At 73.4% G+C, this 56,398-nt stretch carries 50 protein-coding genes, 1 tRNA gene and 1 pseudogene (2 of these 52 running past the window's edge); 28 read left to right on the top strand and 24 right to left on the bottom strand.

What is annotated here, in order from left to right; genetic code table 11:
• Positions 1 to 114 carry the final stretch of a DUF3151 domain-containing protein gene (locus tag ACPC54_RS03790; RefSeq protein ID WP_045692671.1) on the top strand. 306 nt of this gene lie to the left of the window's left edge, so only the last 114 of its 420 coding nucleotides appear in the window; the start codon falls outside the window, past its left edge; it ends in the stop codon at positions 112 to 114.
• Positions 115 to 174: 60 nt separating this feature from the next.
• Here ACPC54_RS03790 and fbaA read toward each other — a convergent pair whose 3' ends face one another.
• A complete protein-coding gene (fbaA, locus tag ACPC54_RS03785; RefSeq protein WP_498960843.1) occupies positions 175 to 1,197 on the bottom strand; it encodes a class II fructose-bisphosphate aldolase in 1,023 nt (340 codons plus the stop codon).
• Between the two features lie 308 nt (positions 1,198 to 1,505).
• Between fbaA and ACPC54_RS03780 the strand changes: the two genes are divergently transcribed.
• On the top strand, positions 1,506 to 2,225 hold the full coding sequence (locus ACPC54_RS03780) for a DedA family protein (protein WP_498960841.1): 720 nt from the start codon (positions 1,506 to 1,508) through the stop codon (positions 2,223 to 2,225).
• A gap of 116 nt (positions 2,226 to 2,341) precedes the next feature.
• Here ACPC54_RS03780 and pyrE read toward each other — a convergent pair whose 3' ends face one another.
• The 5 genes from pyrE to ACPC54_RS03755 all read right to left on the bottom strand — a co-directional run bounded on the left by pyrE (position 2,342) and on the right by ACPC54_RS03755 (position 8,057).
• Positions 2,342 to 2,878 (bottom strand): orotate phosphoribosyltransferase, encoded by a 537-nt coding sequence (gene pyrE, locus ACPC54_RS03775; protein WP_498960839.1) that lies wholly within the window; start codon positions 2,876 to 2,878, stop codon positions 2,342 to 2,344.
• A 43-nt stretch (positions 2,879 to 2,921) separates the two neighbouring features.
• A complete protein-coding gene (locus ACPC54_RS03770) occupies positions 2,922 to 3,962 on the bottom strand; it encodes an SRPBCC family protein (RefSeq protein WP_498960836.1) in 1,041 nt (346 codons plus the stop codon).
• 123 nt (positions 3,963 to 4,085) lie between these two features.
• Positions 4,086 to 5,729, bottom strand: a complete 1,644-nt coding sequence (locus tag ACPC54_RS03765) for a polyamine aminopropyltransferase (RefSeq protein ID WP_498960834.1) — start codon at positions 5,727 to 5,729, stop codon at positions 4,086 to 4,088.
• A gap of 154 nt (positions 5,730 to 5,883) precedes the next feature.
• Positions 5,884 to 6,405 (bottom strand): DUF2617 family protein, encoded by a 522-nt coding sequence (locus ACPC54_RS03760; protein WP_498960832.1) that lies wholly within the window; start codon positions 6,403 to 6,405, stop codon positions 5,884 to 5,886.
• Between the two features lie 491 nt (positions 6,406 to 6,896).
• Positions 6,897 to 8,057 carry a pyridoxal phosphate-dependent aminotransferase gene (locus ACPC54_RS03755; protein WP_498960830.1) on the bottom strand — a complete coding sequence of 387 codons (1,161 nt, stop codon included), beginning with the start codon at positions 8,055 to 8,057 and terminating at the stop codon, positions 6,897 to 6,899.
• 410 nt (positions 8,058 to 8,467) lie between these two features.
• On the opposite strand from ACPC54_RS03755, the gene ACPC54_RS03750 reads away from it, so the two are divergent.
• From ACPC54_RS03750 to ACPC54_RS03740, 3 genes are read left to right on the top strand one after another with little or no spacing between them, the layout of a single operon-like run.
• Positions 8,468 to 9,169 carry a hypothetical protein gene (locus ACPC54_RS03750; protein ID WP_498960828.1) on the top strand — a complete coding sequence of 234 codons (702 nt, stop codon included), beginning with the start codon at positions 8,468 to 8,470 and terminating at the stop codon, positions 9,167 to 9,169.
• A 4-nt stretch (positions 9,170 to 9,173) separates the two neighbouring features.
• On the top strand, positions 9,174 to 10,202 hold the full coding sequence (locus ACPC54_RS03745) for a 3-oxoacyl-ACP synthase III family protein (protein WP_498960826.1): 1,029 nt from the start codon (positions 9,174 to 9,176) through the stop codon (positions 10,200 to 10,202).
• An 11-nt stretch (positions 10,203 to 10,213) separates the two neighbouring features.
• On the top strand, positions 10,214 to 12,058 hold the full coding sequence (locus tag ACPC54_RS03740; protein WP_498960824.1) for a thiamine pyrophosphate-binding protein: 1,845 nt from the start codon (positions 10,214 to 10,216) through the stop codon (positions 12,056 to 12,058).
• Between the two features lie 85 nt (positions 12,059 to 12,143).
• Here ACPC54_RS03740 and ACPC54_RS03735 read toward each other — a convergent pair whose 3' ends face one another.
• Complete coding sequence (locus tag ACPC54_RS03735; protein WP_498960822.1) at positions 12,144 to 13,166, bottom strand: AraC family transcriptional regulator; 1,023 nt, start codon at positions 13,164 to 13,166, stop codon at positions 12,144 to 12,146.
• 202 nt (positions 13,167 to 13,368) lie between these two features.
• A complete protein-coding gene (locus ACPC54_RS03730; protein ID WP_498960820.1) occupies positions 13,369 to 13,932 on the bottom strand; it encodes a type III secretion system chaperone family protein in 564 nt (187 codons plus the stop codon).
• A gap of 432 nt (positions 13,933 to 14,364) precedes the next feature.
• On the opposite strand from ACPC54_RS03730, the gene ACPC54_RS03725 reads away from it, so the two are divergent.
• Positions 14,365 to 14,634 (top strand): helix-turn-helix domain-containing protein, encoded by a 270-nt coding sequence (locus ACPC54_RS03725; RefSeq protein ID WP_498960818.1) that lies wholly within the window; start codon positions 14,365 to 14,367, stop codon positions 14,632 to 14,634.
• An 81-nt stretch (positions 14,635 to 14,715) separates the two neighbouring features.
• Here ACPC54_RS03725 and clpB read toward each other — a convergent pair whose 3' ends face one another.
• Together clpB and ACPC54_RS03715 are read right to left on the bottom strand one after the other, a co-directional pair.
• Positions 14,716 to 17,322, bottom strand: coding sequence for an ATP-dependent chaperone ClpB (gene clpB / locus ACPC54_RS03720; RefSeq protein ID WP_498960816.1), 2,607 nt, complete (start codon positions 17,320 to 17,322; stop codon positions 14,716 to 14,718).
• A 72-nt stretch (positions 17,323 to 17,394) separates the two neighbouring features.
• The gene (locus tag ACPC54_RS03715) at positions 17,395 to 18,327 is read right to left on the bottom strand and encodes a LysR family transcriptional regulator (RefSeq protein WP_498960814.1); all 933 of its coding nucleotides are present in this window, start codon (positions 18,325 to 18,327) and stop codon (positions 17,395 to 17,397) included.
• Between the two features lie 70 nt (positions 18,328 to 18,397).
• On the opposite strand from ACPC54_RS03715, the gene ACPC54_RS03710 reads away from it, so the two are divergent.
• From ACPC54_RS03710 to ACPC54_RS03695, 4 genes are all read left to right on the top strand, one after another.
• Complete coding sequence (locus ACPC54_RS03710) at positions 18,398 to 19,525, top strand: TDT family transporter (protein ID WP_498960812.1); 1,128 nt, start codon at positions 18,398 to 18,400, stop codon at positions 19,523 to 19,525.
• 687 nt (positions 19,526 to 20,212) lie between these two features.
• Positions 20,213 to 21,250: a LuxR C-terminal-related transcriptional regulator gene (locus ACPC54_RS03705; RefSeq protein ID WP_498960810.1), complete on the top strand. Its 1,038-nt coding sequence runs from the start codon at positions 20,213 to 20,215 to the stop codon at positions 21,248 to 21,250.
• A 20-nt stretch (positions 21,251 to 21,270) separates the two neighbouring features.
• Positions 21,271 to 22,272 carry a LuxR C-terminal-related transcriptional regulator gene (locus tag ACPC54_RS03700; protein ID WP_498960808.1) on the top strand — a complete coding sequence of 334 codons (1,002 nt, stop codon included), beginning with the start codon at positions 21,271 to 21,273 and terminating at the stop codon, positions 22,270 to 22,272.
• Positions 22,273 to 22,396: 124 nt separating this feature from the next.
• On the top strand, positions 22,397 to 23,368 hold the full coding sequence (locus ACPC54_RS03695) for a LuxR C-terminal-related transcriptional regulator (protein ID WP_498960806.1): 972 nt from the start codon (positions 22,397 to 22,399) through the stop codon (positions 23,366 to 23,368).
• 7 nt (positions 23,369 to 23,375) lie between these two features.
• Here the strand turns inward: ACPC54_RS03695 and ACPC54_RS03690 are convergent, their stop codons facing one another.
• A complete protein-coding gene (locus tag ACPC54_RS03690) occupies positions 23,376 to 23,984 on the bottom strand; it encodes a TIR domain-containing protein (protein WP_052706358.1) in 609 nt (202 codons plus the stop codon).
• Between the two features lie 334 nt (positions 23,985 to 24,318).
• On the opposite strand from ACPC54_RS03690, the gene ACPC54_RS03685 reads away from it, so the two are divergent.
• Positions 24,319 to 24,474 carry a hypothetical protein gene (locus tag ACPC54_RS03685; RefSeq protein WP_498960804.1) on the top strand — a complete coding sequence of 52 codons (156 nt, stop codon included), beginning with the start codon at positions 24,319 to 24,321 and terminating at the stop codon, positions 24,472 to 24,474.
• An 87-nt stretch (positions 24,475 to 24,561) separates the two neighbouring features.
• Here the strand turns inward: ACPC54_RS03685 and ACPC54_RS03680 are convergent, their stop codons facing one another.
• From ACPC54_RS03680 to dnaK, 5 genes are all read right to left on the bottom strand, one after another.
• Positions 24,562 to 25,545 (bottom strand): hypothetical protein, encoded by a 984-nt coding sequence (locus tag ACPC54_RS03680; RefSeq protein ID WP_498960802.1) that lies wholly within the window; start codon positions 25,543 to 25,545, stop codon positions 24,562 to 24,564.
• A gap of 190 nt (positions 25,546 to 25,735) precedes the next feature.
• The gene (locus ACPC54_RS03675) at positions 25,736 to 26,245 is read right to left on the bottom strand and encodes a heat shock protein transcriptional repressor HspR (RefSeq protein ID WP_498960800.1); all 510 of its coding nucleotides are present in this window, start codon (positions 26,243 to 26,245) and stop codon (positions 25,736 to 25,738) included.
• A gap of 16 nt (positions 26,246 to 26,261) precedes the next feature.
• Complete coding sequence (dnaJ, locus tag ACPC54_RS03670; RefSeq protein WP_498960798.1) at positions 26,262 to 27,416, bottom strand: molecular chaperone DnaJ; 1,155 nt, start codon at positions 27,414 to 27,416, stop codon at positions 26,262 to 26,264.
• A 146-nt stretch (positions 27,417 to 27,562) separates the two neighbouring features.
• Positions 27,563 to 28,183 (bottom strand): nucleotide exchange factor GrpE, encoded by a 621-nt coding sequence (gene grpE, locus ACPC54_RS03665; RefSeq protein ID WP_498960796.1) that lies wholly within the window; start codon positions 28,181 to 28,183, stop codon positions 27,563 to 27,565.
• A complete protein-coding gene (dnaK, locus tag ACPC54_RS03660) occupies positions 28,180 to 30,024 on the bottom strand; it encodes a molecular chaperone DnaK (RefSeq protein ID WP_498960794.1) in 1,845 nt (614 codons plus the stop codon). The genes grpE and dnaK overlap by 4 nt, the downstream gene beginning before the upstream one ends.
• Positions 30,025 to 30,337: 313 nt before the next feature.
• Between dnaK and ACPC54_RS03655 the strand changes: the two genes are divergently transcribed.
• The 4 genes and pseudogenes from ACPC54_RS03655 (at position 30,338) to ACPC54_RS03640 (ending at position 36,169) form a co-directional block, all read left to right on the top strand.
• A complete protein-coding gene (locus ACPC54_RS03655) occupies positions 30,338 to 32,569 on the top strand; it encodes a (Fe-S)-binding protein (RefSeq protein ID WP_498960793.1) in 2,232 nt (743 codons plus the stop codon).
• 334 nt (positions 32,570 to 32,903) lie between these two features.
• Positions 32,904 to 33,968, top strand: a pseudogene (manB, locus tag ACPC54_RS03650) (mannose-1-phosphate guanylyltransferase); the annotation flags it as partial.
• Positions 33,969 to 34,154: 186 nt separating this feature from the next.
• Complete coding sequence (locus ACPC54_RS03645) at positions 34,155 to 35,174, top strand: Yip1 family protein (protein WP_498960790.1); 1,020 nt, start codon at positions 34,155 to 34,157, stop codon at positions 35,172 to 35,174.
• A 104-nt stretch (positions 35,175 to 35,278) separates the two neighbouring features.
• A complete protein-coding gene (locus tag ACPC54_RS03640) occupies positions 35,279 to 36,169 on the top strand; it encodes an alanyl-tRNA editing protein (protein WP_498960788.1) in 891 nt (296 codons plus the stop codon).
• Positions 36,170 to 36,235: 66 nt separating this feature from the next.
• Here the strand turns inward: ACPC54_RS03640 and dcd are convergent, their stop codons facing one another.
• A complete protein-coding gene (gene dcd, locus ACPC54_RS03635) occupies positions 36,236 to 36,811 on the bottom strand; it encodes a dCTP deaminase (protein WP_498960786.1) in 576 nt (191 codons plus the stop codon).
• A gap of 71 nt (positions 36,812 to 36,882) precedes the next feature.
• A complete protein-coding gene (locus ACPC54_RS03630; RefSeq protein ID WP_078859593.1) occupies positions 36,883 to 37,104 on the bottom strand; it encodes a hypothetical protein in 222 nt (73 codons plus the stop codon).
• Positions 37,105 to 37,380: 276 nt separating this feature from the next.
• Here ACPC54_RS03630 and ACPC54_RS03625 point away from each other — a divergent pair.
• Positions 37,381 to 37,451, top strand: a tRNA-Gly gene (locus tag ACPC54_RS03625).
• 125 nt (positions 37,452 to 37,576) lie between these two features.
• Here ACPC54_RS03625 and ACPC54_RS03620 read toward each other — a convergent pair.
• Positions 37,577 to 38,674, bottom strand: a complete 1,098-nt coding sequence (locus ACPC54_RS03620) for an acyltransferase family protein (RefSeq protein WP_498960783.1) — start codon at positions 38,672 to 38,674, stop codon at positions 37,577 to 37,579.
• Positions 38,675 to 39,230: 556 nt separating this feature from the next.
• On the opposite strand from ACPC54_RS03620, the gene ACPC54_RS03615 reads away from it, so the two are divergent.
• The gene (locus ACPC54_RS03615; RefSeq protein WP_498960781.1) at positions 39,231 to 39,587 is read left to right on the top strand and encodes an ArsR/SmtB family transcription factor; all 357 of its coding nucleotides are present in this window, start codon (positions 39,231 to 39,233) and stop codon (positions 39,585 to 39,587) included.
• Positions 39,588 to 39,718: 131 nt separating this feature from the next.
• Positions 39,719 to 41,068 carry an MFS transporter gene (locus ACPC54_RS03610; protein WP_498960779.1) on the top strand — a complete coding sequence of 450 codons (1,350 nt, stop codon included), beginning with the start codon at positions 39,719 to 39,721 and terminating at the stop codon, positions 41,066 to 41,068.
• A gap of 51 nt (positions 41,069 to 41,119) precedes the next feature.
• Here ACPC54_RS03610 and ACPC54_RS03605 read toward each other — a convergent pair whose 3' ends face one another.
• Positions 41,120 to 42,241, bottom strand: a complete 1,122-nt coding sequence (locus ACPC54_RS03605; RefSeq protein WP_498960777.1) for a glycosyltransferase — start codon at positions 42,239 to 42,241, stop codon at positions 41,120 to 41,122.
• A 386-nt stretch (positions 42,242 to 42,627) separates the two neighbouring features.
• Between ACPC54_RS03605 and ACPC54_RS03600 the strand changes: the two genes are divergently transcribed.
• Positions 42,628 to 43,149, top strand: a complete 522-nt coding sequence (locus tag ACPC54_RS03600) for a hypothetical protein (protein WP_498960775.1) — start codon at positions 42,628 to 42,630, stop codon at positions 43,147 to 43,149.
• Positions 43,150 to 43,670: 521 nt separating this feature from the next.
• On the opposite strand, the gene ACPC54_RS03595 is transcribed toward ACPC54_RS03600, so the two are convergent.
• Positions 43,671 to 44,306 carry a response regulator gene (locus ACPC54_RS03595; RefSeq protein WP_498960773.1) on the bottom strand — a complete coding sequence of 212 codons (636 nt, stop codon included), beginning with the start codon at positions 44,304 to 44,306 and terminating at the stop codon, positions 43,671 to 43,673.
• On the bottom strand, positions 44,303 to 45,538 hold the full coding sequence (locus tag ACPC54_RS03590) for a sensor histidine kinase (RefSeq protein ID WP_498960771.1): 1,236 nt from the start codon (positions 45,536 to 45,538) through the stop codon (positions 44,303 to 44,305). Before ACPC54_RS03590 ends, ACPC54_RS03595 begins: the two co-directional genes overlap by 4 nt.
• Positions 45,539 to 45,812: 274 nt before the next feature.
• Between ACPC54_RS03590 and ACPC54_RS03585 the strand changes: the two genes are divergently transcribed.
• From ACPC54_RS03585 to ACPC54_RS03555, 7 genes are all read left to right on the top strand, one after another.
• Positions 45,813 to 46,373, top strand: a complete 561-nt coding sequence (locus tag ACPC54_RS03585; RefSeq protein WP_498961541.1) for a GlcG/HbpS family heme-binding protein — start codon at positions 45,813 to 45,815, stop codon at positions 46,371 to 46,373.
• 190 nt (positions 46,374 to 46,563) lie between these two features.
• Entirely contained in the window at positions 46,564 to 46,989 is a 426-nt protein-coding gene (locus ACPC54_RS03580) for a YunG family protein (protein WP_498960769.1), read from the top strand.
• A 146-nt stretch (positions 46,990 to 47,135) separates the two neighbouring features.
• Positions 47,136 to 48,020 (top strand): NAD(P)-dependent oxidoreductase, encoded by an 885-nt coding sequence (locus ACPC54_RS03575; RefSeq protein ID WP_498960767.1) that lies wholly within the window; start codon positions 47,136 to 47,138, stop codon positions 48,018 to 48,020.
• Between the two features lie 102 nt (positions 48,021 to 48,122).
• Positions 48,123 to 48,698 carry a flavodoxin family protein gene (locus ACPC54_RS03570; RefSeq protein ID WP_498960765.1) on the top strand — a complete coding sequence of 192 codons (576 nt, stop codon included), beginning with the start codon at positions 48,123 to 48,125 and terminating at the stop codon, positions 48,696 to 48,698.
• Between the two features lie 297 nt (positions 48,699 to 48,995).
• On the top strand, positions 48,996 to 50,117 hold the full coding sequence (locus ACPC54_RS03565; RefSeq protein WP_498960763.1) for an LPXTG cell wall anchor domain-containing protein: 1,122 nt from the start codon (positions 48,996 to 48,998) through the stop codon (positions 50,115 to 50,117).
• Positions 50,118 to 50,278: 161 nt separating this feature from the next.
• Complete coding sequence (locus ACPC54_RS03560; RefSeq protein ID WP_498960761.1) at positions 50,279 to 51,511, top strand: hypothetical protein; 1,233 nt, start codon at positions 50,279 to 50,281, stop codon at positions 51,509 to 51,511.
• A 79-nt stretch (positions 51,512 to 51,590) separates the two neighbouring features.
• Positions 51,591 to 52,364, top strand: a complete 774-nt coding sequence (locus ACPC54_RS03555; RefSeq protein ID WP_498960759.1) for a MerR family transcriptional regulator — start codon at positions 51,591 to 51,593, stop codon at positions 52,362 to 52,364.
• 16 nt (positions 52,365 to 52,380) lie between these two features.
• Here the strand turns inward: ACPC54_RS03555 and ACPC54_RS03550 are convergent, their stop codons facing one another.
• Positions 52,381 to 53,358, bottom strand: coding sequence for a helix-turn-helix domain-containing protein (locus ACPC54_RS03550; protein WP_498961539.1), 978 nt, complete (start codon positions 53,356 to 53,358; stop codon positions 52,381 to 52,383).
• 311 nt (positions 53,359 to 53,669) lie between these two features.
• Between ACPC54_RS03550 and ACPC54_RS03545 the strand changes: the two genes are divergently transcribed.
• On the top strand, positions 53,670 to 54,368 hold the full coding sequence (locus ACPC54_RS03545; RefSeq protein WP_498960757.1) for an RNA polymerase sigma factor: 699 nt from the start codon (positions 53,670 to 53,672) through the stop codon (positions 54,366 to 54,368).
• A complete protein-coding gene (locus tag ACPC54_RS03540; RefSeq protein WP_498960755.1) occupies positions 54,365 to 55,735 on the top strand; it encodes a hypothetical protein in 1,371 nt (456 codons plus the stop codon). The genes ACPC54_RS03545 and ACPC54_RS03540 overlap by 4 nt, the downstream gene beginning before the upstream one ends.
• Positions 55,736 to 55,791: 56 nt before the next feature.
• Here ACPC54_RS03540 and ACPC54_RS03535 read toward each other — a convergent pair whose 3' ends face one another.
• Positions 55,792 to 56,398 carry the end of an aminopeptidase P family protein gene (locus tag ACPC54_RS03535; RefSeq protein ID WP_498960753.1) on the bottom strand. 893 nt of this gene lie beyond the right edge of the window, so the window shows 607 of its 1,500 coding nt (coding positions 894-1,500); the start codon falls outside the window, past its right edge; the stop codon is at positions 55,792 to 55,794.

The raw sequence follows: 56,398 nt of genomic DNA, 5'->3' as shown, positions 1-56,398 counted from the left end.
CTGGCCGCGCTCGCCCGGGCGGCCGGCGCGATCAAGGAGACCGAGGAGGAGGCCCGCTGCTGGCAGTTCCTGAAGGACAGCAGCGCGGAGGCGTACGCGGAGCTCAAGCAGTAGGACCCGGACACACGGGTGCCCCCGGCGGTCCTCCGCCGGGGGCACCGTCGCGTCCGGCGCCTACTTCAGGCGCTTGCCGGCCGAGCGCAGCTGCTCGGCGGCCTCGACCACGCGGGCGGCCATGCCGGCCTCGGCCAGCTTGCCCCAGGTGCGCGGGTCGTAGGTGTTCTTCTTGCCGACCTCGCCGTCGACCTTCAGCACGCCGTCGTAGTTGGCGAACATGTGGCCGGCCACCGGGCGGGTGAAGGCGTACTGGGTGTCGGTGTCCAGGTTCATCTTCACGACGCCGTTCTCCAGCGCGGTGGCGATCTCCTCGGCGGTGGAGCCCGAGCCGCCGTGGAAGACGAAGTCGAACGGGTCGTTCTTGCCGTACTGCTTCCCGATCGCGTCCTGCAGCTCGCGCAGCAGCTCCGGCTTCAGCACGACGTTGCCCGGCTTGTACACGCCGTGCACGTTGCCGAACGAGGCGGCCAGCAGGTAGCGGCCCTTCTCGCCCAGGCCCAGCGCCTCGGCGGTGCGCACGGCGTCGTTGACGGTGGTGTACAGCTCGTCGTTGATCTCGTGGGTGACGCCGTCCTCCTCGCCACCGGTCGGGGTGATCTCGACCTCAAGGATGATCTTGGCGGCGGCGGCCTGGGCCAGCAGCTCCTGGGCGATGGCGAGGTTGTCCGACAGGGTCTCGGCCGAGCCGTCCCACATGTGCGACTGGAACAGCGGGTTCTGGCCCTTGGCCACGCGCTCGGCGGAGACCGCCAGCAGCGGGCGGACGTAGCCGTCCAGCTTGTCCTTCGGGCAGTGGTCGGTGTGCAGGGCGACGGTGACGTCGTACTTCGCGGCGACGATGTGCGCGAACTCGGCCAGGGCCACGGCGCCGGTCACCATGTCCTTGTTGTGCTGGCCGCCCAGGAACTCCGCGCCACCGGTCGAGATCTGGATGATGCCGTCGCTCTCGGCCTCGGCGAAACCGCGCAGGGCGGCGTGCAGGGTCTGCGAGGAGGTGACGTTGATGGCCGGGTAGGCGAACTTGCCCGCCTTGGCCCGGTCGAGCATCTCGTTGTAGACCTCGGGAGTTGCGATGGGCATGCGATCCGCTCCTGTCGGGTTGCGGCGTACGGACGGGTGCTGTCCGACGCTGGTACGCCTTCGTGACGACTCCGTGCCGGCCCGCCGACGCGCGGCGCTGCGGTGTGGCTCTCCGGCACCAAGGTTCGAGGCGGCCACCGCGGAACGGCCATGAGGGTGGGGACCGCCGCGGACCGGACGCCGGTGCCATCTTCCCAGACTCGTGCCCGCAGGTCAGCAGGAGCCCGCCTGTCGGGACACCGGCGGCGGCGGTGGACCGGGCCCCTGGCCGAAAGTCGTCCGCAAGGTACGCCCGCTATCCTGCGCCCGTGGACTACAACCAGCTGGCCGTCAATCTGCTCGACGCCAAATCCCTGATCTCGTCCCTCGGCGCCATCGGGCTCATCGCGATCATCTTCGCGGAGACCGGCCTGCTGGTCGGCTTCTTCTTCCCGGGCGACTCGCTGCTGATCCTCGCGGGCGTCGCCGCCTCGAACGCCGCCTCCTCGGTGCTCGGCGACGGCGCCAAGCTGCCGATCGCCGTCCTGCTGGTCGGCTGCCCGATCGCGGCGATCGCCGGCGCCCAGCTGGGGCACCTGATCGGGGTCAAGGTCGGGCCGCGGATGTTCGACAAGCCCGACTCGAAGATCTTCCGCCGCGAGTACGTGGTGAAGGCGGAGGAGTACTTCAACAAGTTCGGCTCCGGCAAGGCCGTGGTGCTGGCCCGCTTCATGCCGATCATCCGGACGTTCCTGAACCCGGTCGCCGGCACCCTGGAGATGCCCGCCCGGACGTTCTTCCTGTGGAACGTCGTCGGCGGCGTGCTCTGGACCGAGTCCATGCTGCTGATCGGCTACTTCTTCGGCGACGCGCTCGCCCCGGTGATCGACAAGTACCTGATCCCGGCGGTGCTGCTGATCGTCCTGCTGTCGATCTCGCCGATCCTGGTCGAGGTCTTCCGGGAGCGCAAGAAGAAGAAGGCCGGCGTGGTGGACGCCGTCGACGGCGAGTCCGTGCAGAGCGGCAGCGGGCGGCACCGCCGCGGCTGACCGGGCGGCGGGCGCGCGTACGCGAAGGGGCCGGGTGTCGTTCCACGTGGAACAACGCCCGGCCCCGGTCGTTTCGTCGTGCTCGGGGCCCCGTGGACCCCGTGACCGCTCCGGGGTCAGAGACCCAGGTCGGCCGCGGTGTAGGCGGTCACGTACGGCAGGCCCTGCGCCTCGACGGCCGCCTGGCCGCCGCGCTCCACGATCACCGCGACGCCGACCACCACGGCGCCCGCCTCGCGCAGCGCCTCGACGGCCGTCAGCACCGAACCACCGGTGGTGGAGGTGTCCTCGACCGCCAGCACCCGGCGGCCCTTCACGTCCGGGCCCTCGATCCGGCGCTGCAGGCCGTGCGCCTTGCCCGCCTTGCGGACCACGAAGGCGTCCAGCTCGCGACCGCGCGCGGCGGCGGCGTGCAGCATGGCGGCGGCCACCGGGTCGGCGCCCAGGGTCAGGCCGCCGACGGCGTCGTACTCCAGGTGCGAGGTCGCGTCCAGCATCACCCGGCCGACCAGCGGGGCGGCCTGGCCGTCCAGCGTGATCCGGCGCAGGTCGACGTAGTAGTCGGCCTCCTTGCCGGAGGAAAGGGTGACCTTGCCGTGCACGACGGCCTTGTCCTTGATCTGTGCCAGCAGGGCGTCGCGGTCGTTGCTCATGAGCGTTCAGTCTAGGCCCTGCCGCTGATCCCGGCGCCTGCGGTCAGCGCCGGCGGAGCGCCCTGGCCAGCACCACGGCGCCGCCCAGCAGGGCCACCGAGCCGCCGATCACCCACGGCAGCGGGCTGCGGCCGCCGGTCCCCGGCACCACGATCCCGCCGACCTCGCCGCCCCACCGGGACGCCGCCCGGGCCCGCGCGCTCCGGGCCGGCAGCGCCGGGGCGTACCGGCCGCGCGGCGGCGCGTGGTCCACCTCCTCGGCCGACCGGCCCACGATGCTGCGGCGCACCGGGCCGCTGAGTACCGGCTCCTCCTCGTACGCGAACAGCGCCTCGGTGGACAGCTCCTCGGAGACGCCGGAGGGCTCGTCGACGTCGTCCGCCTCGGTGTCGTCCTCCTCGTGCGACCCGTCGGCGTCGTCCGCGTCGTCGGTGGAACCGGTGACCAGGCCGAAGCGCTCGGCGTCGGCGTCGGAGAAGGCGATCAGGTCGGAGAGGTCGTCGTCGAGGTCGTCGCCGGGCTGGTCCTGGCGCTCCTCGATGAAGACCACGCCCGCACCGGCCGTCGTCCCGGCGGCCTCGCCGGTCTCGGCCCCGGCGTCGTCCGCCTCGGCGTCCTCCTCGGCGTCCGCCCCGGCGCCGTCCGGGGCGACCAGGGCGGCGGCGAACCGGTCCAGCAGGCGGCGGCCCGCCGCGTCCAGGGTCTCGTCGTCGAACTCGGTCAGCCGGCCGGTGGCGCTGAGATCGCCGGTGAAGCGGATCACGGCCGTGCCGTCCTCGGCGCCGTCCGCGACGCTCACCCGGACGGTCGCCGTCGCCTCGCCGCTGCCCCGGGCCTCCTCGCCCTCGGCGAGCACGGTCAGCACGCCCTGCCGGCCCTCGATCAGCGACAGCACGCCCTTGTACGTGATCGTGGAGCCGCCGATCCGCAGCTTCAGCCGGCCGCCGATCTCCTCGGCCGGCCCGCTGCCCACGGCGGCCGGCTCGGTGCTCAGCCCCGGCACGCTCCGGGCCAGCCGCGCCGGCTCCTGCAGGGCCTGCCGCACCAACCCGGCGGCCATCGGGACGACAACCTCATGCTCCATGCCACGGAGCCTACCGACCCGAGCCCGCCCGGTCCCCACCCACCACCGCCCGGATTTCCGGCCCGGGCGCCGCGGGCGGGCTTCCACCGGGCCGGGGGCCGTGCTCCGCCCGGGACCGGAGGGTCAGCGGGGCCCGAGGAGGGTGAGCGGGGGCGGGGGGTGGAGCGGGCGGAGGGCGGCGAGCCGGGCGGTGGAGCCGCGGAGGGTGTCCGGGGTGAGGGCGCGCGGGGGCGGGGCGTCGGGGGCGAGGGCGAGGGCGGGCTGGTCGGCGGCGGCGAGCAGGTAGGTCTGCGCGGTGTCCGGCGGCCCGAGGCGGCAGGCGGCGGCGGCGTCGCCCGGCACCGCGTACGGGGCGGTGCGCAGTCCGGCGGTCCGGAGGCCGGACTCGATCGGCCAGAGCCCGTCCTCGTCGCCGCCGGCCCGGACGGCGATCCGCCCGCCGGGGGCGAGCAGCCGGGCGGCGAGGCCGTAGAACTCCTCGGAGTGGAACGTGACCGGCCCGCCGTCCGCCGGTGCGGGGAGGTCGACGAGGACCACGTCGTAGCGGTCGCCGGGCCCGTCCCCGGCGGCGTTGCGGAGCCAGGCCAGCGGGCCGGCGGCGGTGACGGTGACCCGGGGGTCGTCCAGGGAGTGGCCGCCGAGGGCGGCGAGCCCGGGGTCGGTGCGGGCCAGCCGGGGGAGGGCCGGGTCGGTGTCGACCAGCCGGACGCTACGCACGCCCCGGTGCCGCAGCACCTCCCGCAGGGCGAGGCCGTCCCCGCCGCCGAGCAGCAGCACCCGGGCGTCGGGGCCGCCGGCCATCGCGGGGTGGACCAGCGCCTCGCTGCCCCGGTACTCGTCGGGCCCGCAGGCCGCGAGCCGCCCGTCCAGGTAGAGCCGCAGCGGGCCCTCGGCGGGGCCGGCGAGCACGATCTCCTGGTAGCGGCTGCGGGTCGCGTAGCGGACGTCGCCGCCGTAGAGGGCGTGCCGGGCGGCGCGTTCGATGACGTCCGAGCCGGCCGCGGCGGCCGCGAGCAGGCCGAGCACGAGCGCGCAGCCGGCCCAGAGCAGCCGTCGTATCCGGGGGGCGGGCTCCTCCCGGAAGAGCCAGAGGACGACGGCGGCCCCGGCGACGGCGTTGACGGCGCCGGTCAGGAGCGCGCCGTCGCCGGGGCCGAGGGCGGGCAGGATGAGGAACGGGAAGGCGAGGCCGCCGATCAGCGCGCCCACGTAGTCGGCGGCGAAGAGGTCGGCGACGGCGCGCCCGGCGTCCTCGCGCCGGATCCGCTGGATGAGGGTCATCAGCAGCGGGATCTCGGCGCCGATGAGGATGCCGATGAGGCAGGTGAGGACGACCATCGCGGCCTGGTAGCGGCCGATCCAGGCCCAGCAGGAGTACAGGGCGAGGACGGAGAGGCCGCCGGTGAGCGCGAGGGCGCACTCGACCAGGGCGAAGGCGGTGGCGGGCCGCCGGGTGAGGCGTTTGGCCAGCAGCGAGCCGAGGCCCATAGCGAACACCATGACGGACAGCACGACGGAGGTCTGGGTGACGGTGTCCCCGAGCAGGTAGTCGCCGAGCGCCACGAGTTCGAGCTCGTAGACCAGTCCGCAGGCCGCGCAGACGAACGCGGCCAGCAGGACGGTCAGGCGGGCGAGCCGGGGGTTCGATCTCAGCCGGGATCGACGGCGGGCGGGCAGGGGGACGAGCCCGCGCCCGGGCCGGGGAGGGGTGCCGTCGTCGAGGTCCACTCGGGAGCGGGTGGGTGGACCGGCCGGATGGTTGATCACGAACAAACGCTAGGGGACGTGCGGGACGGATAGCTGCACCCATTCGACGGACAGCGCGGGACGTCAGGTTGACGAATCGTTCCTGCGTGCGAGTGGCTGGCTGGTGTGGGGTGAAGGGGAACCGGGCCGGGGATCTCGAACCGGAGCTCGTCCGTCATGCCGCCGACACCACGAGCGAGGAGCGGGTGCAGACCAGCTGCCCCTCCTGCGGGTAGGCGTGCCAGGTGCGCCACAGCACCCGGCCCGCGTCACCCTGGGTGACCAGCGCGGTGAAGGCGCTCGGATCGCCCGGGAACACCCCGGCGAGACCGCGCGGGTGCCCCTCGACCAGGGCCAGCAACTCCTGGGCGCGGGCGGCGAAGTCGTGCGGCGGCAGCGCCTCGATCCGGGCCGCGAACTCGTACTCCCAGCCGCCGATCTGCTTGGCCACCCGGGCCGGCAGCGGGGTGCGGCGGCCGGGCAGGCAGGCGACCGTCTCCAGGCACCGGCCGGGGCCGGCCTCGATGACCACCTGGTGCGAAGCGCCGAGCAGCCGCAACTGGAGCGTTCCGGGCCGGCCGCCGCCGTCGAGTCTCAGGTCGCGCACCGCGAGAGCGGGCAGCGGTTCGCCGCCGAGGCACCAGGCCAGGTCACCGGCGCGGGTGTCCGTATAGGAGGTCTGCAGTGTGGTGAGCATGCTCGGCTCCGCGTTTCAGCTCCGTGCGCGCCCGCCGAGCAGCAGCGAGTAGGCCTAGGCGATGGCGAGGCTCTTCGTGGCTGTTGCGGCCCTGGGCGCGGCCGACCGTGGAAGGAAGGATTCCGGCTGGAGATTCAGCAGCAGAGAAGCACGAATACGCCGGGTCCGTCGGTGATTTACCCAACTTTGTCAAGCATTCACCGTTTCGAGCACATCCGCTTCCCCGCTCTGATCGACCCGATGTGCGACTTTGCACAGCGCGCGCCCCTGTGACCGGCTCGTGCGCCGTGCGCGCGGGGTGTGCGCCGTCCGTGCGCTTCAAACGCCGCCGCCCTCCACGCGCCGGGCGTGAAGGGCGGGCGGATCTGCCGGAGTGATCGGCGCAGGTGCCTCCTCGGCATCGAATCGGCGGACTCACCAAGGGAGTTGAATGAGAATCAGAACGCGTGTCGGGCCGCGCTCGCTCCCGTTCGAGGGGGCGCGAGGCTCCGTCAGACGCGCTGCAGCCGCGCTACGGCCTCCTGAAGCACCTCGTCCTTTTTGCAGAACGTGAAGCGAACGAGTGTGCGACCGGCGTCCTGGTCGTCGTAGAAGACGGCGTTCGGGATGGCGACCACGCCGCAGCGTTCGGGCAGCGAGCGGCAGAACTCGATGCCGTCCTTCTCGCCGAGCGGGGTGATGTCGGTGGTGATGAAGTAGGTGCCCTCGGGGGTGAAGGTGCGGAAGCCGGCCGCGGTGAGGCCGGCCCCGAGCAGGTCGCGCTTGCGGAGCAGGTCGGCGCGCAGGGCGTGGAAGTACGCGTCGGGCAGCCGCAGGGCCTCGGCCACGGCGTACTGGAACGGGCCGGCGCTGACGTAGGTGAGGTACTGCTTGGCGGTGCGGACGGCCGCGACCAGCGGCGGCGCGGCCGTCACCCAACCGACCTTCCAGCCGGTGAAGGAGAAGGTCTTGCCGGCCGAGGAGATGGTGACGGTGCGTTCGCGCATGCCGGGCAGGGCGGCGAGCGGGTGGTGGACGGCGCCGAAGACGAGGTGCTCGTAGACCTCGTCGGTGACCACCAGGAGGTCGTGCTCGACGGCGAGCCGGGCGATGGCGGCCAGCTCCTCGGCGGTCAGCACGGTGCCGGTCGGGTTGTGCGGGGTGTTGATCAGCAGCAGCCGGGTGCGCGGGGTGATCAGGGCGCGCAGTCCGTCCAGGTCGGGGCGGAAGTCCGGGGCCCGCAGGGTGAGCGGGACACGGACGGCGCCGGCCATCGCGATGCAGGCGGCGTACGAGTCGTAGAACGGTTCGAGGGCGATCACCTCGTCGCCGGGTTCGAGCAGGGCGAGCAGGGCCGCGGCGATGGCCTCGGTGGCGCCCGCGGTGACCAGCACCTCGGTGTCCGGGTCGTAGGCCAGGCCGTGGAAGCGCTGCTGGTGCTCGGCGATCGCGGTGCGCAGCTCGGGGATGCCGGGGCCGGGCGGGTACTGGTTGCCGCGGCCCTCGCGCAGCGCCCGGACGGCCGCCTCGCGGACCTCCTCGGGCCCGTCGGTGTCCGGGAAGCCCTGGCCGAGGTTGATCGAGCCGGTGGCGGTGGCCAGGGCCGACATCTCGGCGAAGATCGTCGTTCCCATGCCCGCCAGTCGGCGGTTCAGCAGCGGCCTCGTACCCATCTCGGCTCCTCACGACTCGTCGTCGGCTTCGTGCCCGGGCGGCCTCGTTCTCGGCGCGGCCCCGGGGCGGCTTCATCCTCGGGGCGACGAGCGTACGGCGACAAGTGGCCCCGCCCCGGTGCTGCCGCGCGGGCCGAGCCGGCCACCCGGGGGTTCGCCGCCCCGCCGCCCCGCCGCCCCGCCGCCCCGCCGCTGCGCCGATGCGCCGCCGCGCCGGCACCGGGTGGACGGGACACGGCGGTTCCGCCGATCCGGACGATTGCTAAGCGATCCCGTCCGGATCCTCATCGACCCGTCCCGGGCGTTCGAGAAGGATCTGACGGGCCGTTGCTTAGAACCGGACGGGGAGCTCCGCCGGCGGCGGAGGCCTTCCCGGCCCACGACGAGGGATTTCTCAAGGAGGTCCACGCATGACCGGGAGCATCAACCCGCGCCGGGCGGACGACTCGGGCGACCTGAAGAACTACCTGCTGGACAGCACGGATCTGGAGAAGATACCGGGCCTGGTCCGCAGCGAGTCGGTCAGCCAGGAGGACTGCTACAACCTCATGGTGGAGGGCACCAAGGAGACCTACTCGCACGAGGAGGTCTTCGGGCAGTTCTGCTCGCTCGGCGAGTACATCGACGTGCCGTACGACGTCGTGTTCGAGTACGCCGCCAACGTCCACTCGATGGAGGAGTGGACGTTCAGCGTCCGCGACCTGAAGCACGTCGGAGGCGGGCTCTACCGGGGCACCGAGGCCATCCAGCCGAACACCGAGATCTTCATCCGCGCCGACGTCCTGAAGGGCCCCGAGCACGGCATCGTGTTCTACCCGTGCGCCTGGGACCAGGGCAAGGAGCTCTGGATGCGCTACTACTTCACCTTCATCGACGCCTCCAAGACGCTCCGCAAGCCCGGCACCGTCGTGCTGTGGACCAACTGCAAGCACCCGTACTACGACCGGAACGTCACCGACGTCCCGGACTACATCGCCGAGGGCCGGGCGCGCACCGACCGCTACTGGGTCGGCGACATCTGGCCCAACTTCGACGCCATCCACCGCATCGAGACGGCCAACCTGAAGCGCATCCTGGAGCACCGCTTCGGCAGCGCCTCGGCGAACGGCTGACGCGATGGCCCTGGAACCGAACGGCCGCACCGGCCCGCAGGCGCAGCTGATCGACGTGGTGAGCTTCCTCCCCGAGCGCGTGGTCTCCAACGCGGCCGCGGAGGGCTCCGGCGACGACCTCGGCGACCACGCGTTCTTCCGCGGCGTCGCCGAGCGCAGGTTCGCCTCGCCGGACCACACCTCCGCCGAACTGGGCGCGGCGGCCTGCGCCAAACTGCTCGACCGCACCGGCCTGGCCGCCGACGAGGTCGACCTCATCATCTACAACTGCATCTTCAACGACACCTTCTGGCCGGGCATCGGCTCGGCGGTGCAGGAGGCGATCGGGGCGTCCCGCGCCACCATCATGCAGCTGGACACCAGTTGCTGCTCCTGGCTGTCCGGGCTGCGCACGGCGAAGGCGTTCATCGAGTCCGGCATCCACCGCAACGTCATCGTGCTGACGGTGACCAACTTCGTCTCCCGCCTGCCGGAGTTCCAACGCTCCAACCGTTCGCGGGTGTTGGGCGACGGCGCGACCGCGACCCTGGTGGCGCCCGGCCGGCCGAGCATCCTGTCCGCGTACGAGCGCTCGCACGGCGAGAACTACGGCCTGCTGCGCTTCGAGCCGGAGCTGGTCGACGGCGCCTTCCGCAACTACTGGGAGCGCGGCTGCGGGCCGATCACGGTCAACTTCACCAAGGAGCGCCTGGAGGCCATCCGGGAGAACTCCATGAACCTGGTGCCCGAGGCGGTGGCCGCCAGCCTCGCCGAGGCCGGGCTGACCTCCGACGACGTCTCGCTGCTGATCACGCACCAGCCGAACGAGGACTTCCTCGCCGAGTGGCGCAAGCGGTGCGGCATCGAGGAGGCGCGGACGCACGACACGCTGGCGAAGTACGGCAACCTCTTCGCCGGCTCGATCCCGGTGACCGTCGCCGACGCGCTGGACCACGGCCTGGTCCGGGACGGCGACGTCCTGGCGTTCGGCACCTTCGCCAACGGCGGCGACCTGGTGAGCGCGATGACCGTCCGCTGGCACGCGGGCCGATGACGGGAGGACGAGTGGACCGGGGGACAACGATGGGGACGGCGGCACCGGCCGCGACCGGAACGGCCACCCTGACGGTCGCCGACGCGCTGGTCACCGCGCTGCGCGACTGGGGCGTGGGGTACGTCTTCGGCGTCAGCGGCGCGAACATCGAGCACCTGCACGACGCGATCCACCGGCTGGGCCGCGGGCGGCTGTCCTCGGTGCTGGCCCGCCGCGAGGACGGCGCCGGCTTCATGGCGGACGGGCACGCCCGGGTGCACCGCACGCTCGGCGTGTGCTGCTCGACCTCGGGCGGCGCGCTGGTCAACCTGGCGGTCGGCCTGGCCGAGTCCTACGCGGAGTCCGTCCCGGTGCTCGCCCTGGTCGGGCAGCCGCCGCGGCCGCTGGCGGGAGCGGGCTCCTTCCAGGACGGCTCCGGGATCGGCCGGACGGTCGACGCCGAGCGGCTGCTCTCGACCGTCACCAAGCGGACCGTGACGCTGACCGACCCGGCGCGGCTCTGGGAGGAACTGGCGGAGGCGGCCCGCACCGCGCTGTCCGGGCGGCCCGGCCCGGTGGCGCTGCTGGTGCCCCGGGACGTCTTCGAGCTGACCGTGCCCGAGCGCCCGGCCGACTGGCCGGCCGCGATGGAGGACCTGGTGCCCGCGCCCGAGGTGGACCCGGGCGAGCTGCGCGCCCTGTTCGACGCGCTGCGGGGGGCGCGTCGGCCCGTGGTGCTGCTGGGGCACGGGGTGCGCCGCAGCGCCGACCGCGAGGCGGTGCTGGAGTTCGTCCGCGCGGCGCGGATCCCGGTCGCCACCACGATGTCGGCGCGGGCCGAATTCCCCAACTCCGACCCGCTGTACCTCGGCGTGGCCGGCGTGGTGGGCCACCCCTCGGTGCACGAGGTGCTGCGCGGCTCCGACCTGGTGGTCGCGATCGGGGCGGGCCTCAACATGATGACCCGGGGCCCGCTCGGCGAGCTCCGGGGCGACCGGGTCGCGGTGGTCAACATCGATCCGGGCGAGGCCGTCCGCGCGGTGGCGCCCGGCCTGGTGGTCCGGGCGGACGCGGGCGCGACCGCCCGCGGGCTGCTCGACCTGCTGCGCCGGGAGCCGTTCCGCAGCCCGGAGTTGACCGGGTACCGGCGCACCCGGTTCCGGCCCCGGCTGGCGCCCGGTCTCGACCCGGAGCCGGCCGGCGGTGAGCTGCGGCAGAGCGAGGCGATCACCGCGCTCGCCGAGTGGCTGCCGACCGGCGGGCACGTGGTGCTGGACGCGGGCAACTGCGCGTCCGCGGCGATCCACCTGAGCGACGTGCCGGCCGGGGCCAGCTCCACCATCGCGCTCGGCGCGGGCGGCATGGGCTACAGCCTCGGCGCGGCGGTCGGGGCCCAGGTGGGTTCGGCCGAGGGCGCCCGCACCGTGGTGATCTGCGGGGACGGCGCGTTCCTGATGAACGGCCTGGAGGTGCACACCGCCGTCGACCTGCGGCTGCCGATCCTGTACGTGATCTTCAACAACGCCATGCACGGCATGTGCGTGACCAGGCAGCAGACGTTCTTCGACGCCCGGATCGAGTCCGTGCGCTACGCGCCGGTGGACATCGGCACGGTGGCCCGCGGCCTGGGCGGCCCGGACCGGCTCTGGGTGGCGGACGTGGACAGCCGCGAGCAGCTGGACCTGGCCCTCGCCGACTACGCGGCCAGGGCCGCCGCGGCCCCGGCCGGAACGGGGCTGCCGGGGGTGCTGGAACTGCGCCTCTCCCAGGAGGAGGTGCCGCCGTTCACCCCGTTCCTTCCGCTCGACGAGCCGACCGAGGTGGTGCGGGCGGCGGTGCCGGCGGCGCGTGCGGAGCCGGTGCTCGGCCGGCGCTGAGCCGCACGACGCCGGTGCCCGGCCGACCGGTCAGTCCGGCCGGACCGGGTCAGTTCGGCCGGACCGCTCGGCCCGGCCGGACCGGTCAGTCGAACAGGACCGGGGCGACCGCCCTCGGGCCGCCGCGGGAGCCAGTCCCGCGGCGGCCGGGGTGGGCGTCCCGGTACTCGCCCGGTGTCGTCCCGGTCCACTTGCGGAACGCCAGGTGGAACCCGACCGAACTGCGGTAGCCGACCGCCGCCGGGATGAGGGACAGCGCCAGGTCGGTCTCGCTGAGCAGCCTGGCCGCCTCCCGCATCCGGCGGGCGGTCAGGTGGCGGCCCGGGCTCTCGCCGACCAGCTGGCGGAAGACGGTGGTGAAGCCGGTCCGGGACATCAGGGCCTCGCGGGCCAGCAGGTCGACCGTCCACTGCTCGCTGTACCGGGCGTAGACGGCGGTGAGGGCGCGGCTGATGCCGGGGTGGCGCAGGGCGCGCAGCGAGGGGTAGTCGTCGTTGAGGCGCTCGGCGGCCTCGCCGCGCAGGGCCAGCCGCAGGGCCAGCACCAGGGCGGTCTCGAAGCCGCGCAGCAGCTCGCCCTCCACCGGGTCACCGGGGTGCTCGGCGCTCAGCGCGGCCAGGGTGTGGTGGAGCAGCGGGTGCCGCCGGACGACCTCGCGGTGCAGCACCAGCATCGGCGGCAGCGCCCGGTACAGGGCGGACTCGCCGACCGAGTTGTAGGACAGGCCGGCGCACAGCATCGCGGTCTCGGGGCCGGGGCCGGGCAGCCGCACCGACACCGGAGCCACCCCGGGGGTGCGGTCGGGCAGGACCGCCGTCAGCGGTAAGGCCTCGCGCCAGGGGCGGTCGCCGAGCGTGTGCGGCGCGCCCCAGGGGAAGATCACCAGGTCGCCCGGGCGTAACCGGGCCTGGCGCAGGTGGCGGGCCGTGTCGGGCAGCCGGACCTCGTCGGCCAGCGTCGCCCAGCAGCTCCCCGCGACGACGTAGTGCAGCACCGCGCAGTTCTCGGCCGGGCCCCGGACGGCCCAGGGCGCCCGCGCCCGCAGGTGGCTCTGGAGAACGCCCCTCACCCGGAGTGCGGCGAGGAGTTCGCCGAGCACGTCATCCATGTGTCATCCCCCCTGGTCAGACTACGCTCCCGGGTTATCGCCGCAGCGGCCTTCCGGGGGAGAAGGGTCGACCGGGTACGAACGGGGCGCAGGTGACGGGCGAGGCGGCCGGCCGGCACGGGACCGGGCTCGCCGGGAACGCGAACGGTCCGGCCGCCCGGGTGTCGGGCGGCCGGACCGCGCGGTGCGTGCGGTGGCGGGATCAGGCCTCGTCGGTGCCCTCGGGGGCGCCGCCCTCGCCCTCCTCGCCCTCGATCTCGTCCTGCAGGCCCAGGCGCTCGACCATCCACTGCTCGAAGCCGACCGCGGCCTGGGTCCAGTTGGCGGTGGTGGTGACGAAGTAGTCCAGGTTGACGCCGGTGCCGACGATCATCTGGACCTCGCCGATCAGGCGGACCACGCCGTCCTCGTGGGTGTGGGTGTAGACCTTCGGCCACAGCGTCTCGCGGTTCCACTCGTCGATCAGGTCGAGGATCTCGCCCTTCTTCTCCAGCGGGTACGCGCGGTCGTAGAAGGCGCGGACGGCGAAGAGCTCCTTGTTGTCGCCGCGGAACATGTAGTAGACCCGGAAGCCCTCCCAGGGGGCGGTGAGGTCGCCCTCCTCGTCCACGACGTGCTTGAGCTGCATCTGGTCGAGCAGCTGGGCGACCAGGTTCTGGTCCGGGACGACGATCGGCGGCGGGCCGGCCGGTCGCCCGCCCTGGCCACCGGGCTGGCCGCCCTGGGGCAGGCCGAAGGAGGGGATGGACGACGGGTCGATGCTCATGGGGGTCCTCTTCCTCAGTGCACGTGGTGGCCGGCAATGAGAGGCCGCCCTTTCCACCTCCCATCCTGCCTCATTCGGGGCCCGCCTCACAGGGGCGCCGGGGGGTGCGTCGATCTTCGCGGGGGCGTGGGAACGGGCGCGTTCCGGGCGGATCCGGTCACACCGGGTGGCGGTCGGTCGGGCCCCGGACGGCGGCGTCCGGCCGTGCTCGGCGCGGGTTCGGGAGGCGCCCGCGGGGCGTCCGGGAGGACCTCGGCGGTACGTGAGCCACGTCACGTCGTCGGCTGTACGGGTTCGGGCTGCCGGTCCGGCCGGATGCGGTTAGCGTGCGACGGAACTCGACGCAAGTAACGCCCGTTTCGCTAGCGCGAGTTGATGGACAGTGAGACACAAGGGGGAGATGAGATGGACAGTGCTCTGAGTAATGGGCCGATGCACGAAGGGGCATCACTGGGGGTGATGCTGCGCAGCATCCGGCTGGCCCGGGGGATGACGCAGGAACAGCTGGGCGAGGCCTCGGGGCTGAGCGTGCGCTCGATCCGCGACCTGGAGCGGGGGGTGTCCTGCCCGCGGGTCTCCACCCTGCGGCTGCTCGCCCAGACCTGGAACCTGCCGGAGTCCCAGGGCGCCGAGCTGCACCGGCTGGCGCGCAGCTGGCGCGACCGGGTGCGGCGGCGCGAGCCGGACGGCGTGGCCGGCTGACCAACGGGTACGGGCCGTACCGCCACGCCTCGTGCGCGGCGGCACGGCCCGTACCCGTACCCGTGGCCGTACCGGATCGGGCTACTTCTCCAGCGGCCCGCGGCCGCGGACGGTGAGGCGGTCGCCCTCCTCGTCCCGCTCGACCAGCACGGTGTCGCCGTCGTGCACCCGCCCGGAGAGGATCTCCCGGGCCAGCTGGTCGCCGATCGCGGACTGCACCAGCCGGCGCAGCGGCCGGGCGCCGTACGCCGGGTCGTACCCGGTGAGGGCCAGCCAGTCGCGGGCGGCGTCGGAGACCTCCAGGGTGAGCCGCCGCTCGCGCAGCCGCTCGCCGAGGCGGGCCACCTGCAGGTCGACGATCCGGCTCAACTCGGCGGTGCTCAGCGGGTCGAAGACCACGATGTCGTCCAGCCGGTTGAGGAACTCCGGCTTGAACGCGGCCCGGACGGAGTCCAGCACCAGCGCCTTCTTCCGCTCCTCCGGGATGGCCGGGTCGACCAGGTACTGGCTGCCCAGGTTGGAGGTGAGGATCAGGATCGCGTTGCGGAAGTCCACCGTGCGGCCCTGGCCGTCGGTGAGGCGGCCGTCGTCGAGCACCTGGAGCAGCACGTCGAAGACCTCCGGGTGGGCCTTCTCGACCTCGTCCAGCAGCACCACGCTGTACGGGCGGCGGCGGACGGCCTCGGTGAGCTGGCCGCCCTCCTCGTAGCCGACGTACCCGGGCGGGGCGCCGACCAGGCGGGAGACGGAGTGCTTCTCGCCGTACTCGCTCATGTCGATCCGGACCATCGCCCGCTCGTCGTCGAACAGGAAGTCGGCCAGGGCCTTGGCGAGTTCGGTCTTGCCGACGCCGGTCGGGCCGAGGAAGAGGAAGGAGCCGGTCGGGCGGTCCGGGTCGGCGATGCCGGAGCGGGTGCGGCGCACCGCGTCCGAGACGGACTGCACGGCCTCGGCCTGGCCGATCAGGCGGTGGCCCAGCTCCTCCTCCATGCGCAGGAGCTTGGCGCTCTCGCCCTCCATCAGCCGGCCGGCCGGGATGCCCGTCCAGGAGGCGACCACGTCGGCCACGTCGTCCGGGCCGACCTCCTCCTTGACCATCGAGGCGGAGGAGTCCTGGTCGGCGGCGCGTTCCTGGGCGTCGGTGAGCTCCTTCTCGGCGGCCGGGATCTCGGCGTACATCAGCTTGGACGCCCGCTCGAAGTCCCCGTCGCGCTGGGCCCGTTCGAGCGCGCCGCGCAGGTCGTCGAGCCGGCCCTTCAGTTCGCCGACCCGGTTGAGGCTCTTCTTCTCCTGCTCCCAGCGCGCCGTGAGCGCGCTCAACTGCTCGTTCTTGTCGGCCAGATCGCGGCGCAGCCGGGCCAGCCGGTCGACCGAGGCCGGGTCCGACTCCTTCTCCAGGGCCAGCTCCTCCATCCGCAACCGGTCGACGGAGCGCTGGAGTTCGTCGATCTCGACGGGGGAGGAGTCGATCTCCATCCGCAGCCGGGAGGCCGCCTCGTCGACCAGGTCGATCGCCTTGTCGGGCAGGAAGCGGGAGGTGATGTAGCGGTTGGACAGCGTGGCGGCGGCGACCAGGGCGGCGTCCGCGATCTGCACCTTGTGGTGCGCCTCGTAGCGGCCCTTGAGACCGCGCAGGATGGCGATCGAGTCCTCGACGCTCGGCTCGCCGACCAGCACCTGCTGGAAGCGGCGCTCCAGGGCCGGGTCCTTCTCGATCCGCTCGCGGTACTCGTCCAGGGTGGTGGCGCCGACCATCCGCAGCTCGCCGCGGGCCAGCATCGGCTTGAGCATGTTGCCCGCGTCCATCGCGGAGTCGCCGCCGGCGCCCGCGCCGACCATGGTGTGCAGCTCGTCGATGAAGGTGACGACCTGGCCGTCCGAGTCCTTGATGTCGTTCAGTACGGCCTTCAGCCGCTCCTCGAACTCGCCGCGGTACTTGGCGCCCGCGACCATCGCGCCGAGGTCCAGCGCGACCAGCCGCTTGCCGCGCAGCGACTCCGGCACGTCGCCGGCCACGATGCGCTGGGCCAGGCCCTCGACCACGGCGGTCTTGCCGACGCCGGGCTCGCCGATCAGCACCGGGTTGTTCTTGGTGCGGCGGGACAGCACCTGGACCACCCGGCGGATCTCGTGGTCACGGCCGATGACCGGGTCGAGCTTGCCGTCCCGAGCGGCCTGGGTGAGGTCGGTGCCGTACTTCTCCAGCGCCTTGTAGGTGCCCTCCGGGTCCGGTGAGGTGACCCGGCCGCTGCCGCGCACGTCCTTGAAGGCGGCCAGCAGGGCTTTGGGCGTGGCGCCCTGCTGCACCAGCAGCTCGGCGACCGGCCCGCCCTCGGCGGCCAGGCCGACGGTCAGGTGCTCGGTGGAGACGTACTGGTCGTCCAGGTCGTCCGCGCGCCGGCCGGCCTCGGTGAGCACCGCGAGGGTGTCCCGGGCGAGCTGCGGGGCGGCGACGGTGGAGCCCATCGCGCTCGGCAGGGCGGCCAGCTGGCGGCGCGCCTCGGCGTCGACCCGGGCGGCGTCCGCGCCGACCGCCTCCAGCAGTGGCCTGGTGACGCCCTCGGGCTGCTCCAGCAGGGCGATCAGGATGTGCACCGGCCTGACGTCCGGGTTGCCGTTCGCGCCGGCCTGCCGGATCGCGGCGGACAGGGCGTCCTGCGTCTTGGTGGTGAACTTGCTGGCGTCCACTGCTGGGGGTTCCTCCCTCGTCGTCCTTCACTGCTGCTACGTACAGCATGCACTATGTTGAGTCTATTCCACTCAACTTCTGCTCGGCGGATTCCGGTCGGCCGCCCGCCGGGTCAGCCCCAGCAGCTCCCGGGCCGGGCCGCCCGGCCGCTGCCCGGCCGGCCACACCGCCCGCAGCGGGCGCCGCAGGTCCAGCTCCCCGGCCAGCGGCACCGCGACCAGCCGGCGGGTCACCAGCTCCTCCCGCACCGCCAGCTCGCTCAGGCACACCGGCCCCGCCCCGGTCATCGCCGCCGCCTTCAGCGCGGTCGACGAGGCCAGCTCCAGCTGCGGGCGCACCGCGCCGCCGTACGGCTCCAGCGCCGCCTCCAGCACCTCGCGGGTGCCCGAGCCCGGCTCGCGCAGCACCAGCGGGGTGGCGGCCAGCTCCGCCCCGGTGAGCGGGGAGCGGCGGCGCGCCCACGGGTGGCCGGGCGCCACCACGACGACCAGCCGGTCCGCCGCCACCACCGCGCCGGCCAGGCCCGGCGGGGTGGACGGGCCCTCGACGAAGCCGAGGTCGGCGTCCCCGGCCAGCACGTGCCCGGCGACCTCCGCCGAGTTCGCCGTCCGCAGCGTCACCGCCGTCCCCGGGCTGACCTCCGCCAGTGCCAGCAGCCAGCCGGGCATCAGGTACTCGGCGACGGTCAGGCTGGCCACCACCCGCAGCTTGGCGTCCCGCCGCTCGCGCAGCGCGTCGATCCCGGCGTCCAGCGCCTGCGCGGCCTCCACCACCTGCCGGGCCCACTCGACCACCAGCCGGCCGGCCTCGGTCGGCTTCGAGCCGCGCGGCGAGCGCTCCAGCAGCGGGACGCCGATCTGCCGCTCCATGCCCTTGATCCGGGCACTGGCGGTCGGCTGGCTGACGCCCAGCTCGGCCGCCGCCCGTCCGACGCTGCCCAGCCGGGCCACCGCGAGCAGGAGTTCCAGGGCGCCCAGTTCGGGGACGTGCGGAGAGAGAGCCATAGGTCCAGGCTATGCCCCCATAGAGTCCGCGGCGCTACCGCGGGCGGGCCCGGGCGGCGACCGTGGAGGCATGTCCACCTTGGCCGATGTCCGCCCGCTCGCCCGTACCGCACCCCGCCCCCGGCTCTCCCGGTTCCCCCGGCCGGACCTCTCCCAGCTCGGCCCGAACTGGTACGCGGCGGTGATGGGCACCGCGATCCTGGCCAACGGCGCCGCCGTGCTGCCCGTCCGGCTGCCCGGACTGATCGGCTTCGGCGAGGCGGTGTGGGCGCTCGCCCTGGCCGCCCTGCTGGTGCTCGCCGCGGGCCGGCTGCGCCACCTCACCCGGCACCGCGCCGCCGCCCGCCGCCACCTGCTGGACGAACCCGCCACCGCCGTCTTCTACGGCTGCCCGCCGATGGCGCTGCTCTCGGTCGGCCTCGGCACCCTGCTGCTCGGCTCCCGGGTGATCGGCACCGGCCCGGCCGTCGCCCTCGACGCGGTGCTGTGGAGCCTCGGCACGCTGTACGCGCTGGCCGTCGCCGGCGGCATCCCGTACCTGATGATCACCCGGCACCAGGTGTCCGCCCTGACGGCCAATCCGACCTGGCTGCTGCCGGTGGTCGCCCCGCTGGTCGCCTCCGCCTGCGGCCCGGCGCTCGTCCCGCACCTGCCCGCCGGCCCGCCGCAGCAGGCCATGCTGTACGGCTGCTGGGCGCTGTTCGGGATCGGGCTGCTGGCCACCCTGGTGCTGCTGCCGGTGGTGTTCACCGGGCTGTTCCACAGCAAGCTGCCCGCCCTCGTCCTCACCCCCTCGCTGTTCCTGGTGCTCGGGCCGCTCGGCCAGTCCGTCACCGCCGTCCACCAGCTCGCCGACGCCGCCCGCCCGGTGCTGCCCGAACTGGCCCCCGCCATGCGCTCGCTGGCCGAGCTGTACGGCGTCGCGGTGATCGGCGTCGCGATGCTCTGGCTGGCCGTCGCGCTCACCGCCAACCTGCGCGCCCGCCGGGCCGGGATGCCCTTCGCGATGACCTGGTGGGCATTCACCTTCCCGGTCGGCACCTGCGTCACCGGCGCCTCCGCGCTCGCCCGGCACACCGGCTTCGGCGGCTTCACCGCGCTCGCCGCCGGGCTCTACCTGCTGCTGGCCGTCGCCTGGCTGCTCGCCGCGGGGGGTACCGCCGCCGGGCTGGCCCGCGGCCGGCTGCTCGCCCGCTGAACCCCCGGCCCCCCGGGGCGCCCGGGCCGCCGCTGCAGGAACCCGCAGCTGCGGGAAACCCCGCCGGCGGCCGGCCCGCGGCACCCCGCCGGGCCGCCGGCACCCCCATGCCGACCTCGGCCTTCACCGGAATCCGACCCGCCGCCCGACTCGTCGCACCCACCCCGCCGTGCAGGTAGCTGCAATTGCGCGAACCTGCACTCGGGCGGCACTTGTTCACCGGGCGTCACGCCTGTGAAGGTGGAGGCACGCCAAGTCCTCCGGGCAACCGCAGCCCGATGGTGGCGCTCGCTCTTCGATACTGACCGTCGGCGCATCGTCCCGCGCCGGTGGAACGGGGGGGAAGAGCACCGGCCGGCAGCCATGTGTGGTGATGGCTGCCGGGACCGGACCCGTCGAGGCGTTGCTGCTCCGCCTCGACGGGAGCGCCCACGACACGGCGTGGTGAAGGCGGCCCCCGGGGGCCCCGGTGTGCGACGGCACCCGGGCCCGGGGGCCCGCCGATCGCCCGGTACCGTGATCGCACCCGGCGGGACCGGCCCGGACGCGGCTTCGGCCGCCTCCGCTCGCACCTCCCCGCCGGCGGACGGTTCCGCCCGGCGGGCACCTCGCGCCGGCGGGCATCGCCGGCCGCGCGGCCCGGGGCGGCAACAGGGGGAGAGGCTTGTCCGGCAGGGAGTGTGCGACGTGACGGCGGAACCGGCGGTCGCGCCGAAGCACCGGCCGCAGGCCCCGGGGGGTACCGGGCCGGTACGGCCCGCGGGGACCGTCGGCGACGAACCCGACGAGGCCGCCCAGCGGCTCTACCTCGCGGTCGTCTCGGACGGCGGCCGCCTCGCCTTCGCCGAAGCCGGGGGCATCGACCAGGCCGCGCTCCGGCAACTCCTCGACCTCGGCCTGCTGACCCCCAACCCGCTGGCCCACTGCTACACCGCCGTCAGCCCGCGCGCGGTCAGCGACCGGCTCGGCGCCGAACTGCGCAGCGAGGCCACCCGGTTGCTGGTCCGCGCGGAGAGCCTGCCGGACGCCCTCGACGGCCTCACCCGCGCCTACGACACGCTGTCCCAGCCGCCTGGCCGCAGCGTCGGCGAGGCCGTCTACGTCGAGGGCCACGTCCACATCCGCCAGCGGATCACCCAGCTCGTCACCGACTGCCGCACCGAGGTGCTCACCGCCCAGCCCGGCCGCCGGCCCGCCGAGAGCATGCGGACCGTCCTCGCCCAGGACGTCCGGCTGCTCCAGCGCGGCCGCACGCTGCGCACCGTCTACCAGCCCGCCGCCCTCGCCGACCCGGCCGCCCTCGCCTACGCCGAGGAGGTCGTCCGGCACGGCTCGCAGATCCGGGTGCTCGACGAGCCCTTCCCCCGGCTGATCGTGGTCGACCGCGCCGTCGCCGTCGTCCCGGCCGGCGACGACGACAACACCGCCGCCTTCATCACCGACCCGGCCGCGCTGGCCTTCCTGGTCGGCGCCTTCGAACGGGACTGGGCCCGCGCCGACTCCACCGAAGCCGCCGCCGCGCTCGGCCTCGGCCCGGCCCGTACCGTCCCCGAACGCGTCGGCCGGCTGCTCGCCCGCGGCCTGACCCAGCGGGCCATCGGCGCCCGGCTCGGCCTCAGCGAACGCACCGTCGCCGCCCACATCTCCCGGCTGCGCGACCGCCACGGCGCGCAGACCCTCTTCCAGCTCGGCTGGTTGATGCGCGGCACCCGCGATGACCGGTGAACCGAGGAGGGACGCCCCCGATGACCGATGAGCCCGGCCCCGCCGAGCGCGACCTCTACCTCACCGCGGTGCGCCTCGGCGGACGCCTGCGCCCCGCGGACCTCGCCCCCGAGGACCGCCCGACCCTCGCCGCCCTCGTCGCCCGCGGCCTGGTCACCCCCACCGCCGCCGGCTGGACGGCCGCCAACCCGCGCTCCCTCGGCGACCGGGTCGGCGTCGAGCTCCGCGGCCGCGCCATCCGCCTGCTCCGGCAGGCCGAACACCTCCCCGACCGGCTCGCCCCGCTCGCCCGCGCCTACGACACCGTCCGCAGCCCGGTCGGCAGGCTCGGGACCGGCGGGTGGGGCGGGGGCGGCCCCGACCGCCCCGGTGACGCCGAGCGGCCGGGCGTCCGCCGGCGCGACACCGTGTCCTGCGCCGGCGGCGTCGCCGTCCGCCGGCGCATCGCCGAACTCCTCGCCGACTGCCGGGAGGAGTTCCTCTCCGCCCAGACCGGCCCGCGCCCGCTCGACGGGCTCCAGGACGCCCTCCCCGAGGACCTCGCCCTGCTGCGCCGCGGCTGCGCCGTCCGCGCCCTCTACCAGCCGGTCGCCCTCGCCGACCGCCCGGTGCTGCGGCAGATCGAACTCCGCGTCCGGGGCGGCGCCCAGGCCCGGGTGCTTCCCGAACCGTACGAGCGGCTCCTGGTCTTCGACCGGACGACCGCCGTCATCCCGGCCGGCGAGGAACACACCGGCGCCGTCTTCCTCGACGACCCCGCCACCGTCCGCTACCTGGTCAGCCGGTTCGAACGCGACTGGGCCCGGGCCACCCCTCTCGACCGCCACCTCGGGCCCCCGCACCCCACCACCGCCCGGGTCGGCCGGCTGCTCGCCCACGGCCTCACCCAGCGGGCCATCGGCGCCCGGCTCGGTCTCAGCGAACGCACCGTCGCCGCCCACATCGCCCGGCTCCGCGACCGCCACGGCGCGCAGACCCTCTTCCACCTCGGCTGGCGGATGCGGGGCGTCAGCGATGCCTGATCCGGGCTGACCGACGGGACGGGCCCAAGAACCGCACCGCGGCGGACCACACCGCCCGGTCGCGCGAACAGTACGAAGCCGAGACGCTCCACCGACTCGGCCGGCAGATGCGAGGTGAGCAGACATGACCGACCCCGGCTTCAACCTGCCCGACGCCACCGCCCGGGACCTTTACCGGGAGATCCTGAGCGCCGGCGGCCGGATCCGGATCACGGACATCCGGCCCGAGGACACCGAGACCGTCCAGACGCTGCTGGACCTCGGGCTGCTCAAGCCCTACGTCATGGACGGCTCGCTCAGCGCCGTCAACCCGCGCTCGGTCACCGCCCGGATCGGCGCCGACCTACGGGCGGCGGGCACCCGCCTGCTGCGCCAGGCCGACGAACTCCCCGACCTGCTCGGCGACCTGGCCGCCGCCTACGACGCCGCGCCCCGGCAGCACGACCGCACCGGCACCATCCGGATCGTCGAGGGCGACGAGAACGTCCGGCACCGGGTCTCCCAGCTGTCCGAGGAGCTGCTCCACGAGGCGCTGTCCCTGCAGCCGGGCGGCGCCCGTCCGGCCGGCGCGGCCGGCGACATCCTCAACCACGCCCGCCGCTTCCTCGGCCTCGGCGGCGCGATCCGCACCGTCTACGAGACCGGCGCCCGGCTGGACGCCCCGACCGTGCAGCTCGCGGCCCAGCTGACGGAGCTCGGCTGCCACATCCGGGTCGCCCCGTTCGCGCTGCCCAAGATGATGATCTTCGACCGCACGGTGGCGGTCATTCCCGCGGGCGTCGGCGCCGCGGCCTTCGTCGAGGACCTGGCGACGGTCGCCTTCCTCGCCGAGGTCTTCGAGAACTACTGGCGGCTCGCGGAAGGCGTCAACTGGTCCGCCCTGGCGGCCGGTTCCGCCGAACCGGCGCCTCACGAGCAGGTCGGCCGCCTGCTCGCCCAGGGCTTCACCCAGCGGGCCATCGCCTCCCGGCTGGGCCTGAGCGAACGGACGGTGGCCGGCCACATCGCCCGGCTGCGGGAGCTGTACGACGCCGAGACGCTGTTCCAACTGGGCTGGCAGATGCGGGGAGCCCGGACCACGGGGGAACCCGGGTGAGCGCTGCTCAGCCGGTGGCGGCGCTGGTCGGCCAGTAGCCGGGGTGCTGACGGGGGACGGAGAACTGCTCGCCGGGAGCGGTCCAGAAGCCCTCGCGCAGGGAGAGCGCCATGCCCGCCCAGTCCAGCGCGGTCTCCACGGTGTGGTGGAGGGCCTCCTGGGACCAGGTGTCGTCGAAGACCAGCGGCAGGACGGGGGCGACCTGCTCGATGGTGGCGATCAGCGGGTTGTGGGTGATGGCCTCGTCGACGAGCAGGACGATCGGCTTCCGCAGGGCGGACGCCCACCCCAGCTCCAGGCTCACCCCGGCCGAGAGCGGCGCGCCGACGTAGGCGAACACCAGGTCGGCGGACTGCAGGGCGCGGAAGTCGGACGGAACGCGGGGCTCCGGGGCCTGCCCGGAGACGGTCCAGGCGTCGCTGTGGTGCGCGCTGTACACGGCGGCACCGCTGCGCAGGAGGGTGGTGCGGAGCGTCGTCAGCCGCGTCCGGCTGGCGAGCGTCACCACGCTGTCCGCCGGCCCGGTCAGCCGCATCAGCGGCGCGGCCAGGAACACACGTGCACGCCGGCCTTCAGTGGCCTGGCTGTCGCGGTGACGCAGGTAGGGCTCGGTCATGTCGACTCCGGGAGATTGCCGACCAGGGGGGGAAGCGTCGGCGCGGTGTGGGATATGGGCTGCTCAGATCGGTGATCCCGGTGGTGAACTGTCGCGTATTTGACGGTACATTGGCAGAGTGTGGCTCTCTGTTGGACCATCGGGAGCGAACTGATCGTCCATCGCGGGGGCGTGCCGCGTCCAGGGTTGGCCTGTGTCATCTGGATGACTGGCAGAGAGATGACGCACGCCTGTGCAGGCGGCACAGGTGACAGCAACTCTTCCGTGCGGCACTATGTGAGCCGAAGTTCTGTGGCGCCGTTGGTGGCGAAATCCCGAGGGAAGGAGTGGGAGCATGCCGAGCATGCGCCGATTTGCCCGCAAGATTGTGCTTTCGCTCGCCATCGCAGCGGCACTTGGCACGGCTTACCTGGCCGACGCTCAGGGCTCCGATCGCGCGGCCGCTCCGGCTGCTGCGGTGACCGTCGCCGACGACTTCAGCTGGAGCTGAGTGCGGGCGGGGTGTCCGGCTGTCGTTGAGCCGATGAGGGCATCCCCGGGCGTCAATGCCCACTGCCGACCGTAGGGCCGGGGTGTGTCACCCCGCGGCGCCCTGGGACTGGCGGCCGAGGACATAGCCGAGCTGGAACAGCGAGTCCACTTTGTATTCCTCGCGCATCTCGGCGATGTGCCTCGCAAGTGTGCGCTCGCTGATGCCCAGGCGTCGTGCGATGACGCGGTGGTTGGTTCCTTCGAGCATTTGATCGATGATCGTCTGCCGCAGGCGGGGCACCACTTCCTGCGGAATCGCCCGATCACCGTCGAATTCGAGCGCGCGACTCCAGTAGCGCTCGAAAACCTCCTCCACCAGGTAGCCGATCACGGCGGCATCGTGGATGAAGGCGGCGAGGGTCAGATCGTCGCCGATCGGTATGACGGCCAGGCGTCGATCGAAGACGATGAGCCGCGTGTAGGGCTCGTCGAGGGTCCGGTACTGGCCTCCCGCACGGGTGAGGGTCGCGACGTAATCCCTGGTCGGCTGATGATGCCGCGTGCTGGCGTGGTAAATTGTCCGGGTTTTAGTGCCCTTGCGGAGAGTGTCCAGGTCGCTTTCGAGCGTTCCGGCGAGAATGTCCGGCGGTCTGGGACCGCCAGGCTGAAGTGCCAGCCCTTCCTCCATCCCGGAAGCCACGGATTGCTGCAATCTCTGGTGAATCAGCGCCTTTCCGCGGACGTATTCGATCGACCCGCCGGCCTGCTTCGGGGCGTGGAACTCCTGGGCGAGCTCCTGGAGCTCCGAAGGAAGGGAAACCGCGCGCGACAGGAATTCGAGTGCCTGACGCTGCCAGGAGTGGCTGAGGCTTTCCGAGAGTTGGGCGGGATCCGTCGCGAGGAACGTACCGGGGTCTTCCGTGTCGGGAATCAGCAGGCCGATTCTGACCAGCTCGTCCAGGGCCGCGTCGGGAAGTTCGGGACCGGAACCCGGCAACAGCTGGCCGTCCCCGCGAACGACGTCCAGATACAGCTTCCGAGCCTCCGCCGAGAGGACGGAAAGGCTGATGAGCTGGTCTCGTTCACTCACCTTCGGCTCCTTGCCGTTACCGTGACGCTTGCGTCCCATCAGCGCCGACGCTGAATCACGTTTCAGCATGCCAGACCGGCCGAGCCCGATGGAAAGGCCCAGTCCGACTGCACTCTCTCACCACACACCAGCCGCCGGCACCCCCCGAACAGGAGGGAACCGGCGGCTGGTGGTGCGGCCGGGGCCCCGGTCAGCGGCGGGGGCGCCAGACGACGAGGGCGCTCGACTGCGGGGTCGGGGGCTGGTACGGGACGAGGTCGCGGCGGTAGGAGGCGTGCACGGCGGCCTCGCGCTGCTGGAGGGCCACGGCGGCGCCCTCCAGGGAGTCGACGAGTTCGGTGACCCGGGACTGCAGGGCGGCGACCTGGTTCTCCAGCTCGATGATCCGCTTGATGCCGGCCAGGTTGATGCCCTCGTCCTGGGAGAGCCGCTGGACCTCGCGCAGCTGCTGGATGTCGCGGGCGGAGTAGCGCCGGCCGCGGCCGGCGGTGCGGTCGGGGCAGACCAGCCCGAGGCGGTCGTACTGGCGCAGGGTCTGCGGGTGCAGGCCGGACAGTTCGGCGGCGACGGAGATGACGTACACCGGGGTTTCCTCGGTGAGCACGTACTGCGGAGGAGCGGTGGCCCGCCGGGTGCGGCGCGGGGCGTCGCCGGGCAGGCCCTCGCCGAGGCCGGGCCCGATCGGGCTGTCAGGGGTCATCGGGGACATCTGGTGGTCACGCTCCCTTCGCCGCCCGGAAGATGGCGGCTCGCGGGTCGTCGGAGGCGGTGGCCTCGCGGTACTGCTCCAGGGCGTCCAGCGCGTCGCCGGTGACGTGCTGCGGCACCACGACCTCGACGGTGACGAGGAGGTCGCCGCGGGTGCCGTCCTTGCGGGTGGCGCCCTTGCCGCGGGCGCGCATGGTGAGGCCGTTGGCGCTGCCCGGGGGCAGCTTGAGCTTCACGGCCGGTCCGCCCAGCGTCGGCACCTCGATGGTGGCACCGAGGGCGGCTTCCGGGAAGGTGACCGGGACGGTGACGGTCAGGTTGTCGCCCTTGCGCCCGAAGACGGGGTGCGGGTCGACGTGCACGGTGACGTAGAGGTCGCCGGGCTGGCCGCCGCGTTCGCCCTGGGCGCCCTTGCCCTTGAGCCGGATCCGCTGGTCGGCCTGGACGCCGGCCGGGATGCGGACCTGCATGGTGCGGGCGGAGCTGGCCCGGCCGCTGCCGTGGCAGTCGGGGCACGGGTCGTCGACGATCATGCCCCGGCCGCGGCAGTCCTTGCAGGGCTCGGAGAGCGCGAAGGCGCCCTGGCCGCGGCTGACGGTGCCGGAGCCGACGCAGGTGGGGCAGACCCGCGGGGTGGTGCCGGACTTGGCGCCGGTGCCGTTGCACAGCCGGCAGGGGGCCTGGCTGGTCATCCGCAGCGGGACGGTCGCGCCGTCGACGGCCTCCTCGAAGGAGAGCGTCACCTCGGTCTCGACGTCGGCGCCGCGGCGGGGCTGGGCCTGCCGGCCGCCGGTGCGGTTGAACAGGCCGCCGAAGACGTCGCCGATGCCGCCGCCACCGCCGCCGCCCTGGCTGCCGCTGAAGAGGTCGCCGAAGTCGAAGCTGTAGCTGCCGGTGCCCGGGCCGCCGGAGCGGAAGCCGCCGTTGGCGAACAGGCTGCGGGCCTCGTCGTACTCCTTGCGGCGCTTCTCGTCGGAGAGGACGTCGTACGCCTCGGAGATGTCCTTGAAGCGCTCCTCGGCCTTGGCGTCACCCTTGTTGGCGTCGGGGTGGAACTCGCGCGCCAGCTTCCGGTAGGTCTTCTTGATCTCGGTGGCGGTGGCGTCCTTGGGCACGCCGAGGACCTTGTAGTAGTCCTTCTCGACAAAGTCCTTGCCGCTCATGGCTTCCGCCACCTCCCGATGTCCATCGTCGCGTCGTTGTCGACAGCGCACGCACGAGGCGCTGTCGACAGAGCGCTGCGGAGCCGGCCGCCGTTCTGGCCGGCGTACGACTCCGCAGCGCACTGGGTGTCAGCTGTCACAGGTGGTCAGCTGTCCGAGCCACCGTCGGCCTTGTCCGCGTCGGCGGACTTCGCGTCGGCGTCCGGGCCGGACGCCGTCTGGGTGCCCGGCTGGGGCTCCGCCACGGCCACCATCGCCGGGCGGATGATCCGCTCGCCGATGCGGTAGCCGGGCTGGAGGATCTGCACGCAGGTGTCCTCGGTGACGTCCGAGGAGTAACTGTGCATCAGCGCCTCGTGCATGGTCGGGTCGAAGGGCTCGCCCTCCTTGCCGAACTGCTGCAGGCCCAGCTTGGCGACGACCGTCTCCAGCGACTCGGCGACGGACTTGAAGCCGCCCGTCACCTCGCCGTGCTCGCGGGCGCGGCCGATGTCGTCCAGCACCGGGATCAGGGACTCCAGGATGTTGGAGACCGCGATCTCGCGGACGGTCAGCCGGTCGCGCTCGACCCGCTTGCGGTAGTTCTGGTACTCGGCCTGCAGGCGCTGGAGGTCGGCGGTGCGCTCGGTGGCCTCGCGCTTGGCGGCGGCCAGCTCGTCCGCACCGGCCTCGGAGCCACCCGCGGCGGCTTCCTCGGCGGCCTTGATCACGGCCTCCTCGGCGGCGGAGTCGTCGCCGGGCTTGCCACCCTGCGGCTTCCCCGTCATGCCGACGCACCACCCTTGGGCTTCTCGTCGTCCACGATCTCGGCGTCGACGACGTCGTCTTCCTTGGCGTGGGCGGAGTCGCCGGCCGCGGCGGCACCGGCGGGGGCGTCGGCGTTGGCGTAGAGCGCCTGGCCGAGCTTCTGCGCGGTGGTGGAGACCTTCTCGGAGGCCTCGCGGATCTTCGCGATGTCCTCGCCCTTGAGGGCTTCCTTGAGCTCGCCGATGGCGGTCTCGACCTCGGTCTTGACGTCGGCCGGGAGCTTGTCGGCGTTGTCCGCGATGAACTTCTCGGTCGAGTAGACGAGCTGCTCGGCGGAGTTGCGGGTCTCGACGGCCTCGCGGCGCTTGTGGTCGTCCTCGGCGTACTGCTCGGCCTCGCGGCGCATGCGGTCGACCTCGTCCTTCGGCAGCGAGGAGCCGCCGGTGACGGTCATCTTCTGCTCCTTGCCGGTGCCGAGGTCCTTCGCGCCGACGTGCATGATGCCGTTGGCGTCGATGTCGAAGGTGACCTCGATCTGCGGCAGGCCGCGCGGCGCCGGCGGCAGGCCGGTGAGCTCGAACATGCCGAGCTTCTTGTTGTACGCCGCGATCTCGCGCTCGCCCTGGTAGACCTGGATCTGCACGGACGGCTGGTTGTCCTCGGCCGTGGTGAAGATCTCGGAGCGCTTGGTCGGGATCGTGGTGTTGCGCTCGATGAGCTTGGTCATGATGCCGCCCTTGGTCTCGATGCCGAGGGACAGCGGGGTGACGTCCAGCAGGAGGACGTCCTTGACCTCGCCCTTGAGGACACCGGCCTGGAGCGCGGCGCCGATGGCGACGACCTCGTCCGGGTTGACGCCCTTGTTGGCGTCCTGGCCGCCGGTCAGCTCCTTGACGAGCTCGGCGACGGCCGGCATGCGGGTCGAGCCACCGACCAGGACGACGTGGTCGATCTCGGAGAGCGAGATGCCGGCGTCCTTGATCACGTTGTGGAACGGGACCTTGCAGCGCTCCAGCAGGTCCGCGGTGAGCTGCTGGAACTGGGCCCGGGTGAGCTTCTCGTCCAGGTGCAGCGGGCCCTCGGCGGAGGCGGTGATGTACGGCAGGTTGATCGAGGTCTCGGAGGACGAGGACAGCTCGATCTTGGCCTTCTCGGCGGCCTCGCGCAGACGCTGCAGGGCCATCTTGTCCTTGGACAGGTCGACGCCGTGGCCGGACTGGAAGACCTTGACCAGGTGGTCGACGACGCGCTGGTCCCAGTCGTCGCCGCCGAGGTGGTTGTCACCGTTGGTGGCCTTCACCTCGACGACCCCGTCGCCGATCTCCAGCAGGGAGACGTCGAAGGTGCCGCCGCCGAGGTCGAAGACCAGGATGGTCTGGTCGTCCTTGTCGAGGCCGTACGCGAGCGCGGCCGCGGTCGGCTCGTTGACGATGCGCAGGACGTTGAGGCCCGCGATCTCACCGGCCTCCTTGGTGGCCTGGCGCTCGGAGTCGTTGAAGTACGCCGGGACGGTGATGACGGCGTCGGTGACGGTCTCGCCCAGGTACGCCTCGGCGTCCCGCTTCAGCTTCTGCAGCACGAAGGCCGAGATCTGCTGGGGGTTGAAGTCCTTGCCGTCGATGTTGATCTTCCAGCCGGTGCCCATGTGGCGCTTGACCGACCGGATGGTGCGGTCGACGTTGGTGACCGCCTGGCGCTTGGCCACCTCGCCGACGAGCACCTCGCCGTTCTTGGCGAAGGCGACGACGGACGGCGTGGTCCGCGCACCCTCGGCGTTCGTGATGACGGTGGGCTCGCCACCCTCCAGAACGCTGACGACCGAGTTCGTCGTACCGAGGTCGATGCCGACCGCGCGTGCCATCGTAGATACCTCCACGGAAGAGTTGAGCTTTACGGACTCAAGGATGCATGAGGAGCACGAACGAGTCAACAGCCATGAGTCGATCCGACTCAGCTTTGCTGCGGCCGGTCGCTTCCGCTTCCCTTTGGCCTTCCTTTGACGCCTTTTGGGTCCGAATGGGCGAGTGTGGCCTTACGTGACTGCCGCCATACCTTGAGCATCTTCTGAGTCGGTGCTACGGGCGATAGTGTCCGCCCGGTGGGTGATTAAGTTACCCACGAGTACACTTGACCGACCTCTATCCTCACCGCCGCTGGAGTACGGAGAAAGCCGGATGCAGCTAGCAGCGATCCTCATCTCACTGGGCACCACCCTGGTCGGCGTGGCGCTGTTCGCTCGTGCCGTCGCGCAGATCTACAAGTTCATCCGGCTCGGCCAGCCCATCCCGAAGGGCGCGCGGATCAACAACCCGGTGGCCCGCACGATCACCCTGATCCGGGAGTTCCTCGGCCACACCCGGATGAACAAGTGGGGCGTCGTCGGCGTCGCCCACTGGTGCGTCGCCGTCGGCTTCTACGCGCTGATCCTCACCCTGGTCGGCGCGTTCGGCCAGCTCTTCGATCCGGACTACGAGGTCCCGATCATCGGTGACTGGACGCCGTACCTCCTGTTCCAGGAGCTGCTCGGCCTGGTGACCTTCCTCGGCATCGCGGCGCTGATCGTGATCCGGCAGCTGAGCCTGCCGAACAAGGCGGGCCGCAAGTCCCGCTTCGCGGGCTCCAACATGGGCTTCGCGTACTTCGTCGAGGCCGTCATCTTCATCATCGGCGCGGCCATCCTGACCCTGCGCGGTCTGGAGGGCGCGCAGCTGGGCGCCGACCACTACTCGGCCGACTACGTGGTCTCGTACCCGCTGGTGAAGCTGTTCTCCGGGCTGAGCGCCGGCACCCTGCACAACCTGCTCTGGGTCACCGCGACGATCAAGATCTCGATCTCCTTCATCTGGATGATCACGGTCTCGCTGAACACCAACATGGGTGTGGCCTGGCACCGCTTCCTCGGCTTCCCGAACATCTGGTTCAAGCGCAACGCGGACGGCGCCTCGGCGCTCGGCGCGCTGGAGCCGATGACCTCCGCCGGCAAGCCGATCGACTTCGAGGACCCGGCCGACGACGCCGTCTTCGGCGTCTCCCAGGTCGAGCACTTCTCCTGGAAGGGCATCCTCGACTTCTCCACCTGCACCGAGTGCGGCCGCTGCCAGTCGCAGTGCCCGGCCTGGAACACCGGCAAGCCGCTCTCGCCCAAGCTGCTGATCATGAGCCTGCGGGACCACGCCTACAACAAGGCGCCGTACCTGCTGGCCGGTGGCGGCAAGGACATGGAGGGCACCGAGCGGGCCACCGCCGAGCAGCTGCAGGGCGTGCCCGCCGCCGCGCTGGCCGAGGCCGAGCGCCCGCTGATCGGCACCGCCGAGGAGAACGGCGTCATCGACCCGGACGTCCTGTGGTCCTGCACCACCTGCGGCGCCTGCGTCGAGCAGTGCCCGGTGGACATCGAGCACATCGACCACATCGTCGACATGCGCCGCTACCAGGTCATGATCGAGAGCAACTTCCCGACCGAGGCCGGGACGATGCTCAAGAACCTGGAGAACAAGGGCAACCCGTGGGGCATGGCCACCAAGGCCCGCCTCGACTGGGTCAAGGAGCTCAAGAAGGAGACCGGCATCGAGGTGCCGGTGATCGGTGAGGACATCGAGCCCGCCGAGGTCGAGTACCTCTACTGGGTCGGCTGCGCCGGCGCCCTGGAGGACCGCGCCAAGAAGACCACCAAGGCCTTCGCCGAGCTGCTGCACACCGCGGGCGTCAAGTTCGCGATCCTCGGCAAGGAGGAGACCTGCACCGGTGACTCCCCGCGCCGCCTCGGCAACGAGTTCCTGTTCCAGATGCTCGGCGCGCAGAACGTCGAGACGCTGAACGCCGCGCTGGAGGACGCCCCGACCAAGCGGATCGTGGCCACCTGCCCGCACTGCTTCAACACCATCGCCAACGAGTACCCGCAGCTCGGCGGGCACTTCGAGGTGATCCACCACACCCAGCTGCTGCAGCACCTGATCGACGAGGGCAAGCTCGTCCCGGTCAACCCGGTCGAGGGCCTGATCACCTACCACGACCCGTGCTACCTGGGCCGCCACAACAAGGTGTACAGCCCGCCGCGCGAGATCATGGACAAGGTCCCCGGCCTGCGCCAGCAGGAGATGCACCGCCACAAGGAGCGCGGCTTCTGCTGCGGCGCCGGCGGCGCCCGGATGTGGATGGAGGAGCGCATCGGCAAGCGGATCAACACCGAGCGCGTGGACGAGGCGCTGGAGCTCAACCCCGACATCGTCTCCACCGCCTGCCCGTTCTGCCTGGTGATGCTCTCCGACTCGGTCAACGGCAAGAAGAACGAGGGCGCGGCCAAGGAGCACCTGAAGGTGGTCGACGTCGCCCAGCTGCTGCTCGACTCGGTGAAGGCGACCCCGCCGGCCGAGACCGATGAGCAGCCCGCGACGGTGGACGCGTAACAGCCCGCTGTTCGACGGTTCTGCAACAACTGCCCGGCCCGGTGGACGCCGCCAACGCGCCCGCCGGGCCGGGCTTTTCGGTGCCCCGGACGGCTCCCGGAGGTACGGCCGGGGTACGGGGAGTGACGTCTATCGCACAGCCGCCGGACGGGCATTCGGTTGGAAGCAAATACAGTAGGCGCCGGACCGGCTGCGTGCCGGTCGCCGCGTTCCGGGCGGACGGCCGCCCGGGCGCCCACCCGGGCCGGGTGCACACCGGCCGGGCGCAGACCACGACGGAGGTGCCGGCCCGCCGGGCCGGGCCGCGGAGAGCACAAGGGGAACAGCGCAGACCATGACCGAGGCGATCATGCTGGTCGGTGGTAAGGGCACGCGACTGCGCCCGCTGACCACCCACACCCCCAAGCCCATGCTGCCCGTCGCGGGCGTCCCGTTCATCGCGCACCAGCTGGCCCGCGCGGCCGCCGCCGGGGTCACCCGGGTCGTGCTGGCCACCTCGTACCTGGCCGAGGTGTTCGAGGACCACTTCCAGGACGGCACCCCGTACGGCATCGAGCTGGTCTACCTGACCGAGCGCGAGCCGCTGGGCACCGGCGGGGCGATCCGCAACGCCGCCTCCGGGCTCACCTGCGGCCCGGACGAGCCCGTCCTGGTCTTCAACGGCGACATCCTCTCCGGCGTCGACATCGCCGCCCTGCGCGACGGCCACGTGGCCGCCGGGGCCGACGTCACCCTGCACCTCACCCGGGTCGAGGACCCGCGCGCCTTCGGCCTCGTCCCGACCGATGACAACGGGCGGGTGCTGGAGTTCCTGGAGAAGCCGGAGACGCCGGAGCAGATCGTCACCGACCAGATCAACGCCGGCTGCTACGTCTTCACCCGGTCCGTCATCGACCGCATCCCGGCCGGCCGGGAGGTGTCCGTCGAGCGCGAGACCTTCCCGGAGCTGCTGGCCACCGGCGCGCTGCTGCGCGGCGTCGTCGACACCTCGTACTGGCTGGACCTCGGCACCCCGGCCGCGTTCGTCCGCGGCTCCGCCGACCTGGTCCTCGGCAAGGTGGACTCCCCGGCCGTCCCCGGTCCGACCGGCGACGCCCTGCTGCTGCCCGGCGCCACCGTCCACCCCGGCGCCGTGCTCAGCGGTGGCACCGTGGTCTCCGCGGACGCCGTGGTCGAGGCCGGCGCGATCGTCGAGGGCAGCGTGATCCTGCCCGGCGCGGTGATCGGCCCGGACACCCTGGTCAAGGACTCCATCGTGGGCGCCTTCGCCAGCGTCGGCGAGCGCTCGGCACTGGACGGCGCCGTCATCGGCGACGGCGCGATCGTCGAGGCCGACAACGAGCTGCCGAACGGCATCCGGATCGCCTGCGGCACCCTGCTGCCGGTCGGCGCCGTCCGCACCACCGCCGGCCCGGGCGGCTGCCCGGCCGGCACCACCGCGGCCGCGGCCGTGCACGGGCCGTCCGTCACCGCGCAGCGGTAGCGGGCGGGGCCGGCACCGCCCGTTCGTCCCAGACTCGCTGCAAACCGGCCCCGGCTCCGTCCGGGGCCCACGCGCACTGGGCCGGACGGGTACCTTCGGACCGTGGCTGGTAATCGATACGACAGCGGTCAGGGCGCCGACCCGAACGGCGGGTGGGCGCCCCCTCCGCCGCCGGCGGGGGGCCCCGGGGGACAGGGGCGGCCGGACGGGCCGGAGTACTTCACGGCGCCGCACCCGGGCGTCGGCCCGGCGGGCCCCGGCGGCGGGCACGACCCGTACGGGGCCGACCGGCCCGGCAGCACCCGGGCGTTCCCGGTGGGCGACCCGTACGGCGGGCAGCCGTACCCGGGGCAGCCGGGGCAGCCGGGGCAGCCGGGGCACGGGCAGGGCCACTACGACGGCGGCTACGGGCAGCAGCCGCCGCCGTACGGCCAGGGCGACGGCTACGGCCCGCCGCCGGCGTACGGGCCGGGCGACGGCTACGGGCAGGGTGACGGCTACGGGCCGGGTGACGGCTACGGGCAGGACAACGTCACCGTCTACCGCGCCGGCGGCCAGTCCACCCCGCACGTCACCGGCCCCCGGCCGCAGTGGCGCGAGCTGCTCGTCGGCATCGTCCGCACCCCGAGCGCGATCTTCGACCGCACCCGCGACCACCAGGTCTGGCTGCCCGCCCTCACCGTCTCGCTGCTGTACGGCGCGCTCGCGGTGCTCGGCATCGGGCTGACCCACGACGACATCGTCAACTCGACCTTCAGCGTGGCGCTGACCGGCATCGTCGCCGCCGCGATCGTCTTCACGATCGTCGGCGCGGTCTTCGGCGGCGTCACCTACGCGCTGGCCCGCCAGCTCGGCGGCGACGGCCCGTGGCGCTCGACCGTCGGCCTGGCCGCGCTGATCGGCTGGCTGACCGACGCCCCCCGGCTGCTGCTGGACCTGGTGCTGCCCTCCGACAGCGCCGTCGTCCAGGTCGTCGGCTGGGCCACCTGGATGCTCTGCGCGTACCTGCTGACGGTCATGGTCCGGCGGGTGCACGACCTGCCCTGGGGCAAGGCGGCGGCCGCCGCGGCCGTCCAGCTGCTCGCGCTGCTGGTGCTGATCAAGCTGCCGACCCTGGGCTGAGCGCCCTGCGGGCCCCCGGCGGGCCGACCGGCAGAATGGGGGCGGGCCCCGGGCACGAGCCGGGCCCGCCCACCCCCGCAGGCCGACACCCACCGGAGCCAGCCATGACCCTCCCCACCACCCACGTCAGCTTCCCGGCCGGGGCGGTGACCGGCGAGTCCCCGGTGCTCGCGGTGAGCCCGCTGGCGGACGGCCGGTACGCCGTCGTCACCGCGGCGACCCCGTTCCACCCGCTCGACCACACCTGGCCCGACCAGCCGGCCGACCACGGCACGCTCACCGTGGACGGCGCCGAGCTGGCCGTCGTCGACTGCCTCACCGGCGCGATCGGCCCGGACGGCGGCGAGCCGCTGGTCGGCGCCGACATCCCGGTCCGGCGCGGCGACGAGGAGTGGTCCTGGCTGGTCCTGCACGTCCTGGACACCGACCCCGGCGACATCGTCGGCCGCACCGCCGCCCTGGCCGTCGACGCCGAGCGCCGCGCCGCCCTCAGCGCCGCGCACAGCGGCTGCCACCTGCTCGCCCTCGCCCTGAACGCCGCGCTCGCCCCGCGCTGGCGCAAGGACCCGGGCCGCTCGGACGCCTTCGGCAACCCGGACTTCGACAGCCTGGCCATGGCGAGCTCGGTGATGGACACCGCGGCCAGCACCGACACCTACCGGCTCGGCAAGTCGCTCAAGAAGAAGGGCTTCACCGCGGACGCCACCGAGGGCCTCCCGGCCCTCGCCGACGCGCTGCCCGCCCTCACCGAGGCCGTCAACGCGCACCTCGCCGCCTGGGTCGCCGCCGACGCCCCGGTCCGCATCGACGTCCCCGGCCCCGAGCTCACCGCCCGCCGCCAGTGGCACTGCGAGCTGCCCGAGGGCGGCGCGCAGATCTTCTGCGGCGGCACCCACCTGCACCACCTCGGCCAGCTCGCCGAGCTGCGCACCGAACTGCGGCTCTCCGAGGACGGCACCGAGCTGGTCGCCGTCACCAGCCCGAAGCGGGCCTGAGAAACGCCACGGGCGGCCGCCCCTCCGGTGGAGGGGCCGCCGCCCGCCGTGCGTGCTCCGGGGTCGTCAGACCTCGCTGCGGTGGAAGTTCAGGTACGAGCGGGACGGCGTCGGGCCGCGCTGGCCCTGGTAGCGCGAGCCGTAGCGCTCCGAGCCGTACGGGTGCTCCGAGGGCGAGGACAGCCGGAACAGGCACAGCTGCCCGATCTTCATGCCCGGGTACAGCTTGATCGGCAGCGTCGCGACGTTCGACAGCTCCAGCGTCACGTGACCGCTGAAGCCCGGGTCGATGAAGCCCGCCGTGGAGTGCGTCAGCAGGCCCAGCCGGCCCAGGCTCGACTTGCCCTCCAGCCGGGAGGCCACGTCCTCGGGCAGCGTGATGACCTCGTACGTCGAGGCCAGCACGAACTCGCCCGGGTGCAGGATGAACGCCTCGTCGCCCTCCGGCTCCACCAGCCGGGTCAGGTCCGGCTGCTCCTCGGAGGGGTCGATGTGCGGGTACTTGTGGTTCTCGAACACGCGGAAGAAGCGGTCGAGGCGCACGTCGATACTCGACGGCTGGATCATCGACGGGTCGAACGGGTCGATGACCACCCGGCCCAGGTCGATTTCGGTCCGGATGTCCTTGTCAGAGAGCAGCACGCTTCGAGGTTACGTGCACGGCAGGGCCCCGGACGAATCCGTCCGGGGCCCGTTCCGCTCTCCGTCCGTCCTCAGGCGAGGAACTCCGCGGCCTCCAGCCGCATCGCCCGGGCCAGTTGCGCCCCCGACAGCTCCCGCACGTCGGCCAGCACCGAACTCCGCAGCCGTCCGCACTGCGGGCAGCGGATCAGCCGCCCGGGCCCGAGCCGCCCGGGCCCGAGGTTCTGCATCGGAAACGTGGTGGTGCTGAACAGGTGCCCCTCGGCACAACGAACGACGGCGCGCTGCTCCATCGATCCCCTTCCCATCCCTAACCCAGTACTCACCCGTACTCACGCGCCCCGGCGACCAGGCCCCGGGACAGCGTCACATTAGGGGATGCTCCGGACATTCCGCACCATGGCTCGCCGCCCCTGACCCCACCCGCCGGAGCACTCGCACGCGGCCCACACAGTACGCCCCGCACCCGCCTCCGACCGGCTCCGCCACCTCCCCGAACCACCCGTGCGACCACAGTCGCGGATGGGGTAAGGTGGCACCAGATCGAGGCGTCTCTGACGGCTCGTCAGGCGGGCGTAGTTTAATGGTAGAACATGAGCTTCCCAAGCTTAGAGCGCGAGTTCGATTCTCGTCGCCCGCTCCGTACCGAAAGCCGCAGGTCACATGACCTGCGGCTTTTGTGTTGTCCGGGGCTTCGCGGCGGACGGGCGGGGCGGACGGGCCCGGCCGGTGAGCGGTCGGCCGGGCCCGTTCCGATGCGGGCGGTTACGCCTCGCGGGCCTGCGCCGGGGCGTCGGCGGGTTGCCTCGGGTGCCGGTCGAGGGCCTGGCCGAGGGCGCGGTCGAGGCGGCGGCGCAGGGCCCGGCCGGCGGGCTTCTCGACCACGTGGTGGATCGCCGCGGCCAGCAGGAGCATCGAGACGGTGGTGAGGGCGAGACGGCCCCACGGGCCGAGCCAGTGGGCGTGCACGGTGAGCTCGGTGCCCATCGGCAGGCCGAGACTCTGGTGGATCAGGTAGAAGGGGTAGGTCAGCGCACCGGCCGTCATGAGCCAGCGCCAGCGGACGCGGGCGAGCGGGCCGATGGTGGCCAGCAGCAGGAGGGCCAGGAAGGCGGTCAGCAGGGCGCTGGCGACGGTCCAGGAGCAGAGCGCCTTGGATCCCCATTCCTGGTAGTGGCCCGACAGCCGGACGGGGAGCATGGTCAGCTCGTAGCACCAGGCGAAGCCGAGCAGGATCCAGAGCATCAGGTTCTGCCCGAAGCGGTACATGAGGTAGACCGCGATGCCGGCGACGAACAGGCCGGCGTACTGGCTGAGGACGAGGTCGTCCAGGAACTTGCTCTTCGTCTCCGAGGTGACGATCCCGGCGGCGAGCCAGATCACGCAGAACCCCATGACCCGGTGGTAGGTGGTGCCGAAGGCCAGGAGGACGGCCATCAGGAGGTAGAAGTGGGCCTCGACCGCGAGGGTCCAGGCGACGCCGTCCAGGAGGCCGGCGTGGAGGGCGTCGGGGAACATGGTCAGGTTGGCCAGGACGATCCGGGGGTGGATCACCGAGGCGACGTCGTGGGTCTGCATGGGGATCAGCGCGATCCTGGCCACGATCAGGGCGAGGGCGCACCAGTAGGCCGGGTAGAGCCGGGATATTCGGGACACGGCGAACTGTCCGGCCGTGCGGCCCCAGCTGCTCATGCAGATGACGAACCCGCTGATGAGGAAGAAGGCCTCGACGCCGAGCCAGCCGTACATCGAGGCGCGGTGCAGCGAGTGGGCGAAGTCCTTCGGGGACGGCCCCCACTGGTTGGGCGGGATCGCGCTCAGGTAGTGGAATCCCGCGACGGCGAGCGCGGCGAGCAGCCGCATGCCGTCGACGACGGCCAGCCGGGCTCCGGGCTCACCCCGGCGACGGCCTTCGACCGGGGCGCCTGCCGGGGCGGGACCGTTCCGGTCCGGCCGGCGGATCGGCGGCGACGTGGGCGCATCAAGCACTGGCGGGAGTCCGATCGTGTCGAGACGCCCGCTCTCGCCCGGGGCCACAGACGAGGGTCATGGGCGTAAGGGAACTGTGATGCCTCTCAGCCGCTGCACGGGCACGCCACCTGCGGGCTGATCAACCGTGCGCGTATCTTATGACAACGAATGTTCGACCAAAGCCGGGGCGGCGGTTCTCGTCGCCCGCCCCCACCGCCGACAGCCGCAGGCCATGTGACCTGCGGCTTTCGTGTCTCCCGGGGGAGCGGCGGGGCTCAGGGGGTGATGCCGGCGGCGATGGGGCGGACGGCGGGAGGGCCGGCGGGAGGGCGGCGCGGAGTGGCGGCCGTGGGGCCCCGGCGGCCCGCTCAACAGTCCCTGCCCGAAGGCCGCCCGGCCCGCCCGCCGGTGTGCGCGCGGGCGGCGGGTGCGGGCCTACGATGAGGCGATGGACACCCGCACCCAGGTCGCAGATGCCTCCCATGCGCATCAGCCCGTGGACGGCGAGCGGCTGGACGTCGCCGCCTCGATCCTGGCGCTGCTCGCGGACCGGACCAGGCTGGCCCTGATGGAGCGGCTCGGCCGGGGCGAGGCGGACGTGTCCACCCTGGTCGAGGCGACCGGCGCCGCCCGGCCCTCGGTCAGCCAGCACCTGGCCAAGCTGCGCCTCGCCGGGCTGGTCGCCACCCGTAAGGACGGCCGCCGGGTCGTGTACTCGCTGCGCCACGGCCATCTGCGCCGCCTCGTCGACGAGGCGCTGAACGTCGCCGACCACCAGGTCGGTTCGCTCCCGCCGCACGACTGACCGCTCCGGCGGCGGGCCCGCCACCGCCGTCCCCGGCTCGTCGGGGGACCGCCTTGGCCAACATGTGCATCCATGCGCACTCATTGATTACGATGGACGGGCCACGCCACTCCGATCCGGGGAGCGCGCCCATGCTGACCGTGCTGCGCAACCGCACCTACCGCCACCTGTTCACCGCCCAGGTCGTCGCCCTGGTCGGCACCGGCCTTGCGACGGTGGCGCTGGCCCTGCTCGCGTACGACATCGCCGGAGCCGACGCGGGCGCCGTCCTCGGCACCGCCCTCGCGATCAAGATGGCCGCCTACGTGGCCGTCGCCCCGATCGCGGGCGCGCTCGCCGGGCGGATCCCCCGCCGGGCGCTGCTGGTGGCGATGGACCTCACCCGGGCCGGCGTCGCGCTCGCGCTCCCGTTCGTGGACCAGGTCTGGCAGGTCTACCTGATGGTCTTCCTGCTGCAGGCCGCCTCCGCGGCGTTCACGCCGACCTTCCAGGCGACCATCCCGCACGTGCTGCCCGCCGAGCGCGACTACACCAACGCGCTGTCCATGTCCCGGCTCGCCTACGACCTGGAGTCGCTGTTCAGCCCCGCCCTCGCGGCCGTGCTGCTCACCCTGGTCTCCTACAACTGGCTGTTCGCCGGCACGGGCCTCGGCTTCCTCGCCTCCGCCGCCCTGGTCCTGTCCGCCGTCCTGCCCAAGGCCCCGGCCGAGGAACGCACCGGCGGCGTCTACGCGAAGGCGCTGTCCGGCTCCCGGTTGTTCCGGGTCACCCCGCGGCTGCGGGCGCTCCTGGCGCTGGACCTCGCGGTCGCCGCCGCCGGGGCGATCGTCTTCGTCAACACCGTCGTGGTGGTCCGCGAGCACTTCCAGCGGCCCGCCGGAGCAGTCTCCCTCGCCCTCGGCGCGTACGGTGCCGGGTCCATGCTGACCGCTCTGCTGCTGCCCCGGCTGCTCGCCCGGGTCAGCGACCGGGCCGTGATGCTGCCCGCCGCCCTCGCCCTGCCCGCCGTCCTCGGCGCCACCGCGGTGATCACCGCGGCGGCCCCCGGGGCGGGCACCTGGCTCGCGCTGCTGGCCGCCTGGGCGCTGATCGGTGCCGCGAGCTCCGCCGTCCTCACCCCCGGCGGGCGGGTGGTGCGCCGCTCCGCCGGCGACGCCGAACTGCCCGCCGCGTTCGCCGCCCAGTTCTCCCTCTCGCACGCCTGCTGGCTGCTCACCTACCCGCTGGCCGGCTGGCTGGCCGCGGGCGCCGGCCTTCCCGTCACCGCCCTCGTCCTCGGCGCCGTCGCCCTCACCGCGGCGCTCGGCGCGGTGCGGCTCTGGCCCCGGCACGACCCGGACGCCCTCGACCACGTCCACACCGACCTGCCGGCCGGCCACCCCCACCTGGTCGAGGCCCACCGCTCCCCGACCGGCGCCTGGAGCCACGGCCACCACTACGTGATCGACCGGAACCACCGCAGCTGGCCCCGCCACGCCTGACCGGCGACGGCCCCGTAAAGGTCGGGGCCGTCGCGGGTGCGCCCGGGCGGCTCAGCGGCGGGTGGCGAGGGCCTCGAAGGTGGGGACGAGGTCGGCGGGCGTGGGGAGCGCGGTGTTGGCCGCCCGGACGTCCTCGGCGGCGCCCCGCAGGGCCGGGTCGGTGAGGAGCCGGTCGAGGACCGCGGCGTCGACGTCGGCCGAGCTGGAGCGCAGCCCGATGCCGGCCTCGACGAGGGCGTCGGCGACCATGAAGTTGTCGGCGCCCTGGGGGAGGACGAGCTGGGGCAGCCCGGCGTCCAGCGTGGTGAGGGTGGTGCCCGCGCCGCCGTGGTGGACCACGGCGTCGGAGTGCCGGACGAGGGCGGCGAGCGGGATCCACGGCACCGGGCGGACGTTGGCGGGCAGGGTACCGAGCGTGCCGAGGTCGGCGTCGCCGACCGCGAGCAGGAACTCGGCGTCGACGGCGTCCGCCGCCTCGACCAGCCGGGCCACGCCGCCGACGCCGTTGACGCCGGCGACCACCGAGCCGAGCGTGATCAGGACGCGCCGCCGCTCGGCCGGGCGCAGGAACTCGGCGGGTACCACGCCGGTGCCGTTGTACGGGATGTAGCGGGCGCGCAGCCCCTCCGGGTCACCGCCGATCGGGCCGACGTTGAGCACGGTGGACTCGGCGGGGCCGGCCACGCCGTGCTGCTCGTAGAGGTCGGCGAGCTTGGTGGTGAAGCGGGCGACCGTGTCGCGACCGGACGGGATGCCGTAGTTCTGCAGCACCAGCGGGATCTTGAGCTTGGCCGCCACCAGCGGGGCGACGGCCTGGTAGGCGGCGTGCACCAGCAGGTCGGCGCCCCAGTCGGCCGCCGTGGCGAGCAGCCCTTCCAGGGCGGGGCGGGAGGCGTACGCGAAGCCGCCGGCGGCCATGTCCAGGATCTCCTCCTGGGTCATGTCCTGGCCGCCGTAGGTCATCGGCCGCCCGCCCCGGTGCTCGCTGAACAGCTGGCGCAGTTCGCGGCCGTCGCCGATCTCGACGGTCGGGAAGCCGGAGGTCAGCAGCGGGTCCATCGGGCGCTGCCCGGCGAACAGGACGTCGTGGCCGACGGCGCGGAGTGCCTGGGCGAAGGGCACCATCGGGAACAGGTGGCCGGGCGAGGCCGGGCCGGTGAAGAGGATGCGCATGGTGGTGGTCTCCCTGCCGCGCCGGGGCGCGGGCTGCGTGGAGTGGTCAGGGTCGTCGGATCGTCGCGATCAGGGCAGTCTCACTTTCGGAAGTGATGTCAGGTCAATTCGATTCCGATCGGGATGGACGTGAATCGGCCATTCTGCGACGGTACTTGTCACCGGCATCGGGCGCTGCTCGGCGGCCGGAGGTGAGGGGATGGTGAGGGGTGGAACTGCCTGTCCGCGCCCGCCGTCCAAGCAGTGACGGAATCCCTGCCCGGAGCGAACTCCGGGAGGAGACGGAGGGCCCTGTGCAGTCAGGTGGTGCCGAGCTGAACCTCGGCTTCCCGGGCGGTTGTTGCGGAAACGGGTCCGGCGGTGTGCTCGGCGGAGCGCTCGGGGGAATGACGGGCCGGGCGTCCTGCGGCGCGTCGTCCGGGGCGGCGCCGGCCCTCTCCGGCGGGTCGCCGGTGGCGGTGGTGAAGGCCCAACTGGCCGCCGCCGAGCGGTGCGAGACGCTGCTGGAGGACACCCTGGACGCCATCGACCCCGCGCCGGCCTGGCGGTCGAGCGCGCCCGTCGCGGGAGTGCGGCTGCCGCGGCCCGGGCGGGAGTCGGGGGCGTGCTGGTACGTCGGCCGCGGGCGGGACCTGCTCACCGTGGTCTCGCTGCACCGGCGGGCGGAGCTGGTGGGCGTGGTGGAGCGGTACTGGCGGCGGCGCGGCTGGACGATCACCTCGCGCAACGCCGTCCAGGAGGCTCCGGGGGTCGCCGCCGCGACCCGGGACGGCTACCAACTGGCGTTCCGCTTCGGCGATCTGGGACAGGCGCGACTGGCGGCCGGGTCGTCGGGCGCGGCCTGCGCCGAGCACGGCCCCGCGGTGCTGCCGGAGGCGCGCTGCTCCTACTGGAGCTCGATGGGCTGAACCGGGCGCGGGGCGCGGGGCTCGGACGCGCGGCCGAACGCGGCACGGGGCCCGGGCCGGTTGAACCGGGGGAGGCGTGGAACGAGCCCCCCGGTCTCGTTCCACGCCGCCTCGCTGCGCGGCTTCGGCGCTGCCGCTCCCCCCGACCCCCCGGCGGCTGCGCCGATCCCCCCTGGCTTTTCACTCTCCGGCGAGAGTCGTCCGCACAGGCCTCGGCGAGCCCCTACCCCCCAGGGCGTCGTTGGTATCACGCTAACAAACCGCGTGGTTGGTTTGTCAATAGTGATGTCCACGAAACTTCCACAACTGGGGAGGCCTCGATCGGTCGCCTCGCAGGACGTCGGGGCAGGTGGGCGCGGGTGCCGCACGGCCCGGCCCGGACCGGCCGCACCTCCCGCCCCCGTGCCCGGACCCCGGCGCACCGCCACGGAATCCGACACTCCGAGCATCATCGCAGCACGCAGTGACACCGCGCGAGTGCTTAACGCGAGCAACCGCCCCCGGCCGGCGTGACCTTCGGCTCACCGCAGCAGCCGGCGCTCCTTGGCCACCGCCACCGCACCCGACCGGGTGTCCACGCCCAACTTGTCGTAGATCCGCCCCAGGTGCGTCTTCACCGTGGCCTCGCTGATGAACAGCGCCCGCGCGATCTCCCGGTTGCCCAGTCCCTGGGCCAGCTGCGCCAGGATGTCCTGCTCGCGCTCGGTGAGCTGCGGCGCGGGCGCCCGCAGCTGCGCCATCACCCGGGAGGCGACCGGCGGCGAGAGCACCGTACGGCCCAGGGCGGCGGCGTGGACGGCGGCGAACAGCTCCTCCGGCCGCTCCGCCTTGAGCAGGTAGCCGGTGGCGCCCGCGGCGATCGCCCGGGTGATGTCGGCGTCGGTGTCGTAGGTGGTGAGCACCAGGACGTGCGGCCCGCCGGGGGCGGCGGTGATCCGCCGGGTGGCCTCCACGCCGTCGATGCCGTCGCCGAGCTGGAGGTCCATCAGCACGACCTGCGGCGCCAGCCCGGCGGCCAGCGCGACGGCCTCCTCCCCGGTGCTCGCCTCGCCGACCACCTCGATGTCGCCCGCGCTGGCCAGCAGGGCCCGCAGCCCGGCGCGGACCACCGCGTGGTCGTCGCAGACCAGCAGCCGGACGGGGGAGGGGCTGTTCATCGGTGCTCCAGGTGCTCCAGGGGGACGGCGGCGGAGACGACGGTGCCCTCGCCGGGGGTGCTCTCGACGGTCAGCGTGCCACCCAGCTGCCGCAGCCGGGCGCGCATCGCGGGCAGCCCGTACCCGCGCCCGCCGCCCGTCCCGGCCGCTGACGGGTCGAAGCCCCGTCCGTCGTCGGCGACGTCCAGCACGGCCTGGTCGCCGAGGAAGGACAGCGTGATCGCGGCCGCCGAGGCCCCGGCGTGCTCCCTTGCGTTGGCCAGCGCGCCCTGGGCGATCCGCAGCAGCGCGGCCTGCACGGCGGCCGGCAGCGGCACCGGCGTGCCGTCCAGGTGGAACCGGACCGGCAGTCCGCTCTCCGCCGACTCCCGCCCGGCCAGAGCCCGCAGCGCCCGGTCGAGGGCGCCGCCCTCGGCCAGCTCGGCCGGCGCGAGGTCGTGGACGAAGCGGCGGGCCTCGGCGAGGTTCCGGGCGGCCACCCCGGCGGCGGTGCGCACGTGGGCCCGGGCGGTCGCCGGGTCGGCGTCCCAGATGCGCTCGGCCGCCTGCAGCAGCATCTGCTGGCTGGACAGGCCCTGCGCCAGGGTGTCGTGGATCTCCATGGACAGCCGCTGGCGCTCGGCCAGGGTGCCCTCCCGCCGCTCGGTGGCGGCGAGTTCGCGCCGGGTGCGGACCAGGTCGGCGATCAGCGCCCGCTGCCGGGCCGCCTGCCGGGCCATGAACAGGAAGACGCCGGTGGCGAGCGCGGCCACCGCGGGCGGCAGCAGCACGAGCGTGGCGTCGGCGCCGTCCGGCAACCGGATCTCGGCGATCACCACCAGCAGCGTCAGGGCGGCGACCAGCGGGATCGCGGCCTTCGCCGGGAGCACCCGCAGCGCGCTGTAGACCAGCGGGACGGCGCACCAGGCGAAGCTCGGCGCGAGCAGCACCAGCACCACCCACAGCGCGACCACCAGCGCCAGCGGCCACCGCCGCGGCCGGCCGCCCGGCGCGGGCGGGTGGCGGTGGGCGAGCCAGGAGCCGGCCGGCTGGGCGACGGCCAGGGCGGCGCTCAGGCCGATCACCCAGGGGACGCCGGGGCGGTCGGCGTGGTGGGTGAGGTAGCGGCTGAGCGCGGCGGCGAGCAGCAGCAGGAACGCGGAGTCGAGCAGCAGCGCCAGCCGCCCCGCGTCCGGGTCGCCGGCGTCGCGCCCGCCGGCGGGCGGTCCGGCGGCGGGGCGGGGCTGTGGCACGGGTGGCTCCAGACGACGGGCGCGCGGCGGCTCCGACCTGCGCCGATTCCTCGATGGTGACCCGATCGGCCCGGCCCCGCATCAGCCGATCGGTGGACGGCGGTGTCCTCCATCATGCCCGGACGGTCGCGCCGGACCGTCGATCCGGCGGGCCCGGAACCGGCCGGAGGATCGAAGCGGAGCCGGGCGGTCCCCCCGCCGCCCGGCCGCCGAACCCGTACCGGCCGTCACCGGCCCCACCGGCCCCGCCGAGGAGCAGACCGTGCAGAACACCCTGAAGAAGACCTCCGTCCGCACCCGGGTGCTGACCGGCGGCGTCGCCGTCGCCGCGCTCGCCGCCGCTGCCGTGGGCGCCGTCTCCGCCAGCGCCGAGACCACCGACACCCCGACCGCGCCGGCCGCCGTCAAGGCCGACACCCAGAACCGGAACCTCGCCGAGACCACCGGCCTGACCATCGACGCCGCCACCCGCGCCGCCCAGGCCGCCCTGGACGCGGCGACCAAGGCCGGCCAGCACGTCTCGGTCGCCGTCGTCGACCGGGACGGCGTCGTCCGGGTCCTGCTCAAGGGCGACGGCGCCGGCCCGCAGGCGCCCGAGTCCGCGCAGCGCAAGGCCTTCACCGCCGTGTCCTGGAACGCCCCGACCTCGGAGCTGGCCAAGCGGCTGGCCCAGGCCCCGAACCTGAAGGACATCCCGGGCACGCTGTTCCTGGCCGGCGCCGCCCCGGTGCAGTCGAAGGGCGCCCCGGTCGCGGGCATCGGCGTCGCGGGCGCGCCGAGCGGCGACCTGGACGAGCAGTTCGCGCAGGCCGGCGTCGCCGCCCTGGCGAAGTGACGCACGGCCGGCCGGTCCGCTCCCCGCCCCCGGGGCGGACCGGCCGGCCGGGCGCGTGGTGGCGGGCCGCCGCGCCCGCAACCGCCGGACCCACTCGTTCGGGTGAACGCCGGAAGGGTCGCCGCAGAACAGCGGGTGACCCTTCGAAAAGCCGCTCCCGCTGTCAGTGCCGCGTGGCAGGCTTCCCGGTATGACGGCGTGGACCCTCAACGACATCGAACGTGCGATCCGCTCCTCCTGGGGTGTCGACACCTGTGCGCCCGAGGACCTGGCCCACTGGCGTCCCGACAATCCCGCCCGCGGCCAGTGCGGCGTGACGGCCATGGTCGTGCACGACCTGCTCGGCGGCGAGCTGATGATGGGCGAGGTGCACGTCGGCGGGGTCCGGACGGACCTCCACTGGTGGAACCGCTTCGCCACCGGCGTCGAGATCGACCTCACCCGCGAGCAGTTCGGGCCGGACGAGCTGGTCGGCCCCGGCCGTCCGGTCGCCCGCCCGGCCCGTCCCGGCCGGCTCCAGGCCCAGTACGAGCTGCTGCGCCACCGGGTGGTCACCGAGCTGGAGCGCGGCGCCGCCGCGGACCGCGCCTGGGCCCAGGCCCGCGCCTGCGCGTGACGCCCCCGGCCCGCCGCGCCCGCCCGCGTGGGACGCCCCCTGCCGCCGAGCGCTCCTGACGTACAGTCGGCCGCGAACGGACGGACGGCCGGGGAGGCCGCCCGGGCTGTGCCGCCCGGACGGCCGCGAGCACGGGAGAGTTGCGGATGAGCGGGTCGACGATCGGCTTCGTGGGGCTGGGCGCGATGGGGCGCGGCATGGCGGGCAGCCTGCTGCGGGCCGGCCACGCCGTCCGGGTGTGGAACCGCTCGCCCGAGCCGGTGGCCGCCCTGGTGGCCGAGGGCGCCGAGCCGGCCGGTTCCCTGGCCGAGGTGTTCGCCGCGGACACGGTGGTCTCCATGCTCGCCGACGACGCGGCGGTCGAGCGGCTGCTGCTCGACCCGGCCCTGCTGGCCGGCGCCAAGGCGAGCCTGCACGTCAACATGGCCACCGTCTCGCTCGCCCTCGCCGAGCGCGCCGAGGCGCTGCACACCGAGCACGGCATCGGCTACGTCGCCGCGCCCGTCCTGGGCCGGCCGCCGGTCGCGGCCGCCGGGCGGCTGAACATCCTGGCCGCCGGCGACAGCGGCCTGCTGGCCCGTGCCGAGCCGCTGTTCGCGGCGATGGGGCAGCACACCTGGCACTTCGGCGAGCGGCCGAGCCAGGCGAACACCACCAAGATCAGCGTCAACTTCCTGCTGGCCTGCGCGATCGAGTCGATGGCCGAGGCGTGCGCCCTGGCGGAGGCCAACGGCGTCCGGCCGACCGACCTGATCGACCTGCTCACCGGCACCCTCTTCCCCGGGCCGGTGTACTCCGGCTACGGCGCGATGGTCGCCGAACGGCGCTACGAGCCGGCCGGGTTCCGGCTGCCGCTCGGCCTCAAGGACGTCGGCCTCGCGCTCGACGCCGGGGCCGCCGCCACCGTTCCACTGCCGTTCGGCAGCGTGCTGCGTGACGCCTTCCTGGACGCGCTGGCGCACGGCGACGGGGACAAGGACTGGGCCGCCGTCGCGTCCGTCGCCCGCCGCCGGGCCGGACTGCCCGAGTAGCGGCTCCGCGAACGCGGCCGTCCGGGCGGCGCGGGCGCGGAATATCCGGCGTGCGGCGGGCGCTCGCACCTCCGTTCGTCTCAGCAGACCGGGGGAAACACCATGACCGACCAGCCGCACGCCACCGGGCCCGCCCGCTCCTTCCTGTTCCTGGAGGCGAGCTCGCGCGGCGAGGGCAACACCGTGCAGCTCGCCCGACTGGCCGCCGAGGCCGGCCTGCCCGCCGGAGCCGAGCAGCGCTGGCTGCGGCTGGACGACCACCCGCTGCCGCCCTACCAGGACCTGCGGCACGCGGACGGCGGCCACCCCGAGCCGGCCGGCCACCTGCGGACGCTGCTGGACGCCACCCTGGCCGCCACCGACCTGGTCCTCGTCGCGCCGCTGTACTGGTACACGCTGCCGACCAGCGCCAAGCTCTACCTCGACCACTGGACGGGCTGGCTGCGGGCCCCCGGTGTGGACTTCCGCGCCCGGATGAACGGTCGCACCCTCTGGGGCGTCACCGTCCTGGCCGACGGGCCGGAGAAGGCCGAGCCGATGATCGGCACCCTCCGGCTGACCGCCGACTACATGGGGATGCGCTGGGGCGGCGTCCTGCTCGGCAACGGCAGCCGCCCGGGGGACGTGCTGCGCGACGAGCGGGCCATGGTCGCGGCCAAGTCGTTCTTCGCGGGCTGAGCGGGCTGAGCGGGCCGACCGGCGACTTCCGGCCACCGCGAGTCGTGCGGTACGGTCCTCCGGGCGTGTACCCGTCACGTTCGGTGGCCGTCCGGTGAAGGGCAAAAGCCTTACCGATGGACGGAGTTGGACGTATCGGACGCCCCCGGCCCCGGAGCGCTCCCCGGGCGGGCCCCCGGCTTCCGGAGTGGCCGGATCGTTGGGTAATCTCCGTCGAACTTCAAGCTTCGCGGGGGGCGCAGCGCCCGTGGCCACCCTCCCGCCCGGGCCTCGCCCGGAAACTTCCGTGAGGTCTCCTTGTCCATACGTCGCAGTCTCGCCCTGGCCGGCGCCGCCGCGCTCGCCTCCTCGCTCGTGCTGGCCGGCGCCCAGGGTGCCATGGCGGTCGGCGCCACCAGCAGCCCGACCACCGCCGCCCCGCAGGCCGACACGTCCTCGGCCGCGAAGCTGGACCTCTCCGTCGACGGCGTCCCCGGCTCCTTCATCGCCGGTGGCGGCGGCCGGATGTTCACCTTCGAGGCGGAGAACAACACCAAGCACGACTTCGTGCTGTACCCGATGCTGAAGTTCAAGAGCCGGGCGGGCGAGCTCCTGCCGAAGGACCTCAAGGTCGAGTACCAGCTGCCCAACGAGGACTGGCGCACCGCGGTCGTCGCCCCCGACGCGAGCGGGGAGAAGAAGGACTCCGTCCTCATCCTGCTCGGCACCCTCGGCGACGACGGCAACCCCGTCCCCGGTGACCTGCTGGCCGTGAACCACGGCAAGACCCTGAAGATCGACGTCAAGGTCTCCTTCGGCTCGGACGCCCCGCTCGGCAAGGCCGGCGTCGTCCCGGTCGCCTTCTCGGCCCAGCTCGACGACGACAGCCACCTGCCCGTCGACAACGGCCACCTGAGCTGCGACGGCGGCTCGCGGTTCGTGATCAAGGCCCAGGGCGGCGGCGGCAAGCCGACCCCCACCCCGACCCGCACCGGCAAGCCCACCCCGACCCCGTCGCAGACCGGCACGCCGACCCCGACCATGACGGCCACCCCGACCCAGACCCCGACCGCCACCGCGACGCCGACCCCGACCGCGACGGCCACCTCGACCCCGTCGCAGACGCCGACCGCCACCGCGACGCCCACCACCCCGGGGACGCCCACCGGCCCGGCGACCACCCCGGCCGCGAGCACCAGCGGCGACGCCGGCGGCCCGATCGACTTCCCGGTCGAGCCCCCGGTGATCACCCCGCCGAAGCTGCCGGCCGACGCCGTCACCAAGGCCAAGGCCAAGGCCGACACCAACGACAAGGCGCTGGCCCAGACCGGTGGCGGGGACGACACCACCGCGATCGCCGCGACCGGTGCCGCCGTCCTGGCCGCCGGTGCCGGCACCCTCGTGCTGCTGCGCCGCCGCAAGGCCGGCCGGCAGGCCTGATCCCACCGGGAGCCTCCCCGCGGCCGGAACACCGGCCGCGGGTGACCGCCGCGCCCGCCCGCCCGTCCTCCGGGACGGGTGAGGCGGGCGGCACGGGCCGTGTTCCTCGGTCACATAGGATGTCCGGCCGAGGGGGGCGGAACCGGCGGGGAGAGGTACAGGTGCGGGGAGCACGCACGGCACGGGCCACCACCGACTACGACGCGGCGACCGGGCGCATCGCCGGGCTGCCGCTCCGCAGACACCACGTGCTGCTGGTCGCGTGGACGGTGCTCTGGTTCTTCCTGGTCGAGCCCAGCGGCGGGTTCTCCTGGCACTACCTGCGCCAGGGTGAGCAGCTGCTCTTCTCCGGCCAGCCGGACGGCGGCCTGGCGCTCTACGCCCACCACCCCGAGCTGCAGATCGGCCCGGTGAGCCTGGCCGCGGCCCGTCTCACCGCCCCCTTCTCGCCGCACACCGGCCAGCTGATCGCCGAGGCGGCCAGTGCCGCGCTCGGCCTGGTGATGCTGGTGCTGATCGGCCGCACCGCCGCCCTGCACTACCTGGGCACCGGCACCAACCACCGCCGGCTGCAGCAGCGCCTGCTGATCGCGGGGCTGGCGTTCATCCCCATGTGGGTCGAGGTCTCGGTCCGCTTCGCGCACCTGGACGACGTCCTCGCGCTGTTCTTCACCACCCTCGCCGCGCACGCCCTGGCCCGCGGCAAGCCCGTCCAGGTCGCGCTGTTCCTCGCCCTGGCGGTCGACTCCAAGCCCTGGGCGATCGCCTTCGCCCCGCTGCTCCTGGCGCTGCCCCGGCGCACCTGGCTGCGCGCCGGGTTCTGGTTCTGCGCGCTGGTGGCGGTGGCCTGGCTGCCGTTCTACCTGGGCGACCTGGACACCGTGGCGGCCGCCAAGTTCACCATCCCCAACCAGCCCGCCTCCGCGCTGCGCTGGTTCGGGGTGACCGACCCGGCCACCCCCTGGTGGGACCGCCCGACCCAGTTCGCGCTCGGCATCGGCCTGGGCTGCCTCGCGGTGTGGCGCGGCCGCTGGCCGGCCGTGGTGCTGCTCGGCGCGGACGCCCGCATCCTGCTCGACCCGAGCGTCTACACGTACTACACGGCCTCGATCCTGCTCGGCACGCTGCTCTGGGACGCGGTCGGGCAGAAGCGGCTCGTCCCGTGGTGGAGCTGGATAGCGCTGGCCGCGCTGTACGGCGGCACGCTGTTCCTGCCCACCGACGCGGCCCGCGGCTTCGTCCGGCTGGCCTTCGTGGTGGTCTCGGCGGTGTACGTGCTGTGCTGGCCCACCCAGCGCACCCGCCGCCCGCGGTCCCCGCGGAAGGCGGACGGCGCCGGATCGCGCCGGGGCGGCCGGCGGCGCGAGCGCGAGCTGGTGGGCGCGGGCGCCTGACGGCTTCCGCGGAAGCGGCTTGACCCTCACGCGACGTGAGAGCGGAGGGTTGTGGTCAGCACCAGGGAGGAGTCGAGGGATGAACGAGGACGGCTACGCGGTCGGCGCCGTGGCGAAGATCGCCAAGGTGACCGTCCGCACCCTGCACCACTACGACGAGATCGGTCTGCTGTCCCCCGCGGGCCGCACCCGGGCCGGCTACCGCCGGTACGTGGACGCCGATCTCGACCGGCTGCAGCAGATCCTCTTCTACCGCGAACTCGGCTTCCCGCTGGACGAGATCGCGGCGATCCTGGACGACCACTCGGTCAGCCCGACCGAGCACCTGCGCCGGCAGCACGAGCTGCTGACCGGCCGGATCCGTCACCTCCAGGACCTCGCCGCAGCCGTCGAACACGCCATGGAGGCACGCAGGATGGGCATTCAGCTGACCCCGGAGGAGAAGTTCGAGATCTTCGGCGAGGGCTACCAGGAGGACTGGGAGCAGGAGGCCGAGCAGCGCTGGGGCGACACCGAGGCCTGGGCCGAGTCGCAGCGCCGCACCGGCGGCTACACCAAGGCCGACTGGCAGCGGATCCAGGGCGAGATGACCTCGCTCAACACCCGCCTGGCCGAGGCGCTGGCGGCCGGCGAGCCGGCCGACGGCCCGGTGGCCACCGGCCTCGCCGAGGAGCACCGGCAGCACATCTGCCGGAACTTCTACGACTGCACGTTCACCATCCACCGCGGCCTGGCCGGCCTGTACGTCTCGGACCCACGGTGGACCAAGACCTACGAGGACGTCGCCCCCGGCCTGACGCAGTGGCTGCACGACGCCATCGTCGCCAACGCCGACCGGCGCGAGAACGCGTAGCCGCCGCCGGACCGGTTCAGGCCACCCCGCGCCCGAAGGAGCGCCGGTAGGCGGTCGGGGAGGTGCGCATCACCCGGCCGAAGTGGTGGCGGAACGTCGCGGCGCTCTCGAAGCCGACCGCCGCGGCGATCTCCTCCACCGTCCCGTCCGGGGCCTCCAGCAGCGGCAGGCTGGCCGCGATGCGCTGGGTGACCACCCAGCGCATCGGGCTGGTGCCGTTGCGGGCGGTGAAGTGCCGCAGGTACGAGCGGTCCGACATGCGGGCGGCGTGGGCCAGCTGCGGGATGGTCAGCGGGGACGCCAGGTGGTCCAGCGCCCACTGCATGCTGCGGGCGATCCCGTCGTCCTCCGGCTCGACGCCGGGCACGGCCGCCTCGATGAACTGGGCCTGCCCGCCGTCCCGGTGCGGCGGCACCACGAACCGCCGGGCCACCGTGTTGGCCACCTTGGCGCCGTGGTCCCGCCGCACCAGGTGCAGGCACAGGTCGATCCCGGCGGCGCTGCCCGCGCTGGTCAGCACGTCGCCGTTGTCCACGTACAGCACGTCCGGGTTGACCCGCACCTGCGGGTGGCGCTGCTGGAGCAGGTCGGCGTACCGCCAGTGGGTGGTGGCCTCCTTGCCGTCCAGCAGCCCGGCGGCGGCCAGCGCGAAGGCGCCCGAGCAGATCGAGACGATCCGGGCGCCGCGCTCGTGCGCCGTCCGCAGCGCCGCGACCAGCCCGGGGGAGACCGCGCCGCCGAAGGCGTTGGGCACCCCGGGGACCACCACGGTGTCGGCCGCGGCGAGTTCGTCCAGCCCGTGCCGGGCGGTCAGCGCGAAGCCGCCCACCGCCTCCAGCGCCGTTCCGGGCCGGTCGGCGCACACCTTCAGTCCGTACCAGGGCGCCGCCAGCAGCCCGCCCAGCTCGGGCCGGGCCAGCCCGAACACCTCGACCACGACGCCGAGTTCGAACGGGGCCATGCCGTCGAAGGCGTACACCGCCACGTCGTGCACCGGCTCCGGACGCCGCCCGATGGCGACGGCCACCGGCCCGGTCCGGGGCACCGGGTTCCCGTTGTGCTGCTCGGCCATACGAACCCCCTGCTCACGGGTGGCGGAACGCCGGTGAGTGTAGCCGCCCGGCCGCCCCGGAACTTTTCTCGAATCGCCCTGCAACCTCCACGCCCGCCACACGTCCATTGGTACGGGGGCGGAGGGAGCCCGGCGGAGCGCAGCTGCGAGCATCTCTCCGATCGCGATCTTGATCAGGTGATCTGACGGTCCGGCACCAGCCGTCACCGTCCCGGGGGAAAGCAGAACCGCTCATGTCCATGGCCATCGGGCCGATCGCCGCGCCAACGGGGTGGCGCGGTATCTCCCTTCGCGGAGTCCGCGGAGCGGTCGCCGCGCTGTTCGGCGCTCAGGAGGCCGGTGAGCCGACTGCCGCCGTCGCCGCCGACCACACCACCGACCAGCAGGCGGCGCAGCGCCGCTCCGGTTTCCGGCTGCTGCGCGGCGGGCGCAAGCCCGCGGAGGACCGGCCCACCCTGACCGACCTGTACCACGCCCACCGGCTCGGCCTGGTCCGGATGGCCGTGCTGCTGGTCGACCACCAGGACCTCGCCGAGGACGTCGTCCAGGAGGCCTTCACCCAGCTCTACCAGCGCCACGGCGAGCAGCTGGACGACCTCGACAACGCGCTCGGCTACCTGCGGACCTCGGTGGTCAACGGCGCCCGCTCGATGCTGCGCCGCCGCAGGACCGCCCGCGAGTACGTGCCCCCGCACGAGGCGGACGCCCCCTCCGCCGAGGACCACGCGGTGCTCAACGACGAGCACCGGCGAGTGCTCGTCGCCCTGCAGGAGTTGACCACCCGCCAGCGCGAGGTGCTGGTGCTGCGCTACTGGTCCGACATGTCGGAGGCGCAGATAGCCGAGACCCTGGGCCTGTCCCGGGGCGCCGTGAAGTCCACCGCCAGCAGGGCCCTGGACGCCCTGGAGAAGCACCTGGAGAAGGTTCGATGACCGACAAGTCCACTCCCCGGACTGGCGGTGACGACGGTTCGGCCGAGACCCCGACCGAACGGCTGCTGCGCGAGGCGATGAGCGCCAGAACGTCCCTGATCACCGCCCACGACCTGCGCCCGGCCGCGCCCCCGCGCAGCCGGATCCGCCGACTGCGCCCGGTGTACGCCGTCACCGTGCCGCTGCTCGGCCTGGCCGCCGCCGCGGCGATCGGCGTGGTCACCCTGCACGGCAGCCCGGTCGCCGACCGCGAGACCCCGCCCCCGGCGGCCACCCTGACGGCCTCGCCCAGCCCGACCGCCACGCCCACCACCACCCCGACGCCGACCCCCACGGCCACCGAGACCCCGACCGCCACCGAGACCCCGGGCGACGCCCCCACGACCGACACCCCGCTGGCCGACGTCACCCCGACCACCCCGGCGAAGTCGTACACCTTCCGCGGCGTCAAACTGCGGATCCCGGCCGGCTGGCGAGCCGTACCCGCCGACCCGGCGAGCTACCACCTCTGCATCCTGTCCCCGGGGGCGCCGCAGGGCGCCACGGAGCGGGACTGCCAGCCGTACGGGGTGGACCTGGCGGCCTTCGACGGCGAGTCGCAGATCTGGCCGACGACCGGTGACCTCGATGACGACGGCGGTTGGGGTCACCAGCCCTACTGCCCGATCTGGGGCAATCCACATCAAGCCGGCGGTGGCGAGATCACCTACAGCAGCCCGGTGAAGAGCACGCCCACCGTCTCCGGCCGCCCGGCCCGCAAGTCGACCTGGCAGGTGTCCTGCGGCAAGTCGCCCTTCAGGGCCCAGATCTGGGCCCTGCCCAAGGACCAGGTGTTCGTCTCGGCGGTCGGTCTCAAGGCCGACTACCAGGACGACCTGCAGTCGATCGTCGACAGCCTGGACGTCAGCGGCCATGCCTCGCCCTACACGCAGAGCGTCAGCGTGTCGGTGGCCGGGCTCAAGTCCGGCCAGCAGGTGCCGAACGACGGGACGCCGGTGGAGTTCTCGGCCACCTTCAAGAACAACGGCACGAAGAAGCTGACCGGAGCGAAGGCCGTGGTCTTCCAGGAGGGCTACCCGGGGGTGAACCCCGGTGAGCCGATGCCGGGCACGCTGGAGCGCAAGGACGGCGCGGACTGGAAGTCCTTGAACCTCAACACCCTCCTGTCCCTCTCGGCCCTGGACACCGGCGTGCCGGTCGATCTGGACCCCGGCCAGAGCATCACGGTGAACTACCGGCTCAAGCTGACCCCGCAGAACGGCCCGGGGACCTTCCCGCTGACCGTGCGCCTGGCCGTTCCCGTCAACGACAGCTACAACGTTCCCGGAGACACCGTGGTCAACGTCCAGGTGGTCGCCGCCAAGTAGCACGCGAAGGCCCGGCCTCCCCGTCGCGGGGAGGCCGGGCCTTCGTGATCACCGGGTCAGGCCAGCGAGGCCATCCACGCCTCGACCTCGTCGGCGCGGCGCGGCAGCCCGGCCGAGAGGTTCTCGTTGCCGTCCGCGGTGACCAGGATGTCGTCCTCGATCCGGACGCCGATGCCGCGGTACTCCTCCGGCACGGTCAGGTCGTCCTGCTGGAAGTACAGGCCGGGCTCGACGGTGAGCACCATGCCGGGCACCAGCAGCGCGTCGACGTGCTCCTCGCGGCGCGAGTGGGCGCAGTCGTGGACGTCCAGGCCGAGCATGTGGCCGGTGCCGTGCAGGGTCCAGCGGCGCTGCAGGCCGAGCTCCAGGACCTTCTCGACGTCGTACACCGAGGCGTCCAGCAGGCCCCAGGCGAGCAGCCGCTCGGCCAGGACGCGCTGCGAGGCCTCGTGGAAGTCGCGGAAGCGGGCGCCCGGCTTCACGGCCGCGATGCCGGCCTCCTGGGCGTCGTACACCGCGTCGTAGATCTTCCGCTGCAGCTCGTCGAAGCGCCCGTCGATCGGCAGGGTGCGGGTGACGTCGGCGGTGTACAGGGTGTGGGTCTCCACGCCGGCGTCGAGCAGCAGCAGCTCGCCGGGGCGGACGTCGCCGTCGTTGCGGACC

It is taken from the genome of Kitasatospora sp. NPDC094028 (genome assembly GCF_049543595.1).
In the GTDB taxonomy this organism is placed as follows: domain Bacteria; phylum Actinomycetota; class Actinomycetes; order Streptomycetales; family Streptomycetaceae; genus Kitasatospora.
This window is presented reverse-complemented; position numbering and strand designations above follow the sequence as displayed.

Coding starts and splice junctions, on each gene's coding strand:
- grpE (WP_498960796.1), bottom strand. CDS start 28,183: ATGACGGGGAAGCCGCAGGGTGGCAAGCCCGGCGACGACTCCGCCGCC.
- ACPC54_RS03655 (WP_498960793.1), top strand. CDS start 30,338: ATGCAGCTAGCAGCGATCCTCATCTCACTGGGCACCACCCTGGTCGGC.
- ACPC54_RS03675 (WP_498960800.1), bottom strand. CDS start 26,245: ATGACCCCTGACAGCCCGATCGGGCCCGGCCTCGGCGAGGGCCTGCCC.
- dnaJ (WP_498960798.1), bottom strand. CDS start 27,416: ATGAGCGGCAAGGACTTTGTCGAGAAGGACTACTACAAGGTCCTCGGC.
- ACPC54_RS03760 (WP_498960832.1), bottom strand. CDS start 6,405: ATGCTCACCACACTGCAGACCTCCTATACGGACACCCGCGCCGGTGAC.
- ACPC54_RS03745 (WP_498960826.1), top strand. CDS start 9,174: ATGGCCCTGGAACCGAACGGCCGCACCGGCCCGCAGGCGCAGCTGATC.
- ACPC54_RS03570 (WP_498960765.1), top strand. CDS start 48,123: ATGACCGACCAGCCGCACGCCACCGGGCCCGCCCGCTCCTTCCTGTTC.
- ACPC54_RS03620 (WP_498960783.1), bottom strand. CDS start 38,674: ATGCGGCTGCTCGCCGCGCTCGCCGTCGCGGGATTCCACTACCTGAGC.
- ACPC54_RS03725 (WP_498960818.1), top strand. CDS start 14,365: ATGCACGAAGGGGCATCACTGGGGGTGATGCTGCGCAGCATCCGGCTG.
- ACPC54_RS03545 (WP_498960757.1), top strand. CDS start 53,670: ATGTCCATGGCCATCGGGCCGATCGCCGCGCCAACGGGGTGGCGCGGT.
- ACPC54_RS03695 (WP_498960806.1), top strand. CDS start 22,397: ATGACCGACCCCGGCTTCAACCTGCCCGACGCCACCGCCCGGGACCTT.
- ACPC54_RS03640 (WP_498960788.1), top strand. CDS start 35,279: ATGACCCTCCCCACCACCCACGTCAGCTTCCCGGCCGGGGCGGTGACC.
- ACPC54_RS03770 (WP_498960836.1), bottom strand. CDS start 3,962: ATGGAGCATGAGGTTGTCGTCCCGATGGCCGCCGGGTTGGTGCGGCAG.
- ACPC54_RS03685 (WP_498960804.1), top strand. CDS start 24,319: ATGCCGAGCATGCGCCGATTTGCCCGCAAGATTGTGCTTTCGCTCGCC.
- ACPC54_RS03630 (WP_078859593.1), bottom strand. CDS start 37,104: ATGGAGCAGCGCGCCGTCGTTCGTTGTGCCGAGGGGCACCTGTTCAGC.
- ACPC54_RS03715 (WP_498960814.1), bottom strand. CDS start 18,327: ATGGCTCTCTCTCCGCACGTCCCCGAACTGGGCGCCCTGGAACTCCTG.
- ACPC54_RS03600 (WP_498960775.1), top strand. CDS start 42,628: ATGACGGGCCGGGCGTCCTGCGGCGCGTCGTCCGGGGCGGCGCCGGCC.
- ACPC54_RS03730 (WP_498960820.1), bottom strand. CDS start 13,932: ATGAGCATCGACCCGTCGTCCATCCCCTCCTTCGGCCTGCCCCAGGGC.
- ACPC54_RS03580 (WP_498960769.1), top strand. CDS start 46,564: ATGACGGCGTGGACCCTCAACGACATCGAACGTGCGATCCGCTCCTCC.
- ACPC54_RS03615 (WP_498960781.1), top strand. CDS start 39,231: ATGGACACCCGCACCCAGGTCGCAGATGCCTCCCATGCGCATCAGCCC.
- ACPC54_RS03575 (WP_498960767.1), top strand. CDS start 47,136: ATGAGCGGGTCGACGATCGGCTTCGTGGGGCTGGGCGCGATGGGGCGC.
- dnaK (WP_498960794.1), bottom strand. CDS start 30,024: ATGGCACGCGCGGTCGGCATCGACCTCGGTACGACGAACTCGGTCGTC.
- ACPC54_RS03755 (WP_498960830.1), bottom strand. CDS start 8,057: ATGGGTACGAGGCCGCTGCTGAACCGCCGACTGGCGGGCATGGGAACG.
- ACPC54_RS03605 (WP_498960777.1), bottom strand. CDS start 42,241: ATGCGCATCCTCTTCACCGGCCCGGCCTCGCCCGGCCACCTGTTCCCG.
- ACPC54_RS03540 (WP_498960755.1), top strand. CDS start 54,365: ATGACCGACAAGTCCACTCCCCGGACTGGCGGTGACGACGGTTCGGCC.
- ACPC54_RS03735 (WP_498960822.1), bottom strand. CDS start 13,166: ATGGATGACGTGCTCGGCGAACTCCTCGCCGCACTCCGGGTGAGGGGC.
- ACPC54_RS03555 (WP_498960759.1), top strand. CDS start 51,591: ATGAACGAGGACGGCTACGCGGTCGGCGCCGTGGCGAAGATCGCCAAG.
- ACPC54_RS03750 (WP_498960828.1), top strand. CDS start 8,468: ATGACCGGGAGCATCAACCCGCGCCGGGCGGACGACTCGGGCGACCTG.
- ACPC54_RS03710 (WP_498960812.1), top strand. CDS start 18,398: ATGTCCACCTTGGCCGATGTCCGCCCGCTCGCCCGTACCGCACCCCGC.
- ACPC54_RS03595 (WP_498960773.1), bottom strand. CDS start 44,306: ATGAACAGCCCCTCCCCCGTCCGGCTGCTGGTCTGCGACGACCACGCG.
- ACPC54_RS03610 (WP_498960779.1), top strand. CDS start 39,719: ATGCTGACCGTGCTGCGCAACCGCACCTACCGCCACCTGTTCACCGCC.
- pyrE (WP_498960839.1), bottom strand. CDS start 2,878: ATGAGCAACGACCGCGACGCCCTGCTGGCACAGATCAAGGACAAGGCC.
- ACPC54_RS03700 (WP_498960808.1), top strand. CDS start 21,271: ATGACCGATGAGCCCGGCCCCGCCGAGCGCGACCTCTACCTCACCGCG.
- ACPC54_RS03690 (WP_052706358.1), bottom strand. CDS start 23,984: ATGACCGAGCCCTACCTGCGTCACCGCGACAGCCAGGCCACTGAAGGC.
- fbaA (WP_498960843.1), bottom strand. CDS start 1,197: ATGCCCATCGCAACTCCCGAGGTCTACAACGAGATGCTCGACCGGGCC.